This window comes from Fibrobacter sp. (genome assembly GCA_024399065.1).
Taxonomy (GTDB): domain Bacteria; phylum Fibrobacterota; class Fibrobacteria; order Fibrobacterales; family Fibrobacteraceae; genus Fibrobacter.
This window is the reverse complement of record JAKSIB010000020.1, coordinates 1-57,671: the sequence shown is the minus strand read 5'-3', so window position 1 is coordinate 57,671 and position 57,671 is coordinate 1. Positions and strand designations below refer to the sequence as shown.

Sequence of the window (57,671 nt, the reverse complement as noted above, 5' to 3'; positions counted from 1 at the left end):
TGGGGAGCAGCGAAAAAGGCTTGCCCTGCAGGCTGGCGCTTGCCCAGTAAGGAAGATCTTGAAAGTCTCCTGTCTGCAGTGGGCACCTCTGGTGATGAAAGATCCCTAAATCTACGCGCACGCAGTTGGGAAAATGGGTCGGACAAGTTCGGCTTTTCCGCTCTCCCTGCTGGCGACTACCGCAGCGACTACAGGAAGTTCCACGATTTGGGCAACGTCACCAGCTTTTGGGCTTCTACGGAGCGCGATAGATACTACTACGCCTACAGCCTGGACATCGTCGACAGCCGCGCGAACGTCAATTTCTACGTCAAGGACGGCGGAGGCTCGGTGCGTTGTTTCCGGGACTCTAACGGGGATAAAATAACCGATGCTCGTGATGGTAAGACCTACGAGACAGTGAAGATGCCCGATGGCAAGACATGGATGGCTGAGAACTTGAATTATGGAACAAAAGATAGCTGGTGCTACGACAATGACCCTGCCAACTGCAAAAAATACGGTCGCCTGTACACCTGGGAGGCTGCAAAGATGGCTTGTCCCAGTGGCTGGCGCTTGCCCAGTAAGGAGGAACTTGAAAGTCTCCTGGCTGCAGCGGGCTCCTCTCAAGATGAGAGATACCAAAATCTGCGCGCGGGCAGTTGGGAAAATGGGTCGGACAAGTTCGGCTTTTCCGCTCTCCCTGCTGGCAACTACTACAGCCGCAGCGAGAAGTTCGACGATTTGGACGACTACACCAGCTTTTGGTCTTCTACGGAGTACGATAGCAACCGCGCCTACAGCCTGTACATCAACGACTACGTCGCGAGCGTCAACTACAACGACAAGGGCAGCGGACGCTCGGTGCGTTGTCTCCAGGACAACTAGGAGGCGAATCCTGCACAGAAATGCTTGCATTTCTGTATAGGTGAGCCGAACTGTTGTGCACTGTGTGCCACTAAAGCGATAGCGAGTGACGTATAGACAAACTTGTTTGTCTATACGTCCGAGCATGAGCGTAGGCGCCTTGCGCCCTCTAACTAAGGAGGCGCACTGCGCTATCTTAGCCATGGCCTAGCGAAGCAAGGCCTTGTAACAAAACCCCAGGGTATTTTCAACTCCTGGGGCATTTTTTTATCCTAGCCTCCTCCCACATGTTATCCCGGGCTTGAGAGGCGCAAAAGGAGATCTTTGGCCTGAAAATGTCCAAATTACGGGAAAAGTGATGTTTTTTGATTAGTTTTTCCCGTAATTTTACAGACAAACTATTGCAAAATTCGGGCTGAAATAAAAAAACAGCCCCATTCGGCCACTTTTTGCCGGCATTTTCATTGTTTTGGCTCCACTTTTGGCCATGTTGCCATGGAAAAATTAGCCCTAACCACAAAAATATCACAAACAACCTAATAAATTACGGGAAACTGGTCTATAAAAAAGCAGTTTTTCCCGTAAATCAGCCCTATTTTTGAAAATTATCCTCCGGAGGCGCCAGGATTTCAAAAAATTTCATTTTCAGGGGCGCATTCCAAGCGAAAAAAGCGTGTATATATGTGAATGACGTGTCCTCGTCATTTCGCCGAGCAATTAGCCCCGACGAACAGAACAAAGAAAATGAATGAATAAAAAGAGAACAAAGCGTAATCACGATGGATTCTTCAAGTACGTCTATAGCGATCCCGCCAATGCACGAGCCATGCTGCGCACGTTATCCAAAGGCTCCGGAAGTGTAAAGCGGATTTTGAACAATGTAAACCTTGATACACTGGAGGAAATCTCTGAACGCTACGATAATGTAGATGAACGTGGCGAAGCTGACATTGCGTTCAAGGCAACAACAAATACCGGTGAACCTTTTTATTTTGGCATCCTGCTGGAACACAAATCAGAACACAAGGTAAATGTCCTGGAACAAACCTTCCGTTACGCTTTCAATGTGATGGTGGACAAGTCTAACACAACGTTCAAATGGTTGCCAACCAAGGCTATCATCATTTATAACGGCACCGATAGCTGGGATCCTCTCGCAGAATTTCGTAAACAGCCTCATGGGGATTTTGAAGGGAGGGAACTGCCTTTTGAATGCGCCTTCGTGGATTTGAAACAGTTTAACGATAATCTTTTAAGGCAGAGCGAATCAGTCGAGGCGGCCATTGGACTTATGACCATGAAATATGCCTTCGATGCAAAGGCCTATTCGAAAGTGTTGATTGCAATGGAGCCCCTGTTCAAGAAAATGGACAATACGAAGGGGACTACCTTGGTTAAAAAAATAAAGTTATATTTGGGGGAGTACATCACCGAAAAAGCACTAGAGAGGTTGAACATGGCATTCAAGAGTTTAGGAGAAAGGCTTGGCTTTGTCAGCGCCGGTGACGTACGCCGTGCCCGCGAACGTGAAAATCGCAACCTCAAGGCGCGATTAGCACGAAAGGATGCCGACCTCGTCGCAAAGGATGCTGACAATCAACGCCTTATGGCGGAAAATGCCGCCCTCAAGGCTCAGCTGGCTGCACTGCAGAAATAAACAAAAGACCAAGCAGGAACTTTAGAACGCATAACTGCTGAATCACCTGCCAGCACAGAGATTTTATATAAATACCCCAGGGTTTACAATTCCCTGGGGCGTTTTTGTAGGCTTATGTCTTACAAGCTTGCCAGAACCTGCAGCAGACGCTTCTTGGCGGGGCCATCGTTCAGGGGCAGGAACAGCTCCTTGGCGAAGGACTTCATGAGCATTTTCTTGGCGGTTTCGGCGGGGATGCCTCGGCTGGTCAGATAGAACATCTGGTCGGCGTCAAGTTCACCGCAGGTGTTGCCGTGGGTACATTCCACGTCGTCGTGGTAAATCTTCAGCACCGGCTTTACGGAAACGCTGGATTCGTCACCCAGGAGGATGGAATTCACCAGCTGGCTGGAGTTCACCTGGCTGCATCCGTTACCCACGATGACGCTGCCGTCGTAGCTGACGTAGGACTTTTCGTCCAGCAGGTTGCGGGCGAACTGGGAGCTTACGGTGTTGGGTGCGTTATGACGGATGGTCAGGCGCTGGTGCTTGCTGGCGTTTCCCTTTAGCACAGACAAGGAGCGGTAATCGAAGTTGGCGCCTTCGCCGTTCAGGTCCACGTCGATGCTGATGCGTCCGATGCCTGCGTCCTGCAGGATGTTGGAAAAGTGAACCGTAGAATTGGCAGCCTGCTTAATCGCGAAATGGCGGAATTGCAGGGGCAATTCGTTTGCGGGGTTGGCAAAGAATATTTCCAGCTCGGCGCCTTCTTCTACGTTAATGTCGAAGCGCTCGGCGGCAATTTCGTGCTCCACCTTGTTGTCTAGAATTTCCAGGGAAACCTTGGCGTTTTTCCCGATGTTGAAAATGCTGTGGCCGAAGTCGTCGCGGCTCTTGATGAGGCCCATTTCGGTTTCGCCTGCGGCAAAATCTTTCTTCATGGCGGGAGCGGACTTTGCGATGGGCAGAAGGGCTGCGATGTCGGTTTCGGCGGCAATGCCGAAGTCGGCGCATTCCACAGCGGCGCTATCGGCTGCGGCACCAGCAGCGGTGCTATCGGCATCCACTACAGATGGAATTTTGTTGACCGGGAAGAAACTCCACAGCTCGTTGTTGCGCTTGGGCATGCCAAGGGCATTGATGCGTGCCTGGGCGGCCTGTGCTAATTCAGAATTCATATAGCTCATGACTGCCTCAATTACTTTTCTTCGATCCAGTCGTAGCCCTGTTCTTCAAGCTTCAAGGCCAGTTCCGGACCACCGCTCAGAATAATCTTACCGTGGCGCAGCACGTGAACGTAGGTGGGCTTGATGTAGTCCAGCAAGCGCTGGTAATGGGTCACGAGAATCACTGCCTTTTCGGGACTCATGATATGGTTGATGCCGTTTGCCACAATGCGGAGCGCATCAATGTCCAGGCCGGAGTCGGTTTCGTCCAAGAAGGAAACCTTAGGGTCGAGAATAGCCATCTGGAGGATTTCGTTACGTTTCTTTTCGCCGCCGGAGTATCCTTCGTTGACGCCACGGTCACGGTAACGGTCGTCCATTTCCAAAAGCTGCATCTTTTCTTCGCAAAGGTTCTTGAAGTCGGCGTCGCTCATTTCTGGCAGTCCCAGGAAGTTACGCTTGGAGTTCAGCGCCATCTTCAAAAATTCCACGTTGTTTACGCCGGGAATTTCGGTGGGGTACTGGGTGCTGATGAACAGACCGGAGTTGGCGCGTTCGCAGATTTCCATATCCAAGAGGTTCTTGCCGTCAAGTTCAACGACACCATCGTTCACGGTGTAGGCGGGGTGGCCTGCAATGACCTTGGAAAGGGTGCTCTTGCCGCTTCCGTTAGGGCCCATGATGGCGTGGACTTCGCCGGGCTTTACTTCCAAGTTGATACCCTTAAGGATTTGGGTGCCGTCTTCAATACTTGCCTTAAGATTCTTGATACTTAACATGATTTCCTCGTTTTAAAACTCTTTTTGCGTCCAGTTCGCGGGCCTTGTGATTTGCAGCGTGGCCTAGAAGCCCTCATCGTCGTTGCCGAAACCACCATCGTCAAAGGAATAGGCTTCTTCAGGCGGTTCTTCGTCAAAGCCTGGCGGCGGTTCGTCTCCGAATCCTTCAGGGGGCTCCTCATTGAAACTTTCGGGAGGCGGCTCCGGCGCGCTATTAGCCGATCCCGGATGCGGAGCAGGCGCACTCATGGTGGGTGCCGTTTGCTGTGTAACCGGGGTTGGCGCGCTCATGGCCGGCTGGGGATTCGGTGCTGCTTGTGCAACTAAAACTTGCTCGTCAGAAAGCGCTGCCTGGAACATAATCAGCTGTGACTTGCTGCGGACAACTTGATCGGCAAAGGCATCAATCTGGATTTTTTCAGCGTTCAGCAGGTTGTTCAAAGTCTGCATTCCTTGGGTGAACTTCGTCATCTTCATGCGGGCGTTGACGCGTTCCATAGTATCCAAGGGCAAAGCCTTCTTCTGACGGTCGCAAAGCTTTGTGGAAAGCACCGTCAGCGTCTGGTAGAACTCGTAAATTTCCTGAGGGGGCTTCCACTGTTCTTCGGAAAGGCCTTCAATGAATGCTTGCATTTCAGGAGAAACATTCTCGTACAAAAGCTGGGGAGAATGGGTGCCTGTTTCTGCGTACAAAGCCACCACCGTATTGACGAATTCTTCCACGATGGGGGATTCGAACATCTGGATGCCGCTGGTGGCCCAGTCCATGTCGAAGTATTCCAGTGCGCGGTCCATCAAGGTGGGGTTGCGCAACAGCAAAGTGGCAAAGCGAATTTCGATAGGGGGAATGGCGTGCCAGGGAACGGAAATTTCCTGGACCTGGGGCGCGGCGCTCTGCTGGGGCAGTCGCTTTTCCTGCTTGATGGGGCGGACCTGCGCCAGTGAACGGTCTGTGTTGAATCGTTCCGAAATAAGCTTCAGGTATTGGTTCTGAAGTTCACGATCGCCAATGCTCTTTACCAGGGATTTGGCGTAGCTTACAAAGTTTGCCCTTTCTTCGGGGCGGCGCAAGTCCTTTTGACTGGCGAGATAGTTCAGCCAGTCGTCTGCGGTGGACAAAGCGTTTCTAAATGCTTCGGGACCCTGTTCGTTTACAAAGTTGTCAGGGTCGATCTTGGTGCCGTCCGGACGGGACAATGCAAACACTCGTGGGGCGATTCCCTTGGGAAGCACGATTTCCAAACTGCGCAAAGTAGCCTTTTGACCAGCAGCGTCGCCGTCAAAAACCAAGTAAGCTGTTTTGGCGTAACGTGCCAGAATGCTGGCGTGGGTTTCGGTCAAGGCGGTTCCGGAGGCGGCTACCACGTTGGTAACGCCACCTTGGTAAAGGCTAATCATGTCGAAGTAGCCTTCTACGATAATGACGGCCTGCTCCTTGGCTATGCTTTGACGGGCATGATTCAATCCGAATAGAATGTCGCTCTTGTGGTAAAGGGCGGATTCCGGACTGTTCATGTACTTTGCCGGCTTAAAATTGGGGTCCTTGTTTTCGCTGAGGTCACGGCCACCAAAGGCAACGATCATGCCGGAAATGTTTTGGATGGCGATCATCAGACGATCGCGGAACTTGTCGGAAATACCTCCGTGTTCCTTTTCTACGGCAAGACCAGCCTTCACGCAATCCAAGGGAGAAAATCCGTTCTTGACGGCGTGACTAATAAAACCTTCGCGACCATCGGGGGCGTAACCGATATGGAAACGCTTGCGGGTTTCCTCGGTAATGTGGCGGCTGTTCAAGTAGGCCTGTGCTTTTTGACTCATGGTGAGCTGCTGCTCGAACCATTCGCAGGCCAGTTCGTTCAATCGGCGAACCCGTTCGCGTTCCTCAACGATTTCCGCATTTTCGGGAGCACCCAAGGAGGGAAGGGCAAAACCCGTAAAGTTGGCGACCCATTCCACTGCACCCTTGAAATCCAGTTTTTCGTGCTCTTGGACGAACTTGAAAACGTCGCCGGCAGCACCGCAGGCAAAGCATTTGTAAATGCCCAAACTGGGGTTCACATTCATGGAGGGGGAACGGTCGTTGTGGAAGGGGCATACTCCAAGATAGCGCCCGTTTCCGGAACGCTTCAACGGCACAAAATTCTCAATGACGGTTGCAATATCCGCCTGAGTTTTCAGCTGTTGGATGATTTCGTTAGAGTAAAAAGCCACGGCGGCAAAGATAGAAAAAGTCGAGGTCCGCGTTTTTTGCCGCGACGTTCTCAGAGACCATTTGCGAGGCTTAAACCACGGCCTTGCTCTGCCACTTTCCGCTGCGCCAACGGTAGTAGTTTGCGATGGATCTGTAGAATTCGTCGGCAGCCATGCCCAGCCAAAGACCGGGAAGGCCAAGGTCAAGAACGAATGCCAGGAACAGTGCTGTGCCTACGCCCAAAGTCCACATCATGCCGCTTCCGACAAATGCTGGGAACTTAGAATCGCCAGCGGCTCGCATGGATGTGGTTAGAACAAAGTTTACTGCCTTGAAGGGTTGCACCGCCACATCGCACCAAAGGCACATCTGGCCCAATGCAATCACGTCGGGATTATCTGTAAAAATTCCAATCAGGTGGGTTCCGCAAAGTGCCATGATTACAGACAAAATAAGACCGCTGATGCAGCTGATTAAGATGGTTTGATGAACTCTCTGGTTTGCAGTCTTGAATTCCTTTGCGCCGACCAAGTGGGCCACAAGAATCTGGTTTCCATTGCCGAGGCCGATGCCTAGAATTACAGACAAAGCGGCGAAGTTTCCCGCAAAGACGCGGGCGGTCATGGCCAGGGTTCCCAAGTGCGCCACCATAGAAGTGATGAACACGTTGAACAGCTGGAAACTGATGGGCTCTGCGGCGGCAGGAAAGCCAATGCGGATCCAGTCTGGCAAAATGGCGCGGGAACGCTTCAGGTCGCGGCGGTGGGTCTTGTGCTGGATCTTGTAACGCAGAACGCACCAGAGGATTGCGGAAGAAATCAGCCAGGAAAGTGCGGTGGCCAAGCCCACGCCTCGGGCTCCCATCTTGGGCAGTCCGAAAAGTCCATTCAGGAACACGTAGTTCATGGCGGCGTTGCTGACGATGGTGATGATGTTTCCTATCAGGTTCCATACGGTGAGGCCGTGGGTTGCCACAAAGGCGGTAAGGGAGGACTGCAGCGCCCTGAAGGCAAAGCCGAATGCCACCACCGACATGAACTGCTGGGCATAAATAACAGGTGCGCCCTGCAGGCCCATCCAAACGGGAATGCGCCCGGACAAGGGAATGATGGCTAAAGTCATCAGAAGGCCGACCATCAAGCTTCCGCAAAGCACCATGGTCTTGGTGGAGCGGGCGTGACTGTTCTGCTCGGCGCCCATGTACTGGGAGGCGATGCTTGCTCCTGCCTGGGAGAATGCGTTGATGGCGGTAAACAAGGCTGCGAGAACGGGCATCAATGCACCGACGCCTGCGGCAGCTTCTTCGGAAGTTCGTGACAAGAACCAGCTGTCCATCATGGGCTGGATCATATTCACGGCGAAGGTGAATATCAGCGGCCACGAGAGGCTGAGGAGAGAACGGTCTTTGACTTGAGTCCCTTTCATGGCGCCAATTTTAGCAATTAGCGAAGGGGCTTTGTAGGGTGTTTTTTAGACTTTTGTTTGCGTCTGTATACGTCGAATTATTTCGTCAACGTCGGTGAAGGCGCATACGGGAAGGCTGATGGCCTGGGTGCAGGCCAAGGTGGCGTTTGGGGCCGCAACGCCTTCCTCTGCAAAGCATTTCTGACTTTGCAGGGTGGCAGGGTAGTGGATGCAGAACGGAACCTGGGCGGCGTTAAGCTTGGCAATAAATGCCTCGCGGTCCTGAACCAGAAGCGTATACTGGGCCACAGTGCTTGTGTTCCCTTCGGCTGTCTTTTGGGGAACAACGCCCTCCCAATTTTTGAAAAATGCGTCGTACTTGGCTGCATTTTGCTGGCGTACTTTCAATTCCTCATCTAAATGGCGAAGCTTTACCCGCAAAATGGCTGCCTGTAAAGCGTCCAGTCGGCTGTTGATGCCGATAATCTCGTGATTGTAGTGTCCCTTGCTGCCGTGGTTTGCGATCATGCGAATTTTTTCTGCCAAAGTTTCGCTGCAGGTAAACAAGGCGCCGCCGTCGCCGTAGCAACCCAGGGGCTTGGTGGGGTAGAAACTGGTAATGGCGATGTCGCCGAAAGTGCAGGCTGCTCTGCCGTTCTGGGTGGCGCCGAAGGCCTGGGCGGAGTCCTCGATAATCCAAAGATTATGTTTTTCGGCGATTTTGCGCAGTTCTGCAAAGGGGACGCACTGACCGAAAAGGTTTACGGCGATAATACCCTTGGTCTTTGGGGTAATCAGTTTTTCTACGCTGACCGGCGAAATCTGCAGGGTCTGGATGTCGATGTCGGCAAATCTGGGCGTTCCACCTAAAAAAGCCACGCATTCCGCTGGGGCAATAAAGGTGAAGTCGGGTACAATAACCTCGTCTCCGACGCTCAATCCGAGGGCCATCAGGGCGATGGTCAGGGCGTCCGTTCCGCTTCCACAGGCGATAGTATGGATTTTTCGCCCGTTTTCAAGGGATTTCTCGATATGCTGGGAAAGTTCCTTTTCTAAATTTGCAACCTGTTCGCCACCGATAAAACAACCGCTGTCAAGAACGGATTTCTCCATTTCCTCGAATTCTTTGCGGTATGTATTTCGTTGAGCAACAAGGTTTACAAAGGGAATCATGGTCTAAAAAATAGAAAATTTTTGTGACCCCTTGAAAAATCTCAAACATTTACTAACTTTGAGCCAACATTTTTAAGTAGGTTTTCACCCGGAGATAATAAGGTGCCTCAACACAAATCTTGCAAAAAGCGTTTGATCCAGGCCGAAAAGGCCAATGCCATGAACCGTTCCTGCCGTTCTGCTATCCGTACTAGCCTGAAGGTTATCCGTTCTGCTGCTACTAAGGAAGAAGCTCTGAAGGAATTGCCGAACTTGTTCAGCCAGCTCGATAAGGCTGCTGCCAAGCATCGTGCCGGTTTCTGCGCAAACCGCGCTGCCAACTACAAGGCTAAGGCTGCTAAGATCGTTAACGCTCTCGCTTAATTAGCGAAGCAAATCGATTGATTTTACAAAAGTGCCGGAGTATGTCTTTATACTCTGGTCTTTTGTGTATTTAGAATTTCTCCTATTTTCGGTTTTCATTCCGACCAAGTAGTGTCATCTTGCGATTCTTGTGGTGAAAATTTTTGCCTTTCTGCACGAAGATAGACTGTACTGCATTTGAAAATTGAAGGTTCCTTCCGTTTTCGCGGAGGGAATCTTTTTGTTTGGAATATAAAAAGTGCGAATTTTGGCCGAATAAAGGGCTTTTTTTGCAATGGCCCGCAAAAAATTGCTTATTCTTTTATTAGATTGTCCTTCAGAAAATATCAAGGATGTATAATGTCTTCGATTAATTTTGCTACAAGAGAAATTAGTTGTAAAGTTGTTTATTATGGCCCGGGTCTTAGTGGTAAGACCACCAATTTGCAGGTGATCCACCAGAAGATGCCTCAGGACAAGCGTACCGACATGGTGTCCCTCGCTACCGAAGGTGACCGTACCTTGTTCTTCGACTTTTTGCCGTTGAACCTCGGTGATATTAAGGGCTTCAAGACTCGTTTCCAGCTCTATACTGTTCCTGGTCAGGTCTATTATAACAGTACCCGTAAGCTGGTGCTTCGCGGTGTAGACGGTATCGTGTTCGTTGCCGACTCCCAGCGTTCTCGTCAGGCTGAAAACTTGGAAAGCTTGCAGAACCTTCGCCAGAACCTTCAGGACTACGGCATGGATCTTGACGATATGCCCTTCGTGCTCCAGTACAACAAGCGCGATATGGATAACGTGTTTACCCTCGACGAATTGAACGCCGAACTGAATCCCCGTAGCGTGCCGTTCTTCCCGGCCACCGCCCATAACGGTAAGGGTGTTGTGACCACTCTTAAGACCATCGCTATGCTGGTCATTGAAAAGTTTAACGTCAAGCAGGGTTTCTTGCATCAGGCTGCAGCCACCGCCAACAACACTGGCGTTCACGATGTGTCCCTCACCAAGGAAGGTGTTTCCGTCAAGGCCGCCGCTCCTGCTCAGCCGCAGCAGCCCGCACCTGGTGCATCTCCCTTCCGTATGCCTTCTTTCGCAGCGAAGCCGCCTAGCGCAGCTCCCGCACAGCCGGCAACTGCCGGGGCAGGTCTGTTCCAGAAGGGAGCTACATCCTCTCCCTTCGGTCGTCCTCGCGCCGCCGCTCCTGTTCCGCGTATGCCTACCTTTGGCCGCGACGTTGCCAAGCCCAATAACGAAGGCGATGACGAAATCGAATTGCGTCCGTACGTTCCCAAGAAGAAGTAACCCATTTTAAAGAGGCTAAGATATGAGTGATTTTACCATTTATTCTGATGACGCTGACAAGGTCCGTCGCTTGATGTCTGCCTACCAGGCTAGTGTCAAGGCCGAATATATCGTGCTTTGCCATCGCGATGGTTCCATTATTGCCGAAGTGGGTTCTCTTGGTGTCGACGCTACTCCGCTTGCTGTCTTGAGCACCGCTTCCTTCGACTCTGCAAGCCAGGTCGGTATGATGCTTGGTGGTGAAAACTTCAACGCCGTTTCTTATTCCGGCGAAAATCGTTCCATCTACATCGCTCCGGTAGACCAGGCCCTCCTGTTGGTCCAGATCTTCCCGGGCTCCAAGCTTCCGAACCGCATCGAGGACTTCAACCGCCTGCTCGTTGAAAAGCTTGTAGACGCTGTTCCTGCCTTTACCCAGAATACTAGCCGCCTGGTTCGCTAGGAGGCTCTGTGGCTAAGCTCCCGCCGCTACGTAATTTGCGGAAGACGACAATCATTGTGATTGCTGTCTTTTTGGGATTCCTTATCCATCGCCTTATCATTATTGCCCTGGGCAATACCACCGTTCAAGAAACTGTAGAAACCGAATTGACTCTCGCTCAAAGCGTGGTGTGTAGCCATATTGTGAACGGAACTCCTTTCGGTGTAGATAGCGTGTTCGAAGAAGGAACACGCCTCTATTACTACTCCACGGTTTCTTCTGCAGCACAGCTTGGTGCCGATACCTTGATGCATATCTGGTTCAACGGTGCCGACACCATTCAGAAATCTGCCTGCAACATGTCCCAGGACGTGTGCCTTACGACCATCGTTCCCAACTTGCTGAAACCTGGCGAATGGAGCGTGGACCTGGTGGTGGGCCACAAGTTGCTTTCCACAAGACAGTTTGTCGTAGAACCCATTCATAGGTAATGGCGATGTCCCGACGCACAGGCTTGGGACTTTTTCTTTTGACGACTTTTGCGTTTGGCATGGATGTGAATTCCTTGCCAGTTTGGGATCCGTCGGTGCTGGTTCGGGACGTGGATTATGTTGTTCCTAATGCTGCAACGGCAGATTCTGTACAACGTAAGGACTCCCTGGAAACCCACGGTTACAAGACCATGCAGATTACGGTGGGCGACGGTGGAACCCAGGTGGACCAGGAATTGCGCCTGTCCATTCAAGGCCGCTTGACCGATGATGTTGTCATTGACGCTCTTTTGTCTGATGTGGGCCGCAAGGCGGGGGACCAGACCACGTCTACGTTGCGTGAAGTGGACCAGATTTATTTCAGGGTCCAGACTCCTCATACTTTTTTGCATTTAGGTGACCTTACTTGGTCCGACGAATCCATGGGTTTGTATTCCCTGGATAGAAGTTCCTTGGGCGTCATGGCGGGAGTGCATGGCGGGTTTGGCGGAGGCCAGGCCGAGGTCAAGGGCGTTTACGGCTCTGACGAAGTTCAGCACTTTAGCCGCGTCATCAATGGTGTCAGCGGCCAGCGAGAAGGTTACTCTCTGGACGCCTCGGGAAGTTTTATTTCTGTGGTTCCCCAATCGGAAACGGTTTGGCTCAACGGTCGAAAGCTGAAACGTGGCGTAGACTACGTGGTGAATTATGCGGGTGGCATGCTGGATTTCAAGGGCTCCTTGGTGACAACCTTTGATGATGAAATCCGCGTGGAATACGATGCCTACGAGGAAGACCAGACTTTTACTTTGTACGGAGCAGCGGCAAAATACAGACACCCCAACTTGTACTTGGACGTTTCTGGATTCCGCTTGACGGGGGAGGCTCGAGACTCCCTGACTCACCCCATGCAAAATGATCGCTTTGGCGCACGCTTGCGAACCCAATGGAATAAGCAATTCTACGCCGATGTGGAAGTGGCCATGAATCGTGCTGATTCCAATACGGCATCTCATGATGTTGGCGGCCCCGAAGGAAAGGCGGTCCGCTGGTATATTACTTCGGATTCTACACAGAACCTTTCCCATTTGCCGGTGGCGCTTTCTGTTTACGGAAACCGCGTGCAGCAAGGCTTCGACATCCTAGAAAATCAAGGCTCCGACTTGGATTGGAACGCTTACCGACTTTTGGATGATTGGGACTTGACGGATGCTGATGGCGCTTTGTTGGATGATGATTTAATTCATGACGAGTTTGCTTTGAGAATGCGCCTGGGTGGCGGCTGGTTCGGTAACGCTTCCTGGGGATACCGTCGTAACGGTGACGAAAGTTGGAATTCCTCCAGAGTGAATTTGACTCTTTCCCATAAGGGTCGCAGCGCCCATAGCGACTTGGCCTTTACCCATGTGGCAAGTTTCCAGAATCAGGAAAAGGAACGCTATCAAGCAACGCTGAAATCTGTGTTTGACAAGGGAGTGGTGCGGCCCTTTGGCACCATGGATTTCCGCTATACGGAAATTAACTATGGAGCATTGTCCGACGAGGTGCTTTACGGTAAAACAAATGGCGGTTTCGGTATTTACCTTGATAAGGGCGAGGTGAAGGAAACTGTTGGCGGAAAGATTGCGAAACGCCGCGGCGATAGCTTTGGCGCAGATTGGCTGGATTCCCTGAAGGCCGCCACATGGCTCCAGGAAGCCAATTACAATAGCCGCTATTTTTCTGTTTCCCATTTGCTTCAGTACGAACGAATCGTGACGGATTCTACCGGCGCGGATAATTCCTGGGTGGGCGACCTGAATGGAAAATTCGGTCACGAAAATATTGGCTTGCATGGAACTGTCAATTACAAGTTGGGCTTGACGGAAGAACAGATTTATACGGCGGTTTATAAGGCGGTGGCGCCTGGTACCGGCGACGTTCGCTATGACAGCCTTACGGGAACGTATATCGAAGGCGTGGACAATGGCGACTTTGTTTATGAGGGCCAGGGACGAAACGATTCCGTGGGGGCGGTGCGCGCTTCTGATGCGTCCTTCAACTTGGACATCCGCTGGAATCCTGGTGCCATGTTTGGAATCAAGAACGGCTTTTTGCGTGATGTGACTATCGGCGGTTCTGTTTCCAGCGAGGGCAATGATACCACGGGCCGAACCATCTATTTCCCGCCTATGACCAAAAGCCAGTTGATGCGCACCACGTCGGGCAGAATTTCCTTTGAAGGTTTGCTGGATTGGACACACCCTGCGGGAATCAATGTGGCGTATAAGCCGGGCCTTGATTACGATAAAAAGTTGTCTTCCATTTCCTATTACGAAAAGATTTTGTCCCACAATGTTGAAGGCGGCTACCAGATAAATCCTGATCATTTCGTGGGTGCGGAACTTTTGTTGCAGGACGAGGAATTGTCGGCGTTGCAAAAGTGGAACTGGAATATTTATGATGGAACTTTGAAGTACCGCCTTGATTTTATGAACGGTTTCTTTGTGCAGCCTTTGGGCCGTTACCGCAAGGGTGTTGGCGACGATGGGGTGAATCTTGACTTTGAGGCGGACTTGTGGGAAGGCGCTTTACGCGTGGGCTATAACCGACAGAAGAAGGTGAACGCCTTTGCCAACTTCTCCGTGATCAATGTGGATAAGGGCGGCTCCACCACACCTTACCAGGTGATGTCGGGCTACAATGACGGAACGACCTATCGTTTGGAACTTTCGGTGTCTTTGGATTTGAATAACTTTATTTCTTTAGGTTGCAACTATGTGCTGCGATTCGGCGATGCAGAAGAAAATGCTTTCCAGAAGCTGAGCACAGAAGCGAAGGCATACTTTTAGTGAAGGATGTCATTGCGAGGAGCGTAGCGACGTGGCAATCAAAGCAGAATTGAAAACAAGGAGTGTCATTGCGAGCCCGTAAGGGCGTGGCAATCGAAGTGGTATTAAAATGAAGTTCTTGAGTCTTGCAATTTTCTTGATGTCTAGCGTACTGGCTTTTGGCGGTCAGTGCCGTATCCAGAAGATTGTCTGGTCTGGGGAACATTCTGACTTTGACGAAACGGAAATGCAGTCTGCGGTAGGTGCGCCCTGCGATGGCTGGCGCAGTGCAGCCCAGAAGCTGGAACGTTATTACGAAAACCGCGGTTTCCTTGGTGCTGTGGTGGAAGGCTCTGTAGATTCTGCTGGCGAGTTGACTGTTCAATTGAACCGCGGGGCCGCTTGGGTTTGGGCGCCTGCCGAGAATCTGGAAGCGGGGAAGACAAAGCCCGAGGCGTTTGCAAAGCTGGCGGGCTTGGAAGCGGGCGCCTATGTTTCCCCGACGGATTTGGAACGTGCGGACCGCAAGCTTTCTCGCTTAGGATATTATGAGAGAACCGCGCCCGCCCAGATGTTCCGTGACCCGACGCGAAATCGTATTGTGCCTGTATTCCACATGAGGGCGGCCGCCGTTTCCGAAGCGGAAGCTTTGCTGACCTACTCCAGCGAAGGAAACGCTTGGGAAGGCCAAATCAACGTGAACCTCTATAACATCCTTGGGACGGCTCGTGACCTGCAGTTGGAAGGATTTATCGGAGACGATTCCCGCCATTTGGAAGGCTCCTACAAGGAACCCTGGATTTTTGGAACCTCCTGGAACGTGGTAGCCCGCGGCATGTTCAACGAAGAAACGGTTACGGCGTCTGACGCGGATTCCGAAAATTCCAACGAGGATTCTACTTCCGCTGAATCCATAGAACGTACTTTGTACGGTGAAATCGGTGTTACCCGTGATATAGGTTTTGATTTTAACATCGGCGTTTTTGTCGGCGTCAGCGAAGACAATAAGTATTCCTCTCTTGAAGTGTCTTACGTTTCCCTGGATCGTTTCGCTTTGCCTCGCGATGGCTGGCGGATAGACGGTAAATTGTCTTATAAAATGGATCGCCCCGATTCCTTGGATAATTTCCTTTTGGCCAACGCCAGCGTTATGCGCTACCAACCCATCTATAAAAATTTCATCGGCCGCATTTCCGGTGTGGCGGGCGGAATTTTCCCCTCCGACGGAAACCTGAAACGCACCGATTTGTTTGCCTTGGGCGGAATGGATAGTTTCAAGGGAATGGGTTACCAAGCGGTACGTACCCGCGCCTTTGGCTTTGGGGAACTGGCCTTGCTGTGGCAGGACAGTTACGACCTGAGCATAGAACTTTTCTACCAGCCTGGCTTATATCGCCGTTCCGGAGCAGAACATGGCTGGGCCCGTGAACAGGACTATGGCATAGCCTTTACCCAGTACCGCAAGAACTGGAGCATCAACCTCTATTATGCCATGCGGAACGGTTGCAACTTCCTAGATGGCGTTATCGGGTTTGGCGTGAAGACGTTGTTCTAGTGAACAAATTCACGAAACATACAAATCTTTTTGTATGTTTCTTCACGAATTTTAAAAATCTCTCTCTTTACAGACTTTATTCTCTAAGCTTAGTCATTTTAACAGTACAAGAGGTTTCGTCACCGGTAACGTGGATCCAATATTTAAAACTGAGGTTTAATTTCTGAGCAGAGACTGTGCCATGCCCATTGTATGTTTGGATGTTGCCCGTTACAACCGACATGGCCTAGAATTTCTCTGTCACCAGTTTTCCTTTTTCGGGTTCATCCTTGGCAATAGGAATTTTTTCATAAGGTTTTCCTTGCGTATAATTTTTACACTTTCTTTGTTAGGGGAAACATTTGCAGGTTGATTCGAAACACTTGATTGATGTTCTTGGCGGCGGAAGTGATGGCTGTGATTCGGTCGCGGCAATCCTCTAGTTCGGCGGTTACTTTCTTGTAGGTTTCCTCGTCGCAGCCGCAGGTGATTCCTAGAAAGTGGCGTTCGTCCTTTGAACCGATAAGCTTCATTAGTGGTGTTGTCGATGGCGACCATCATCTCAAAGAATTCCTGTTCGCTGGCGGACAAATTCATTGCGGCCGCTACCGCACTGGACCTTTTCTTGCTCAGTTTGCTTTTCCCGTCGCAAACAAGTTTCAAGTAGTTTGGCGATGAAAATCCTGCTAATCTGTTGAATTCACGCCAGGAGAAAGTGGAATGTTTCTTGCGTTCCTCAAAAACCACAAATAGGTCTTGTTTATGATGTTATGGATGGTTTTGATATAGTTACTTTCCAACAATATTTGTTCATGAAAGGACTGTCCGTAAATTCTGTGGAACGCCTTGTAATTTTCTCCCATCACCACGAATCAATTGATGAAGAATATGTCCCGAAATTTAGTAGTCAATGTGCAGAAAATGAGGGCGTATTGACGGAACATCTGCAGAGTGATGAAATCAGATATTGGACCTGCGATAAAAACTTTGTGCCTTCTGTTTCTGCAAAGCATTACCTGTATGAACGCGCGCTGGAACTGAAAAACTATTGTGTGGAATAGGAAGGTTTTCCTTTGAAAATTGAAAACTGGTTTGACGCGTAAAATCCATATAATACGCTATGAATCATATAGAAAGAATTTTTTTCCCGTTTTATCAAGGAATAGTTCAAAAAAAAACGCAAAAAAGTTCCTTCTCGTGGAAAATGTTTTTGTATATTCTTAGTATGAAAAAGATTATTCTCTTAATTTGCCTTTGCTGCACACTTGCCGCTGCAGAAGAAAATAAACATAAGTGGATTGTGGATGTGGGTGGTGGTTTTGCCTTTTGGTCCACGCTTGCGGACTTTGGTCTGGTAATGAGAGACTTCGACAGCGAAGGAGTGGAGGATGAAATTGATGGTGGCACCAATTGCATTGTGGTGAACCTCGGCGCCCGTTACCAGCTCGCAAAAATGTTGGAACTTGGCTTTGCCACCGGCTACGAATATTACGCCTCCAAGGTGCACCCTTACCATAACGAGAAAGGCTATTTGAAATACGCCGACATCAAGGATAACCATATTGTTCACCTGGCTGTGGAATCGAAGGTGGACTGGGTTAGTTTTCTTGACCATGTGCAGATATACTCTCGTCTAGGTTTAGGCGGAGTCCTGGAAATTTCAAAGGTGGACGATTATGAGGTTGGCTTTGGACTGCCGAATTTCCAGTTCAGTCCCATTGGCATTGAATATGTAGGCACGGTGGGTTTTTACGTAGAAGCGGGTGTTGGTTACCGAGGTCTTTATTCGGGCGGCGTGAGCTTTAGATTCTAGATTTTTTGGATTTTGAATTTTTGAAACAATAATAGATAAACTAATGATTTTTTAGTTCGAGTTAGAAAATCAGACGTCGGTTTTACACCGGCGTCTTGCTTTTTTCGCCAGCGATTTCGCGAACCAGTTTGGGCACTTGATAGCCGGGAAGCTTGGTGCGGATTTCTTCGATAAGGGACTTTGCTTTTTCGTCGCTGACTTCGTAGTGGGCTACACCCTTGGCGTGGTCCAGCTGGTGCAGGTAGTAGGGTAGGACGCCTTGTTCGAACAGTTTTCTACATAACTGGACCATGGTGCCTGCGTCGTCATTCACGTCTTTCAATAGAACGCTCTGGTTCAGCAGAGTCCAGCCACTGTATTTCAGCTGGCCGAAAATGTTCATGCTTTCTTCGTCCAGTTCGTCGGGATGGTCTACGTGGCTTACCAGCACGCAGTCGAAGCGGGCGGGCATGTCCCTGAGGAATTCAAAATGCTTTTCCACCAGGTCGGGGCGCATCACCGGCAAGCGGCTGTGAATGCGCAAGGTCGTCACCGAGGAATGGTCACTGATGGTTTCGATCAGGTTCTGGAATGCTGTAGGCGAAAGGGTCAGCGGGTCGCCGCCGGACAAGATCACTTCCCACACGTCGGAATGGGTGTCCAGCCAGCTGCCCACCATGACGTCGATGCCGGGCGTATTCTGGAAGGGGTAGTTCCTGCGGAAGCAGAACCTGCAGCGCACACCGCAGGTGGCGGTTGTCATGATGAGGGCGCGCTTCTCGTATTTCTGGATGACGCATTCGTTCTTGCCCGCCGGAAGGTCGCCTACCGGATCGTCGGTAAAACCGGGAACGTCCAGGTATTCTTCCTTTGTGGGGAGAACTTCACGCAAGAGGGCCGCCGGGTTCTTTGCCTGCTTGATCAGGTCGGCATAGTGCCTAGAGCAGCAGAAGGGGAACGTGGGGGCCAGGTCCGTGTTGGACAATTGGGGTGTATTTGCAATCAAGGTTGCAAAATCGGGGCCCAAATACTCTAAAAAGTCGGAAATTTGCGTGAATACGAGGGATGTTTGTTCCATTATATTACTAAATTTAGCAACATAAATATCAAAAAGAGGATAATATGGGTACTGTAAGCACCAACGAATTCCGTAAGAAGCTCAAGATCATGGTTGATGGTCAGCCGTATGAAATCATTGAAAACCAGTTTGTGAAGCCGGGTAAGGGCCAGGCTTTCAACCGCGTTCGTATCAAGAACCTGGTTACCGGCCGTACTCTCGAACGCACCTGGAAGAGCGGTGACACTGTTGAAGAAGCAGACGTTACTTATGGCGAAATGACCTACAGCTACAATGACGGTTCCAACTGGTACTTCATGGACGCTGAAACCATGGAAATGGTTGAAATTCCTAAGGAAGCTCTCAATGGCGCAGAAATGTGGCTCCTCGACGGTGCTACCGTTGAAGTGACCTGGTGGGATGGAAAGGCTATCGAAGTCATTCCGCCGACCTTCGTTGACCTCATGATCATCGACGCTCCTCCGGCAGTCCAGGGCAACACCAGCGGTAACGTTCTCCGTGAATGCACCGTTGAAACTGGCGCTAAGGTTATGATTCCGTTGTTCATCGAAAACAACACCAAGATCCGCGTGGATACCCGCGACGGTTCTTACTTGGAACGCGCTAAGTAATTAGCTCCTCGAAAGAGAATTAAGAAAAAGCCTCAGCTCAAAGCTGGGGCTTTTTTCTATTTTCAGTTCATGCTTAAGAAAAAGATCGACTTGCGTTTGGATTTGGATACCCGCTGCAATTTCCGTTGCCATTACTGCGACAATGCCAGCCTGGATCCCAAGACCAAGGTTTCTTTCCCTCTGGAACAGTTTGAACCTGTGTTCCAGTATGCCGAAAAGAACTGCTGGTCCATGTTCTTGAGCTGCGCCGGCGAACCTTTGATGAACGCCAAGTTCGTCGAGGTCATGGAAATCCTCCGCCGCACGGTGAAGACTCCCGACGTGTCCATGGTGACCAACGCCCTGGCCCTGAACGAGGCTCACCGCAACCAGATTTTGAATTCTCCCATCGACCGCCTGTTCATTTCCATGGATTCCCTGGATCCGGAAATTTATACGAAATGGTGCGGCGTTTCTACGGAACAGTTTCAGAAGGTGGTAGGAAATATTGAGGCTTTTGCCGAAGCCCGCCTGAAGCAGAAGAAGCGCCCCCATCTGATCGTGACCGCCATTGCCATGAAGGATACCTTGGACGGCCTTCCGGATATTGCCCGCTGGCTCAAGCGCCTGCAGGTTTCTGCTTTCAACATCCAGTGGCTGAACTCCATGGACCACGACTACCTTCACAAGGAACAGCTGGATATGAACGACCCGGCGGTTGCCGCCAAGGTCCATAGCGTTCTGAACGAGGTCCAGGAAATTTTGAAGGGTAGTGGCGTTCTGCTGGACTACCCCCACACGGTCAGCAAGGAAAAGCTGAAATCCGTCTGGCGTAACCGCAAGCTTTGGCGAAACAAGTTCTGCTATTTCAAGGATGTGTTCCTGAAACTTGTTGCAAACCGCCGCGGCTTGCCCTGCCGCTTTGCGACCAACACTTACTACTTGTGGCCCGATGGTCATCTGAAGGGTTGCCCTGCCGATGGTTTCGAGACTCTGAATATTTTTGACGGAGTCCATTCCATGGAGACGGAAACCGCAAGAGTCTGCCAGGACATCAAAAACGGCAAGACTGCTAAATGCGAATCTTGCCGATTTAAGGTAGAGTAAATCAGGGCCGCGAATGCGGCTCTTTTTTGTGGCTACTTCAATGCGTCGCGGAAGGCCTTGGCCACGGCGTCGGGATCGTCGGACTTGATCCAGCTCAAGGTTTCGGTACCGCGGTAGCTCCAGGCGAAAATGTTGTCTATACCTGCGGCACGACTTTCTTCCACTGCAATTGCCAGATCCTTTTCGCGGCCAGCCTCAATCTGGTAAGCCTTGATCCACATCTGCACAGCCTTGCCGTACTGCTTGGCCACATCGGTCAGCTTCTTGGCGGTTTCCGCATACTTCTCGCGGACCCATTCTTCGGTGGCGCCTTTTTCCCAGTAGGGATCGCTGGCTACTTCGTCTACGGATTCCAAGCGGGCCACCTTGCTCCAGTCGTCCAGGCCTGCGGGGAACCAGGGCGGCAGCATGCACACGCAGTTGCGCTTGCCGTGGGCGTGAACATCTTCCGTCATTTCCTTCAAGAAGTCGATGAGGCTGTCTTCGCGGAACCGTAGAACGTCGCGAGCCTGCTCCGACTGCATTTGGTCAAAGGTGGCCGCCGGCATGTCATAGCCGAAACGGTCCTTGAACTTGTCGCAGCAGACGGGGCAGAGGCAACTCCAGTTGCTGAGACCGCCCTTCTCGAAATAGAAGTGGGGCTCGTCCCAGAAGATGGTGTTTACCTTGGTATTGCACACGGACTCAATCCACTTGTGCATGTATTCGCGGAACTTGGGGTGGTTGGGGCAGGCTGCAACCTTGGGCTTGCCGTCCAGAGCCACCTGGCACATGTCGTGGTCCCGGGCGGTGAGTTCTGAATAGGCTTCGCCACCGAACACGCGGCCTACGCCCCAGGGGTTTACGTACACGTTCAGACCCAGGTCGGCGGAAGCGTCCACGATTTCCTTCATGGTGCCGAAGTAGTACTGCTGGTCTTCCTCGCTCCAGGTGTGGAGCACGGCGTTGAAACCTGCTGCCTTGATGTCCTTCATGTCTGCAAGAACGTGCTTGGGGGAACGTACGCCAAAGTAGCTTACGCCTTTAATCTTTACAACTTCCATGATAAATCCGCGGGTGGACTAAAAATCGTTTACTAGAAATCGTTCTGTGCCCATTGGGGAGAACCATTCTTCAAAAGCACCATTTCCAAAGTGTTGAACCATTCCTCTTCGCTTACGGGGCGGCGGACCCAGTACAGGTTCTCTTCGTCGTTGGGGGGAACCGGCATGGAGTCGGGAACGATTTCCACAAGCCAGGATTCAGGGATGCTGTCGTGGAGCATCTTGCTGAACTTCAGGTTTTGGTCAGTGGGGCGGTCGGCGTGGTCAAGGATGATCAGTGCCGGGGACTGTCCAATGATCAGTGCAGAATCCAGAAGGCTTGTTGCGTCTTCGATGGAATTGCAGGTGTACATGGTGGCGTCTTCTGCCAGATCTCCATGCTCCAAAAGCCAACGGAAGGTCCATTGGCTAAGCTTGTCCAGGCTACCTGGAGAAGACGGCGCTATGAAGAAAATGTGTCCCATGCGCTTTAATTTAGATTTTTTATCCTTATGTGAAAAAAAGTTTGCGAGGTTTTTCGACCCTATTGTGGCTGTGTGGCGCAATTACGAGGTACTATTTACGAATTATGAGAGCAAACCAGTCGCCTACGGCGCGATTATAAGTCTCGAGCCTCGAGCCTCGAACCTCGTACCTTATACCTCGTAATTCGTAATTATATTTTGTCTCGAACCTCATGCCTGGAGCCTCGTGCCTGATGATTAATCTTGGCGAATTTCAGTTTATCGATAAGTTGCTCAAAAATGCAGCTCCTCTGAAGGAGGATGCTCCCGCAAAGCGCTGCTGGCTCGGGGTGGGGGATGACGCCGCCATTTTCGATGGCTGGGTGGCAACCAAGGATCTTTCCGTGGAGAACACTCATTTCCGTTTGGACTGGTCCACTCCGGAACAGGCGGTGGAGAAACATATCGTCTCCAACGTGTCCGATATTTCCTCCATGGGTGCCGTTCCCAAGATTGCCTTTTTAGGACTTTGCTTAAACAAGAACTGGTCCGCGGAAACCTGCGACAGGGTTCGCGCTGCACTTTCCCAGGGCTTTGCAAAACGAGGCATTGCCTTAATCGGCGGTGATACGGTTTCCGGCGAGGAAGGCGTTTTTTCAACGACCCTTTTGGGAACATTGGCGGGGGAGAAACCCCTGGTCCGTTCTGCAGTACAGCTTGATGATAATTTGTATGTAAACGGGACTCTGGGCAAGTCGGATGCGGGGCTTTGGATCTTGATGAACCATCCCGAGGATGCGGACAAGTTTCCTTCCTTGGTGGAGTACCACCTGAACCCGAGAATTGCGGAGTGCGCCGGCGCGGAACTGGTTCGTCTAGGAGCCTATGGCGCCTGCATGGACCTGAGCGACGGATTGTCCTCGGAGTTGAACCATTTGGCTTTGGCATCAAACGTTTCCATCGAAATTGACGAAAAATTATTGCCCATCGATCCCGAAGTGGTGCGAATGAGCGAATATTACGGAATTGACCCCTTGAAATTTGCAATGAATGGGGGTGAGGAATATCAACTGCTGTTTGCCAATTCTGTACCAGAAATTATATTTAACGGTGAAAATAAATGTTTGGGCAAGGTTTGTAGGATTGGGCGTGCAGTTGGTTCTTCCAATGGCTCTCAAGTCTATATGCTTTGCCAAGATGGAGAAAAGAAGCTCGTTGAACCGCGAGCATGGTCGCATTTATGATTAACAGTACGAAGATGAATTTGGGCCAGCTGCTCCTTCGCCAAGGTGTCTTGGATGAAGACCAGTTGGAACACGCCATGGCGGAACATAAGCGTACCGGGCTTATGTTGAGTAAGATCCTTGTTCGCTTGGGCATGGTAAGCGAAGATACCTTGACTAGCATTCTGGGTGTCCAGATGCAGTCCGCAACCAAGATGCGTATCGGTGAAATGCTCTTGGCTCAAGGTTACATCAATGAAGAACAGTTGAACAAGGCTTTGGAAACCCAGAAGACTACGGGTAAGCGTCTTGGACGTACCTTGGTGGACTTGGGCTACATGCCGGAAGAACGTCTTATTGAAATTCTTTCTAGGCAGTTCGAAGTTCCGTACGTTAAGCTGGAAACTTTCGCCATCGACGGCGATGCCTACACCTATTTGCCGGAAGACCTTTGTAAGCAGTACAAGGTTGTGCCTCTGTTTATGCAGAAGCCGGAAGACGAACGATCCGCCGCTCGCCCCACCTTGACCATTGCAATGACCGACCCCACCAACATGCGTACCATCAGCATCATCAAGTTCAAGGTGAAGATGGAAGTGGACATTGTCATGGCTTCCGAAGCCGATGTCCAGAAGGCTATTGAACGCGTGTTTGCCGGCCATGGTGGCGGTTCCGAAGAAACCTTGGCCGACCTTATTGCTGATTCCAAGGATGAAGAACTTGAAACCGTGGAACGCGGTCAGGGCAACCAGGAAGAAGAACTTTCTGACGAAGAAGGTCGCCAAGTTGTTAAGATCGTGACTACCTTGATCCACGAAGCTATTGCCCGTAAGGCTTCCGATATTCACTTGGAACCTCAGGAAACCTTCCTGAAGCTCCGCTACCGTATCGATGGTGACCTTCAGGTCATGGCTCCCATTCCGGCTCGCTTGATGCCGCAGATCTTGTCCCGTATTAAACTTCTTTCCAAGATGGACATTGCTGAAAAACGTAAGCCCCTGGATGGTCGTTTTACGGTGCGATACAAAGGCTCCGAAGTTGACCTTCGTGTGTCTTCTTTCCCCATTTCTCTTCGTAAGCGCGGTGTTTGCGAAAAGATCGTTATGCGTATCTTGAACCCGAACTCTGGCCAGTTCCCCTTGAAGGACATGGGCTTCGACCCCCGCGTTCTCAAGCAGTTCATCGACGCCATTAACGCTCCTAACGGCATTGTGCTGGTTACCGGTCCTACGGGTTCCGGTAAGTCTACTACGCTTTACGCATCTATTGGTGAAATTCTTGATAGTACTATTAACATTTCTACCATGGAAGACCCTGTGGAATTGAATATCGACGGCGTCAACCAGGGACAGATCAACAATGCGGCCGGGTTTACGTTTGCCGCGGGCATTCGTGCCTTGCTCCGTCAGGACCCTGACGTGATCATGATCGGTGAAATGCGTGACCAGGAAACTTCTTCAATGGCTATCGAAGCTGCATTGACGGGTCACTTGGTCTTTAGTACGCTCCATACCAACGATGCCGCAGGTGCATTCCCTCGTCTTTTGGAAATGGGCCTGGAACCCTTCCTTGTGTCTACTGCAATTAAGGGCGTGCTGGCTCAGCGACTTGTGCGCCGCATTTGTAAGTACTGTAAGGAACCTTGCGAAATTTCCCAGGAAATGCGCGACGAACTCCACCTCACTCCGGACATGCAGTTCTATCACGGCAAGGGCTGTGACAAATGCGATGGTTCTGGTTACAAGGGCCGTGCCGGTATTTACGAATTCCTGGTGCCTAACGAAACCGTACGTAACCTGATTATCAAGCGTTCTTCCGGTGACGTGATCAAGCGTGCCGCTATGCAGGAATGCGATATGATCACTCTGCGTATGGACGGTATTTCCAAGGCTCTGCAGGGCATTACCACTCTCGAACAGGCTGTAGGTGCTTCTGCCGCCGATGATGTGTAAATCCATCTAAGGTTCCATAAAATTTAAACTCCCGACCACAAGGTTGGGAGTTTTTGTTATATTGCACATTTGTATAGAAGTTTTGGAGTCTTATGGCGAATATTGTTGATGCTGGTGTACTTGATCGAGAGCTGAATGCAGAGCAGTCCGCTGCTGCAAAAAAGATTGATGGCCCGATGCTGATCCTTGCTGGTGCAGGTTCGGGAAAGACCCGTTGCATCACTTACAAGATTGCCCACCTTGTTTCCTTCCACGGTGTGGATCCGGAACGAATCCTTGCGGTGACCTTTACCAACAAGGCCGCCCGTGAAATGAAGGACCGTATCCAGAAGCTGCTGGATAGTCGCGAAAATTTCTCCTGGATGGGAACCTTCCACTCCATCTGTCTCCGTTTGTTGAAACGTTGCCTTTCTATGGAAAAGGTTGTCCAGAAAATGGCGGGCCCGAATGGCCGCTGGTACGACGGTAACTTCTCCATTTACGATGACGACGACCAGAAGCGTATTCTCAAGGAAATCCTGAAGAACGAACTGGGTGATGACTTTGACGTGTCCGAAGTAAAGAAACTTCACGCCGCCATTTCCCGCTACAAGAACTCTATTTTGTACAAGGGTGGAATCGCCCAGTTGCAGACTCCCGAAGTGGCGGCGCAGCTGGCTGAATACGGCGACCAGGAACGTTACGCCCATCTTTACGGCCAGTACCAGAAGAAGTTGCTGGAATCCAACGCCATGGACTTCGATGACTTGCTGTTTAACACGGTAGCCTTGTTGCAGAAGGTTCCCGAACTGGCCAACCAGCTGGCGACCCGCTTCAAGTATGTGGTGGTGGACGAATACCAGGATACCAACGATGTCCAGTACGAACTTTTGAAGTTGCTCATCAACGAACAGAAGAACGTGACGGTGGTGGGTGACGACGACCAGAGTATTTATGGCTGGCGCGGTGCAAACATCAAGATCATCCGCAACTTCCATCGAGACTTTGCTCCGGTGACCATTGTGAAGTTGGAACGCAACTACCGTTCTACAGCAAACATCGTGAAGGGCGCAGGTTCCGTGATTGCACATAATATCCGCCCTGAAGAAATGCAGAAGGTGGTGTTCTCCAAGGAAGAGGCTGGTGAACTGATTCACGTGCGTCACTTCATGGATGACCGTTCCGAGGCAAGCACCATTGCAGACAACATTGCCAAGGCTGGTCCGGAATATTTCTCCAAGACTGCGGTGTTCTACAGAACCAATGCCCAGTCCCGAGCCTTGGAAAAGGCTTTGAACGATCGCCGCATTCCGTCGGTGATTTTTGGCGGCACAAGATTCTGGGACCGTAAGGAAATCAAGGATGTGTTGGCTTACCTCCGCGTTCTTGCAAATGAACGCGACGATGCTGCTCACCTCCGTGTTATCAATACTCCGCCCCGCGCCATCGGCAAGACTACGGTGGAAGGCATTCTTGAAAAGGAACGCAATGGGGAAGGAACCTTCTGGCAGATTCTTCTGGCCGAGGCTAATTCTGTTGGCCGTGCCGCTCCCAAGTTGAAGGGTTTTACGAACTTGGTGCAAGGCTGGAAATCTTTGATTGCCGCTGGCGAAACACCGCTGCCCATTCTTGCAGAAAAGATTATCAACGACGTGGGCTACAAGGAATTCCTCCGCAAGGAAGATGAAATTACTGCCGACGAACGCATTGGTAACTTGGACGAAATGGTGAACGCCATCCGTGAATTCGACGAAGAACATCCGGGTGCAACTTTGGACGCCTTCCTCCAGGATATTTCCCTCCTTACCGATGGCGACAAGAAGGTGGACACTTCCAAGGGAATGGTTACCCTCATGACCATCCACATGGCCAAGGGTCTGGAATTCAATACCGTCCACATCGCAGGTTGCGATGAAGAAATCTTCCCGCTGGTCCGTGGCTCCATGACCATGTCAAGCCAGCAGATGAACGAACAGATGGAAGAAGAACGCCGCCTGTTCTACGTGGGCTGCACCCGCGCCGAGAAGAAACTTTACCTGTACCATGCGGAACGCAGATTCTTCCAGGGAAACATCCGCCCCTTCGCACCGTCCCGATTCTTGAAGGAACTGGATCCCTCTGTTGTAGACTTTACCCCGTGTACGGATTTCGGTTTCGGTGGCGGCTTTGGAAGCGACGACTTCAATCAGGACCGCGGTGGATATTCCCGCCCCAGTCGTCCCAACTTGCCTCCTGCGTTTGCACGTCGTTCCTCTACGGGTTCCAGCTATTCCTCCGGCGGATCCAGTGGATTTGGCGGATCCAGTGGATTTGGAGGCTCTGGCCGCACCTCGTCCTATAATCGCCCTGGTGCAGTGCCTGCTTCCATCAGAAAGAACGATAAGCATATTGTTTACCGCAACCCCATCAAGGTGGCAGCACCTACGCCTGCGGCTCCCAGCGGTCCCCGTGTGGTGTACGACGAGTACAGCGAGAATCCGTACCGTCCGGGCGTAAAGGTCCGCCACATCAAGTATGGGGTAGGGACCATTACCGGCTGCTCCGGCACTGGTGAAAACGCCCGCGTGGATGTGCGCTTCGGTGACGGAACTACAAGAACCATCGTGCTGAAGTACGCCGCCCTGCAAATCCTCGGCTAAAAAACAGCTGCCTGGGACCTGGAACCTGGAACCTGGAACCTAATTTTTGCTACATTGTCCTACGTAATAATTGTGAGGCATTATGCTTGAACGTGAAGAAGTTTTGAAATTGGCTAAGCTCTCCCGCCTGAGCGTTTCTGAAGAAGAAATCCCGGCTTTGAAGGGCCACTTGGACAAGATGTTGAACCATCTCGAAGCTCTTAAGGCTTTGGACCTCTCCAACGTCGAACCCATGACTGCCGTGGAAAATGGTGCTACCATTCTCCGTGAAGACGTTCCTGTTCAGGGTTTCTCCCTGGATCAGGCTTTCGCAAACGCTCCTGCTGTGGAAAACGATCACTTCGCTATTCCTAAGGTTATTGGCGGCTAATCGCCAAGCGTTAGCTTATATCCATGGCTGTTCACTGCATCATTCCTGCCCGCATGGGTTCCTCCAGGTATCCTGGAAAGCCTCTTGTAAAAATCGCAGGCAAGGAAATGATCGTACGCACCATGGAAAGGGCTCTGTTGGCAGAGTGCTTTGACCGCATTGTCTGCGCTACAGATTCCGAACAAATTGCTGAAATAGTTTCTAGGGCTGGTTTCGAGTTTATCTTGACCGGCCCTGCTTTTACTGGTTCCGACCGCGTTGCCGATGCGGCTAGAGCCTTAGATTTGGACCTGGTTGTAAACCTTCAGGGCGATGAACCCTTGGTTGAACCGGACGTCTTGATCAATGTTGCCAGGGATCTTGAAGAACATCCCGACTGCTGGGTGACGGTGGCCTGCCCCCTGAATCCTGCAGAGGCTCAGCTCAAGACGGTTGTTAAAGTTTTAGTGAAAGATGGTTATGCCGTAGACTTTACTAGGACTGTGCCCGAAGAAGAGGCTCCTCGTTGGTTCCAGCACCAAGGCATTTATGCCTACTCCAGAGCGGCCCGCGATGAATTCGCGTCGCTTCCCCAGAGTCCTGTGGAACTGGAACGTTCCTTGGAACAGATGCGCATCATGGGCCGTCGCCCCATCCGCATTGTGCAAAGTCCCTTTGCCTCCATTTCTGTGGACGTCCCCTCCGATGTAGAATCGGTGGAACGGGCCCTGAGAAATCTTCGATAGTCCAAAAGTCTGTGGCGCCTTCTTTTCTAAAGGTCGAGGCGCTTATGAACGCACCTGAACGAAAGGTCCTTTACTTGGCCTTTTGCCTTTTTGTTGTTGGGGTCGTAGTCCGGATTCTGCCCTGGGGGCTCCCTTCCATTGAAAGTATCCAAATTGAAGATGCGGTGCAGCCTCAGGTGGCGTCCACCGGAAAATTTGTTACAGATAAAGTAGCGAAAAGCCCGACGGACATAAAAGATTCAGTGTCCGTTGTGGAGCTGATCTCTGACTCGTCCCTTTCAAAAAGTGAAAAACATCCCTCAAAACGGTCAAAAAAGAAGAAAAAAGTGGTGCTGCCATTGCGTATAAACGATGCTTCCGCAGAGGATCTTTGTGCCTTGAATGGGGTGGGGCCCAAGCTTGCGGAGAAGATTATTGCCCGTCGGGAGGCTTTTGGCCCCTTTAAAACGTCAAAAGACCTTGAAAAAGTGCCCGGAATTGGCAAGAAAAAGTTGGAAAGTATCCTTCCTGGGGTGATTTTTGATTAAATTTTTGATGATAAAAATTCTTCTAAGTCGTTGATATTATGAGTGATACGAAGTTATACCTAGGTATTGAAGTCGGAGACGCCTCCCTGAAGGTGGCTCTTGTGGATTCCGTTGAACGTCGCGTTCTCAAGACCGCCGTTCTCGAAACCGAAACAAGCCCCCTGGCAGACGTCTATGCGTTCGAAACAGTGCTTCAGGGCTGGATGGAATACAGCCAGATCGAAAAGGTCGAAGCCGTTTCCGTCTGTATTCCGGCTTTCCGTTCCATCATTCGCCAGGTTTTTGTACCTCCCGAAGCTGCCAAGACCTTGGATGACTACCTGCAGTGGTACGTCTCCCTGATCACCAACGCCGACGTCGGCGCCTACGTGGTGGACTACCAGATTATGGGTGGTAACGATTCTCTCGGTTACACCGTGATGTTGATCGCTGTTCGTCAGGAATGGATCGACAACCTCCGTAAGGGCTTCCGTAACAAGTCCCTCGCTCCGAAGGCTATGGATGTTGACGTCCTCTCCATCATGAACTTGATGGACTTTGCCGAAAAGATGGACGAACTGGAATGCGTCGTCAAGGCTGACTACGCCGGCGTGACCATGATTTGGCTGACCAAGGATAACCTGCAGGCTTTGCGTTGCGTATCTACTCTCTCCTTGGTGAACAAGACTCGAGAAGAAGCTTACCAGATTTTGGCAGACGGTGTTGCTGAACAGATTGCCACTGCACATTCCGAAAACGCTGCCATTGTTACAAACCACATTCACCTTTGCGGTGAAATGGCCTCCGACCTGATGTTCGTCGAAACGCTCCGCAACAAGCTGCCGGATTGCCAGCTTGCCTTGATGGACTCTTTCTCCAACCTGCGTCTGCCGGTGGAAGCCGAAGATTCTGTCGCCGTATTGAACTGCACTGCAGCTATCGGCGCAGCCCTTAACGTGATGGAGGGTGTATGATTCATTTGAATTTGATGGAAGCCGCCGAACGACTGACCGTTGTTGAAACCGTTTCCCCGGTTAACGTTACCAGTCTTGACGACTTGAACAAGAAGAACAAGAAGAAGGCTATCACTATTGCTGTGGCCGCTCTCTTCGTTGTTGTTGGCTTTAGCTGCTTCCTTAGTGTATTCGGTGTTCCGACTGCACTGCAAGGTGTGCTGCCCGCTCCGTACCTGTCCTTGATTGGTGCGGAAGATCCTAGCCGTACCGCCTTGGCCATGAGCGCAAGCCAGAAGACCTCCGCTGGTGGTGCTTTGGAAGCTGAAGCAAATAACGCAGCTGTTATTCAGCGTCAGCGTGAAACCATGACCATCAAGCAGGTCGTTGGTGAAATCAACCCGCAGGCTCTGTTCAACAACAAGCGCTTGGACTACAACTCCTACCTGCCGCTGGAAAAAATGTCTTACCAGAAGGCATCCTTGGGTCAGTTCATTGCATTCATGAACACTGCTACTCCGGACGACGTTGGCTTCTCTGACTGTATCTACCAGGCTCCCAACTACTTCTACGTTCGTGGCGTGTCCTTGAATCCGAATTCCCAGCGTAGCTTCCTGGAACGCATTAAGTCTGTAAGTACCAACTTCCAGACTCCGCCTCTGCCGGAAAACGCTCCTGCAACAGATATTACCGCATTCGGCCAGTACAACGTGAACAACGTGAACTTGAAGTCTGTGGCAAGCTTTGTTACCTCTGCTGACGTGTCTGCAGAAATCAAGGCTTTGAAGACTTTGGCTGGTGCAAACAAGGTTCAACTGGGTGGCTTGGATAAGCCGCAGATTGAAGACTTCGGCGTTTACAAGCGCTATGCCTTCAATTCTACTTCTCCGGCAGACTTCAGCGATTTGCAGAACTTCATTGCAGCTTACGCAGCTTCTCCGCTCCGCGTAGGTGTGTCTAGCATTGAAATGAAGCAGGCCAAGAGAGACTTGGTTTCTACCATCCGTTTCGAAATGTACGTCGTTCCGTAATCGTTGGGCTCCATGTCCATTCGTATTACCGGCGGCAGCATGAGGGGGAGGAACGTACCTTCTCCTGATACTTCGAAGACGAGGCCCACTGCGTCTCGTACCAGGGAAGCTCTATTCAATATTCTTCAGGGTGTGGAAAATTTCCGTGTGCTGGATCTTTTTGCCGGCACGGGAATCATGGGCATCGAGGCTTTGAGCCGCGGTGCCGCTTCTGTTACCGCTGTTGAAATGGCCAAGGTTCAGGCAAAGCTTGTGCTGCAGGCCTACAAGGCGTTGTCCCTGGAATCAAAACTTAATTTGTTAGAAACCAGCGTCTTGACTTTGTCCAAGGATGCTCTTTGCAAGGATGAAGGCTTCGACCTGATTTATGCAGATCCTCCTTTCAAGGATATGGCTTACCCGGACTTGCGTAATTTTTGGGATTGGCTGAACCCTGGTGGTGTTGCCGTATTTGAGGCTCCTACCAAGAATCTGCCGGCATGGGCCAAGGAAGCCGAAGCTGAGGACCTGTTGAAAATCAGGAAGTACGGCGAATCCTCCTTGCTTATCTATCGTAAGGTTTTGTAGTTTACAGATATGAATTCTAAGAAGAAAATCAACGCTTCCAAGATTGCTGTGTTTGCGGGCTCTTTCGATCCCTTTACTGAGGGTCACCTGGATATTGCAAAACGCGCCGCAGCCATGTTTGATGAACTTTGGATCTTGGTGGCGGTGAACGCTTCCAAGAGTTGTCTGTTCTCTTTGAAAAACCGTATTGATTTTATCCGCAAGTCTTGCAAGAATCTTCGTAACGTTAAGGTTGCTGAATTTTCCGGTTTGACGGTTGAATTTATGCAGAAGGTTGGCGCCCGCTATTTGGTACGCGGCGTTCGCAACGGTTCTGACATGGACTACGAACTTTCTGTAGGTTGGAATAACAAGACTTTGTATCCTGAATGCGAATCGGTGTACCTGGCTTCTGCCCCTGAACATCTGGCAGTGAGCAGCACTGTGGTTCGCGAGTTGTTGAAGTGCGGCATTGCAAAGACTGCGGCAGGTCGCAAGAAACTTGCCAAGTATGTCCCTGCAGAAATTTTGCCGATGGTTGTTGAATTTGGAGGCCCCAAGTAATGAGACCTTTTAGATTTTTGCCGAAGCCCCTCCGTGTGTTGCTGATTATCAACGCCGTGGTTTTTGGCCTTGCTTTTTTTGTGGGTGGAATCCTTGGCTTCCACTTGAATTTGCCTGGTTACGGTTACGCCAACCTTCGTGAATATATCACTTTCTTTGGTGCTTTCTTCCCGACGGATCCTCTGCAGATTTGGCGTTACGGAACCTACATGTTCGTTCATGTGGATTTCTGGCATTTCTTGTTTAACATGATGATGCTTTGGATGTTCGGTAGCGAAGTGGCTGACTGGATGGGTACAAAGCACTTTACCGCCATGTACTTATTCTGCGGTGTTTTCGCTGCGGTGTTCAGCTTGGTCATGTGCATTCTCGGCTTGAGCAACAATCCGATTATCGGTGCTTCCGGTGCCTTGATGGGTGTCTTCGTTGCCTACTACAAGTTCTTCCCGAATCGCGTGATCTTGATGTTCATGTTTTTCCCCATGAGAATTAAGTACGCCATGTGGGTCATGGTTGCCATTGACGTGTTTATGGCTCCTTCCGGCGATGGCATTGCTCATCTCGCTCACTTGGGCGGCGTTGTGGGCGGATTCCTTTATATGTACTTCTTCAATGGCGGCCTGGATGGCTTCTTGAGCAAGGCCCGTGAAGGCGTTGACCGTGCTCGCGGTCCTAAGTTCAAGATGAACGATGGTGGCCGTTCTAGCGAAAAGTCTCAGGATTCTAGTGATGCCGGCGATGCCAAGGAACCTGAAGTTCTCGAAGGCGAGGTATTCTACGTTGATGAAGAAAAACGTATGGATGAAATTTTAAAGAAAGTCAACAGGGACGGTATCCAGTCCTTGTCTGATTCTGAACGTCAATTCTTGTTGAAAGCGGGCGATAGAATTCGTCGCCGTCGCGGAGGAATGTAATGAAGAAAGTTCTCGGTATGGGCGCTGCCCTGGTCGATGTTTTGGCAAACGTGAGCGATGAATGGATCGCAGCACAGGGCGTTCAGAAGGGCGGCATGAACATGGTGGATTGGCCCCAGATGGAAAAGTTTCTGGGCAGTCTTGAAAAGCCGATCCGCGTGCCGGGTGGCTCTACCTGCAATACCATGGTGGGCGTTGCAAAGCTGGGTGGCCGTGCCGCTTTCATCAGCAAGGTGGCCAAGGACGAGTTGGGCGACCTGTTCCAGAATCATCTGAAGAACTCCGGTGTGGAATCCAAGATGGGTATTTCCGACGTGGCTACCGGTTGCGTCTTTAGCGCCGTTACCCCGGATGCTCAGCGTTCCATGTGGACTTTCCTTGGTGCTTCCGATTTCCTGGTTTCCGAAGACTTTGTTCCGGCTTTGTTTGACGACGTTTCCCTGCTTTATGCAGAAGGCTACCGCGCATTCAACGCTGATTGCTTCAAGAAATCCTTTACCTTGGCTCGCTCTTTGGGCGTAGAAACCGCTTTGGACTTCAGCTCCTTCGGTGTGGTGGACGCTTGCCGCAAGACTTTTGATGAATTGTTTGAAAACAAGATGATCGATATCATCATTGCAAATGAAGACGAAGCTTTCGCCTACGCAGGCGTTAAGGAAGAAGCTGCGCTGGATGTTCTCGCCAAGAAGGCCAAGGTGGCTGTGGTGAAGATTGGTAAGCGTGGCGCCTTGATCGCTAAGGATGGCAAGGTGACCCGCGTGCAGGCTGGCCCTGCCAAGGCAATCGACACCACTGGCGCCGGCGACCTTTGGGCATCGGGATTCATTTACGGTTATATGAACGGTTGGGACATGGAACGTGCCGGCAACTTAGGTAGCGTTGTTTCCAACGAAGTGGTGCAGGTGATGGGTGCCCAGATTCCGGAGGAAGGCTGGGCTCGCATCAAGGCTCAGATGTAAGGAGTAAAAATGCTGAAGAAGATTCTTTTGACTTGCGTATTGGCTGCAACTTTTTCTTCTGCTCAGGAAGCGGCCTCCGCAACCGCTGTAGTTGCCGCACCCGCTGAAGGTGCTGCTGAAACCGGCGTAGAGGTTTCTTCCGCCGAAACTGCCGCTCCGTCTGTGGAAAATGAACTGAAGGAAGAAATTGCCGTTCGCGATAGCGTCATGGCCGCCCAGTCTGAAAGTTGCTCTGCCGATAAGGATTCCCTCCGCAAGGCTCTGGAAGTGGAACAGGCAAAGTCCGCCAACTGGGAACAGAGCTACGAAACCATCAAGAAGGATAATGCCCTTTGTGCTCAGGCCTTGGGTGTTTCTATTGGTGTTAACGAAAAGAAGAAGGAAGAAGTGGATGAAGCCAAGAAGGCGGGTTCTTCCTTGGTGACCACATCCTTCATTGGTGGCGTCGGCATCGGTATGCTGATTTTCTGGCTTATTTTCGGCACTGGTGGAAAGTAATTTTTGCTATGAAGGGGTGGAACGTGCGTGTTGTTTTTGCGGTGACTTTTGCCGTTCTAATGTCTGCTGGCGCCTTTGCACAAGGTGTGGCGAAGTCTCAGAATGTGCATGTTGATCCATTTTTTGTTCCGGTGTCTTCTGTAAATTTGAAGACTGCAGAAATTGCGGCTTACATGCCCGAAGCCCAGCGCTTGTTTGTGGTGGGCGAAGGTGATGTTCTTGAAATTGTCAAAATTGATGACCAGGGTAAACTTGAAAAGGAATCCGAGTTTAACTTGGAAGGTGAAGCCACCAGCGTAACTGTTTTTGATAACTTTGTGGCTGTGAGCCTTTTGTCAAAACCCGCCCACGCAGAAGGTTTTGTTGAAATTTTGAAGTTCGAAGGTTCTGCATTGAGCAAGGTCGCCACATACAAGATTGGGCATCATCCCGACATGATCACCTTCACTCCCGATGGAAAACGCTTGCTGGTTGCCTGTGAAGGCGAACCTAGCGAAGATGGTAAAGTCGATCCCAAGGGCAGTGTGGCAATTTTGGAGCTAGGCTCTGATTTTGCAAAGTCTGGGACTAACTTCGCCCCGAAAATTTCAGTTCTTGAATTTGACGATGCTTCGGTGGAACCTGAATATATTTCCGTTTCCGAAGATTCCAAGTACGCCTGGGTAAGCCTGCAAGAAAATAATGCCCTGGCCCGCGTAGATATTGAAGCCGCAAGAATTGACACCATTTTTGATTTGGGATATGTGGATCATTCTAAGCCTGGGTTTGGCCTAGATGCTGTGAAGGATGGTCGCATCAATATCAAGAGCGAGAACATGCGAGGCTTGCGTCAACCTGATGGCATCAAGGTTTTCTCTGTTGGACAGGATAATTTTGTGATTACTGCCAACGAAGGCGAAAGCCTGGAAAATCCTGCGGCATGGAAATCTTATGCCAGAAAAAATCCTTGCGAAGGAGTCAAGGGTTGCAAGGTTTCATATGGATCTCGTTCCATAAGTATTTTTGACGGAATGTCTGGTGAACTGATTTGGGACTCGGGGGACGCCTTGGAACAGGCCGCTGCGAAGTTTACTCCGGAATATTTTAACTGGAATTCCAAGAAGGGCAAAAAGAAAATTGATACACGTAGTGACGATAAGGGCTGTGAGCCGGAAAATGTAACCTACGGTATGGTCAATGGCAAACGCCTTGTTTTTGTCGGCTTGGAACGTGCTGGCGCCATTGCTGTTTTCGATGCGACGAAATTTAAGTCGCCGAAGTTGATACAGTATATTATGGATTCTAACCACCGTGGCCCCGAGGGAATCCTGTTTATTCCTTCTGAAAAAAGCCCGGTGAAGCACTCTGCGCTGCTGGTTGTAGGATTCGAATACAGCAAGACTTTGGTCGTGTACAAAGTTAATCCGTAAATGTCCCGCTAGATAACAGCCTCGGGCCATGGGTGCTTGGGGTATCTTCCTCTCAGTTCCTTACGTAATTCAGGATAGGTGTTCTTCCAGAATCCTGTGAGGTCCCAAGTCTTTTGCATACTGCGGAAATTGGGCGCCAGAACGTCGTAACGGACTCGCAGTTTTTTATCAGCAATCCAATGCTCGCCTGTAATTGGCGATGCTTTTCCGGAGGCGCGATCCACCTGCATAAAGTCTTCGATGCGGGCGGAAATTTCAATGAGTATGCCGTCTGCGCTTTGGGTGATGAGATTGCTGTTTGTGGTGGGCTCGGAGGCTTCAACTTGCTGGTAGCTGTATTTTGCACGCTTGCCGTTGGGCAATACAAAGTGGTCGGGGAAGGTCTTGTTCAGCCATTGCAACATTCCCTTGCCGAAGTAGTCTTCGATGATGGCGCGGTAGCGGTCTTCGTTCAAGTCGCGAAGCAAAAAGATTCCGCTTGCGAATTCGTCGAAAATCAGTTCCATGTCTTCTTCGTTGAATTCCGGCAGGCCGTATTCCGGATAGAACTGTGCGGCGAGGCGCATCTTGACGAGAAGCGTCTGCAGAGTTTCCGTCAGGTAGCGCCCGGTCCAGTTTTCTTTTTCCAGCTTTTCGCGCCAGGCGTCTACGGTAAGTTCCTTGAGGGAAGCGAGAACCTTGGGGGAGGCTTCCTGAGGGAGGATTTCCTTGCGACTCAGCTCGCGGCCATCTGCGTCGTTCTGAATTTCCACTCCGATGAAACGCTCCTGGCCGCTGCGCCACAGCAGTTCATAACTGATTTTCGCTTCTGCGGTAACGAGAAGTTCCTTGGCCACGGGAACATAAAGGTTCACGCGGAGTTCAGACTTGCTCCCGCCTCCGGTGCGCAGCATAGACATGGCTAGAAGTGCGTGAGGAGCCTCGGCAACCTGCAAGCGAATGATGTTCTGGTTCGGCAATTTGTATACGTCCCCAGTGGGCGTAGCCAAACGGTCGGGGAAGGCCTTAAGCAAAGTCTTTACGATGCTTAGGTCCTGTGCGGAACTTGCTGATGAAACCTGCACGGCGCTTGTGGTGGAACTTGCGGCACCGGCGTTTCCAAAAATTTCCTTTCTGTATTCCATCAGCTGACGGAGCGTCAAGGAAACTTCTCGTGGTACGTTCATGTTCTTAGAAAGAGTATCGTGGGCCAAAGTCAAAAGGTTCAAAGGAACCTTGGACTTCTGCACCGTTTCTGTTCCGGAGTGAATCCATGCCATGGCGGCGAGCATCAAGTCAGACAAGTCCTCGGCGCGTTTTGCGGAAGCGAGAATCAAAGCAAGGGAAACATCGCCGATGGGAGACTGGATTGCCTTGAGGCCCAGTTCTGTAATTTTGCCGTCCACAATCATGCCGAAATCTTGCAACAACTTTGTTGCTGTCTGCTCGCGGTTGGCGGGCAGCGGTGTGGGCAAAACTAATTTGCTATTGTCGACGTTGCTTTCTGCGGCCTCGGACCTGGCCCCTGGTGCCTGCAGCCTCTTTTCCAGAGCGGCCTTCTGTAACAGAAATTCCGAGGGCTCGATTTGTGTGATCTCGGGAACGATTCCCTTGGGCATGCGCTTTTCTGCGTCTTCGCTCCACAGGCGAATGGCGCAACCATTCTGCGTGCGGCCTGAACGTCCGGAGCGCTGGATGGCGTTTTGCATAGAAATCGCCGCTGTTCTAAGAACGTTTACCTTTTCGCTGTCGTCGTATTCACTGACGCGTTCCACGCCGCTATCCACCACGCCGCTGACGTTAGGAACGGTGATGGAAGTTTCTGCGATATTTGTGGTGAAGATGACTCGCGGAGAATCAGTTTCTTCGAAAATTCTGTCTTGGGTTTCGCGGTCTTGTCCGCCAAACAAATCCAGGTATTCCGCAACTTTTCCCAAGGCTTCTTCTGCGGCACTGTGGCACTTGGCGATTTCGCCCTTGCCCGGAAGGAACACCAAGGTGGTCTTCCAAATTCCGTTCATGTACAGCGTACGCAAGGCGCGAATGACTTCCGCTTCCTGTGTGTTTCCTGCCATGGGATTCTGGTTGATAATTTGAACCGGATAAAGGGGATGGCCTAGCTCCAGGCACTTTACACCAAGAGCGGATTCCATTTCTTCTCGATTCAGCTTTGCGGACATCACCGCCACACGCGGCGCATTCTTTGCCTGCGGAGTATTTTTGGATTTGCCTTCGGTCCTGTCGCTTGATACCTGATCCCTGGAACCTGTAGCCTGGAGCCTCAATAAGTAGCTGAACAGCAAGTCCATGTCGGCCTTGCGTTCGTGGTATTCGTCGAACACTACCCAGTCCGCATCCATTTTTCCGTGGAGCAGTTCCTGCAAAAAGTTGCCGTAAGTCTGAAACAAAATTTTGGTAGATGCACTTTTGCAAGTGTCCTGCCTGAACTGGTAGCCGATAGTCTTGCCGCAGGGCTCGTTATGCAACTTTGCAGAGTACTGTGCCAGTGCCAAGGCGGCAATGCGTCTAGGCTGCAAAACAACAACGCGACCTTCACAATGCTTGCTCAAGAACCAGGGAATGAACAAGGACTTACCGGAGCCTGTGGGGGCTTCCACCAGCAAGTTCCTGGATTCCTGGAGGGCTGCTTCGAGCTTGCTCTCTTCTTCGGCTATGGCAAGGTCTTTGTAGGTTCTGGACATTTACACCAATTCTTTTGTTTGTGACTCATAAAAAAAGCGCGACTTTCATCGCGCAATTTTTTTTGCGAAAGTCTTTTAAACTTTCAATATTCCGCTTGACCTATTAACGCGGGAACTTCAGCTTTTCGCCGGTAGCAACATCAACGTAGGGCTTCTTGCCGTCACGGAACTTCTGGTTGATCACCAGGTTTTCGATACGGCGCTTGACACCTGCGTCGGTCTTGCAGAAGAAGTACACAACCTTGTTTGTACCCGGAACCAGGAACATGGCCAGCTTGTACTTCTGCTTGATGGCGGTGCGGAAGAGCTTCAGGTCTTCCTTGCTGGGAATAACGTAGTTGCTGCCTTCCTTGACTTCGCAAATCATATCTGCGTCGGCCAAGAGAGCCTGGGACTTCTGCTTGAGGGCTGCGAAGTTGGGCTCGGTGGTCTTCTTGATGGTTTCAAGACTGAATGCGCCACCGCCTTCCTTGAGGGCCTTGCGGACACCACGTATGGCAAAAATGACAATGACAATCAAAACGATTGCAACGAGATAGGGCCAGTTGTTGGCGAGAAAATCTAACATAAAAACACCTCTAGATTTCTAGTAACGAGCCAAAAATAAAAAAATCCAAAAGAGTCGGGAGAATAAGGTCTTTAAAAAGTCAAAGTTTGTTGGGATAAATAGGGATTATTTTTAAATTTTAACAGAAGAAAAGACAGGACGTTACAGAACATGAAAAAATCATCTGGCATCTTAGGCTTGGCGATGGGAGTATCCCTTTGGGGTATTGCCGCCCTTGGGGTGGCCTCTCCGGTCTATGCAGCCGAATGTTCCGATGGCTCTGTAATTTCCTCCATGAAGTTTGACGGTCTGGTTCATACGAAGAACCGCGTTGTGGAACGTGAACTGCAGAACAAGGTGGGTGAGGTTTTTGACTCCAAGAAGTTTGAGTCTGAAAAGCTGAAACTTCAGGACTTGGACTTGTTCACGGAAATTTCTGCAACCTGCGAACCGGCTGCCGATGGCGCCGTAGCACTGACTTACCATTTCCAGGAAATTTTCCGCTGGATCCCGTCGCCTGCTGGTAAGACCACAGATCGTGACGGCTTGATGATTGGCGTCGCTCTTGCCAACTTGAATGTGGCTGGCGAAGACGTTCGTGTGGAAGTCCAGTACCGAACTACGGTGGATCCATTCCTCAAGAATAACGAATACGCCTTGTACGCCAGTTCCCCTTATTTGCTGGGCTTGCCCGTTGGTTGGAACTTTGAATTCCTGCGCACTGACAGCTGGGATAACCTCCGTAAATTCCAGGACGCCAGCTGGCTTGCGGATCTTGATTTGAACTGGGACTTGACTTCTCAATTCTCCTTGCTGTTTACCGGAGCCTACCGTTATTTGGAAGGTGGGGTTGGCCACTTGCCCGAAGTCGGTCTGGGTTTTAAAATTGATCGCCGTGATGCAGGTATTGATACCCGTAACGGAGTTTATCTGGAATACATGCTGACCCATGTGGGTGCGGGTGTGGGTGAAAACCATAAGGGCGAAAATTATTGGGAAGTTCTTTTTGATGGTCGTGGTTACCATACCATCGGAAAGTTCATCACAGGTGCGACGGCCTTGTTCCGTTATCGTCCGGGAACTGTGGGCCATTACGATTTGTATTACCAGGGCGGTACAAATACTTTCCGTGGCCATGATCCCGACTCCACCTATCTCGGTGTTCATGAAACCTTGCTGAACTTGGAAGAGCGTTTTGTCCTGATGGAACGTCGTTCCGCAAGCGTACTGGGAATTAATTTCTTCTATGGAATTCAGTTGGTGGCCGGCTTTGATGGAAGGCTGCTTTGGGACAAGGGAATGCCCAGTTGGGACGACTACGAAGGAGCTGTCTATGGCGGTATTCACCTAATTGTTCCCGCCTTGGATCGAATTCGTTTTGAAATAGGTTACAGCCCCGATGTGGGTGAACCAAAGTTCAGCTTTGGTCTCTTTGACAGGACCATTCCTGCCCGCTGGCGCAGCCGCTAAGATTAATTACAAAGTATGAATTACGAATGACGAATAGTGGGATTTGTCTTCGCCCCTTGACTTTTTATATCAAAAAGCTAAATTTTTATTACAAATTTGTATAAATATGTGTGAGCTCAAGGTGGGCTCCTTGGAGTATAAATGGCTATTAACTATCTTGATTTGCCGATTGGTAAGAAGTACCCCTACGAAGTGGACTGCGTCGTAGAAATCGGTAAGGACACCAACCTGAAGTATGAATACGACGAACGCCTTCACGTGTTCCGTCTTGACCGTTGCTTGCTTAGCTCCATGAGCTATCCCTGTACTTATGGTTTCATTCCCAGCACCAAGGCTGACGACGGCGATGCTTTGGATATGCTGATTTACAGCCCGGCTTCTATGATGACCGGTACCGTTTGCACTTGCCGCGTGATTGGAGCCCTGGACATGACCGACGGTGGCAAGAAGGACTACAAAGTCCTTGGCGTGCCCGTGTTCAATCCGCGCCCCATCAAGGACATTACCGACGTGGACCAGATGTTCCTCCGCATTACCAAGAACTTCTTCCAGAACTACAAGGAATTGGAAGGCAAGGACGTTCAGATCGGTGATTGGATGAATGCTGAGTTCGCCCGTGAAAAGGTGATTGTGGCTCATCGCGCCTACTTCCAGAACCAGGTGCAGATTCCGGAAACCTGCTACCAGGAACCGGAAGGCAATGACCATCTCCCGCCGGAAGAGCTGATCTAAGGCGAGAGTCGCAGGAACAAGCATGCTTGTTCCTATGACCGAGCCGCAGAGAAACGCAGCCGAAGGCTGCCACTGATCTAAGGCGAATGCTGCGGCGAAACACTTGTGTTTCGACATTGCTGAGCCGCGGTATCAGCGCGAGCGAAGCGAGCAATTGATCTAGAGGCGACCTTTGGTCACTTGGTGCTTTAGCACCTATGTAATCCATGGCCACCTTTAGGTGGGTGTCGCGACGCATCGCAAAACTTAAATTAAAAAAGGCCTGCTTTCAAGCAGGTCTTTTTTTGTGTAGAATCAAGGGTCTTAGAAGGTTCGAACCTGAACAGGGAGAACTTCTGTAATCTTCTTGGCGGTTTCTTCCAGGAATTCCTTGGGCAGCGGCAGCACATCGGGAATCATGGTCTGACGGATCACGGTGTAAAGCTGGACTTCCACAAAGTTCTTGGGATTGGCGTTGTAGACTCGTGTCAGATTTTCGATGTAACGGCTAATTTCCGCTTCGCTAGGCTGTTCGCCCTGAATGCTGCACTGCATGGTCTGAATGCAGATGGGGCTGCGCTTGATGACCTTTTCCAGGTTGGCGAGGATGGTGTCGAACTTTACTGCGGAGCGGTTTACCTTCTTGTACCATTCCTCGGTGCCTGCGTCCAGCTTTGCCCAGATTTCGCCATTGCTTTCCAGCAGGGAATCCAGGGCCAATTCAACGGTGTCGTTACCGAGGCGGCTGGCGTTGGTAATCAGACGGAGCTTGAAACTGCCCAAGCCACTTGCGTCGTCTGCAGAATACTTTGTCTGAAATTCCTGCTGGATTTTGCGCATGCGCTTGCAAACTTCGGGGAATTCCTTGACGATGGTGGATTCGCCATCGCCAGAAAGGCAGATGTCCTTGATAATCTTCCTGTCGGCGGGAACGTTGCCGAAAAAGTCGCATTTAGCGAATTCGCCGCATTCATAGAAGGCCAGGAACTGACGGAGTTCTCTTTCTACACCGTCCACGTCGATGGCGACGGAAGGATGGCCGTCCTGGGGACCACTTTGGCAGTAGGCGCAGGAGAAGGAACATTTGTGGTCCGGGTTCAAATTTATACCCACGGAAAGGCCCCCGGCGCGGCGGCTGATGACGGGGTAAACCCAGGTATTATCCTTCCAAAGTCGGGAGTGATCACTCCATGCTGCAATTAACGCTAAATCTTGGTCTGTCATAGACTTAAATATAGCAACCCTCTATATTTTTTGTTAAATTTCGGGTATGATTTTCAGGAAATGTATTAGAGTTTTGATAATGTCCATGGCCTTGGCCACGGTCTCCTTTGCTGACTATATCACCACGGAAGATGTTTCTGCCGGTGGTGCGGTAACTCGAGATCGTCATCTTAAAGAAATTGGCGAGGTTATGCGCGCCGGTCGTGGCGGTTATTTCGACCTGGGAATGTATTACATTCCTGCTCCGGACCAGTTGCCGTTGCGTAGTGAATACGGTGACCACGAAGGTTTTGCCTTTAGACAGCATGCCGCTGCCTTCATTACGGGTAATGTGGCTAAGCATCTTCACCTGGGTGTCCTGGCTTGGGTCGATCGTGCAGGCTGGGATGGCGAAGACTTCCTGTTCTATCCGAAGTACAATAGTTTCTCCCTTTTGCGTTCCGTGTTTACCTGGGGTGGTGTTTTCTCCAATTCCGATGCCGACATTTCCTTGGCCTTGGGTATGCAACAGCAGAACGTCGAACATGTGGGTAAGGTTTACTCTAGCGAACAGGATTCTCTGACTTATCTCTGGACCCACGTTCGTTGGGGCGTTGCCAGTGCCCAGGCTAGCTTGTATGAAGACCGTTGGCGTAGCTTGCGCTTTGCCTTGGAACTTGAAAGCCGCTCCATCTATGGAGGCAAGTCCAGTGGCTGGCAGACCTATTTGCCCAATGTCGCTTTTGCCATGTACAACACGAAGGGCGACAAGGACTCCTTGACCCTTACCTGGGAACAGAACCTTTATGAACAGCGCCTGTATGGTGAAGTGTCCTTGGATTTGCGTGAAGCAGGCTTGAACTATGCAGCCTTGAAGTACTATCCGGATCCGTCCAGAATGCTTGGCTTTGAAGCAACTTGCACCCGTCGTCGCAAACTTGAGGGTTCAGACGACCTCCTTTGGGGTGGTGCTGTGGACTTGATGTTCATCCGCTTTGCTTACAATGCTGCTTACGACTACAAACATTTCTTTGGTGCAAAGGGTACAGTCCTTGCTGAACTCAAGTTCAATCTGGAAACTCTTGATGGTCTTCTCTTTGGTCGTGGTGGCGCAAAGGCTGCTCCCATGGAAAAGAACACAAAGACAATCAAGAACAAGGACCAGGCTCCTCAGCAAAGCGCTCCGATTCCTGTGCCGTCCAAGGAACCTCGTGTAATTGAAGCTAAGGGTGTCCGCTACGAAAACGGAACACCGGCCAGAGGTGGCAATACTTCTGCTAGAGGCGGTAGGTAAGAATGAAAAAATCTTTCACTCATCTTGCCTTGGCGCTTCTTTGTTGCGTGGGCTTGACTGGGTGTCTTAGTCATTGGTTCATCGAAACCGATTCTAGACTCCAGGTTGAGAATGCAACGGAAGATTGCACCTTGCTTTCTGTGGATGTGTACTCCATGGAAAACGATACTTACCAGAAATGGATTTCTGAAATGCTGTTGCCCGGTGAACGCAGCCACGTTGTGCAAAACGACTGGGTGGGTAAGTTTAATCTTCGTGTAAACTACACCAAATCAACTGATGGCTCTGGTGAAACATTGCATTTCATCAAGAAAATGGAAGTGGAGGGCGGAAGCCTCTACCTGAAGGTGGAATCCGAAGGGGATTCCTTGGCTTTAAAGTTCCGATAACTTGTCGGAAAAACTATCTTGTTTGAACAGTGCAGATAACTAAGTTAAAGATTTTTGGATTCAAGTCCTTTGCTCAAAGAACCGAAGTGAATTTCCCCACTAAGGGTCTTACCGCTGTGGTGGGTCCTAACGGTTGTGGTAAATCCAATATTACGGACGCAATCCGTTGGGTGCTCGGCGAACAGAAAGCCGCCGCACTTCGTATGGGCAAGATGCAGGACGTGATCTTTAGCGGTACCGAAGAACGTGCCGCCATGAGCCTTGCCGAAGTTTCCATTGTGATTGACAACAGCGATGGAACTTTGAATTCTGAATATTCCGAAGTGATCGTGACCCGTCGTGTTCATCGTGATGGTTCCGGTGAATACCTGATCAACAATCAGGAATGCCGCCTTCGTGATGTTCATGCATTGCTTTTTGACTCCGGCCTCGGTTCCAGTACCTATTCCCAGATGAACGCCGACATGATCAAGGCTGTTCTTTCTGACAAGGCCGATGATCGTCGAATTCTTTTTGAAGAAGCTGCTGGCGTTAGCAAGTACAAGCAGCAGCGTAAGGAAACCCGCCGCCAGTTGGAACGTGTGCAGATGGACATGGAACGCGTGGAAGACAATCTCCGTGCCGTTCGCCGTTCTGTGCGTATGTATGAAACCCAGGCGGAAAAGGTCAACGAATACAAACGCTTGAGCAAGCGCCTTCGTGAACTGGACCTTTCCGTAAGTATTGACAAGTTTGAAGACATGCGTGAAGGTGTAAGCACCCTGGAAACCACGACCAGACGCATGAACCACGAAGTGGAATCTGCAAAGACCAAGGCAACGGAACTTCAGACCAGGATTGACGAAAAGAAACTCTTGATCAGCGAAGACGAAAACGCCTACCGCGATTTGGAACGTCAGGTTCAGTCCATCACCATTGAGTTGAACGACTTGAACAATTCCCTTGGCCGTATCCGCGATACGATTTCTGCCTTGGAAGCCGCCAACGAAAAGGCTCAGGAAGAAATCAACCGCAGCCAGGACAAGGTTCGCGAACTTACCGAAGAACAGGCTCGCCTTGAAGAAGAAAACCGCGTGCTGGGTTCCGATAGTGATGTGGAAGAAATGAACGCATTGCTTGAACGTGAACGCGAAATTCTGCAGGTGATGCGCGATAAAGTGGATGATCTTCGCAGCCAATCTAGAGACTTGGCTAACGAACGTCTTCAGGCAACGAACCGTGCCAATGCTTTGCGTGGCCGTTTCGAACGTATGGACGCCGAATCCGCTTTGCTCCAGGGCAACTTGGAAAAGTGGAATGTTGAAATTGAAACCATTCAGAAGCAGAAGTCCGAAGCAGAAGATGCTCTCCGCGATATTCAGACTGGAATGGATGAAGCCAATGCTGAAATTGAACGCCTGACAGAACAGAAGACCACTCGCGAAGAACGTTTGGAAGGCGACCGCTCTGACCTTCAGGAACAGCAGAAAAAACTTCAGGATCTTAAGAATGAAGAAGCTCGTTTGCAGTCCCGTATCGATGTGCTGCAGAGCGTTGCCAACGAAGGTACCGATGCCAGCCGCTGGCTTAAGGAGAACAAGGCTGATCTGATTGGAGGCCTGCTTTCTGAACGCATCGAAGCTTCTCCTGAATACGCATCCTATGTGGAAGCCGCTCTTGGCGACTTGATGGATGCCGTGATAGTTTCTAGCGATTCCAATGCCGTTAACATTGTGTATTCCATGAAGGACTACAATGTGGGCAAGGCTTTGCTCGCCTTGGTGGGCGAGGCTGCTCCTGCTTACCAGGGCGTTGTGGATGGAGCCGGCGTTGTGGGCTGCCTGAATCAGTTTGTGAAGGCTGATGACGAAATCAAGCCGTGGCTCACCGGCATTCTTTCCCGCTACTTTGTGGTGGATTCCTTGCAGACGGCGATTGCCTTTGCAAAGAACATGCGCGAACAGGATTTGTGCTTTGTGGCTCCCGATGCCATTGTCCGTACCAGCGGCTTGGTCAGCAGCGGTGCCGCAACTTCTGGCGCACTTTCCCGAAAGAATGAAATTGCAGAAGCCACCAAACTTTTGGAAGATGTTCAGTCTGAAGTGGTTGCTGCCGAAGAAGAAATTTCCCGCTTGCAGGATCTCGTTGATGAAGATACCAGCATGTTGGAATCCTTGGTGGATGACCTTCGCGAAAAGCAGGATTCCCTCCGCGGTGGAAACGCTAGCATCTCCATCCAGAACAATGTGATTTCCGGTTGCGACCGTCGTCTTGCTCAGCTTGAAAACGAAGTCCGCAATGCTCAGGCCAAGATCCAGGCTGCAGAAGAAACCAAGAACAGCGATGCTGAATTGGCAGAAGCCCAGGCTGCTGTGGAACGCGCAGAAAACGAGTATGCTCGCGTTAATGACGAACTGAGTGAAAAGGATTCCTTGTTCCGCGAAAAGGAAGAAGAAGTCCGCGACTTGGAACGTGCCGCCCAGGACAAGAATGCAAAGCTTGCCCAGAACACCAGCCGCCTGCGTAGCATCGCCGACCAGATTGAATTCCACGAGAATTCTATTCGCAGCCGTAACGATGAACTTGTTCAAAATGCGGCCGCCATCGAAAAGAACGAAGGCGAAAGCAATTCTGTTGCAGATCAAGTCCAGGCAAAGGACTCCCAACTTCGCGAAGTTGAAGAACAGCGTGACCTTGCCCGCGAAAAGTATGAACTTGTTTCTGGCGACTTGGAAGATTGGCGTAGCGAAGTCAATCATCTCCGCGACGAAATGATCGAAAAGATGAAGGACTTGAACGAAGTGGGCCGCCGTCAGGAAGCCTTGCAGGCTAACTTGGACCGCCTCGTAGAACGCGTTACCAACGAATACTCCGTGGATCTCGCAAATCCCGAAGATGTTGAACGCGTTGAATATAGCCAGCCCGAAGCTGATCGTGAAATTCGTGAACTCCGCGGCAAGATCAAGGACCTTGGCCCTGTCAACGTCAACGTGATGGAAGATTACGAAGACGAAAAGAAGCGCATGGAAGAAGTGGAAAAGCAGTTCGACGATTTGGACCGTGCCCGTGCTTCGCTCGACCGTACCATCACTAAGCTTGATGATATTGCCCGTACCCGCTACTTGGAAACCTTTAACAGAATCCAGAAGAACTTCCAGTTTGTGTTCAGTAAGCTGTTCCTCAATGGCGAAACCAAGATGAGCCTTGTGGAAAAAGTGGATGACATGGGCAAGCCCATGGACATTCTGGATGCGGATATTGAAATCAACGTTCGTCCTACCGGTAAGAAGATGCGCGGCATCAAGGCTCTTTCCGGTGGTGAACATGCTCTTACCGCAACGGCACTTCTCTTTGCTATTTACATGGAAAAACCGTCGCCCTACTGCGTGCTGGACGAAGTGGATGGCCCGCTTGATGACGCAAACGTGGGTCGCTTCATGGCCCTCCTCCGTGAATTCAGTAAGCAGACCTTGTTCATCGTGGTTACCCATAACAAGCGTACCATGGCCGAAGCAGACATGCTCTACGGTGTTACCCAGGAAATCAAGGGTATCTCCCGTATTGCTTCTGTGCAGTTGGCCGACGCTACCAAATTCGCGATCTAAGACCGGTCGTAGATCACGTAATACCGCTCGGGACTCACTAAAAGAAGGTCGTTTTTACGTCGTTCAAAACGCAGCTTAAATCCCTCAAGGGAATTTTCTACGGTTGTGGTGCAGCCATCTGCTACGGAACAAATCCGTTGGGTGCGCTGTTCCTGTACCGCGAAGGTCTTTCTCCGGAATCAGTACTTTGCTACAGATTCTCCATAGCCATTGTTTTGCTGGCCTTGTTGATGTGCTTTAATCGCTCCAACTTCGCCGTGAAAAAACGGGAATTAATTCCTTTGGCTTTTCTCGGTTTTCTATTTGCTGTTAGCGCCTTGGGACTTTATGCATCCTTCAATTATATGGATGCAGGTCTTGCCTGCACCTTGCTCTTCTTGTACCCTCTGGAAGTGGCTTTGATCATGGCTGCGTTCTATAAAGAAAAACTCACTGCCTCGGTGGTTGCAGCCATCGCCTTGTCTTTGGCGGGCATCGGCCTTTTGTACCGTGGCGGGGAAGGTGGCACAACCTTAAGCCTTATTGGGCTGCTGCTGGTCTTTGTATCCTCGTTAGCTTATGCAATCTACATTGTGGTAGTGAACAAGGCGGACCTGAAAATGGGTTCTGCAAAACTTACCCTGTATGTAATGATGTTCTGCCTTTTGTTCCTGGTTCTTTATTCCGTGACATTTGGCTCTGGCTTGCCACCGGTATTGCATAACCCGTCTTCTTATGGTTGGGCGCTGATGCTTGGCTTTGTTCCTACGGTTCTTTCCTTGGTGTTTATGGCCAAGGCCGTGAAGATTGTAGGCTCTACGCCTACGGCAATTATGGGTGGGTTGGAGCCTTTGACTGCTGTGATGATCGGTGTTTGTGTCTTTGGTGAAACATTGACCACTCGACTTTTCTTTGGTATTATTCTTGTGCTTGCGTCAGTCATTGTTTTGACGGTCAAGAAAAAGGGCTGATTATGAAATGTAATTGCAAGGAATGCGGTAAGGAATTTAAGGAACGTGTGGGCATGTCTCCTATGGAAAGTAACATGGCCATGCGTGTTCGCAACAAACTGGGCCACATTTGCCCCGAATGCCAGAACGCCTTGGCAGAAACAAAGAGGGGTCGTCGTAAACTTGCCTGGTGGAACTTCCGCGTGGCGCTGTGCTGTGCCTTGCTACTGTTACCCGTCTTTGCTGTATTTGCGGCCTTGATTGCGGTGCTGGGTCTGTACGTTCTATAAAAAAACACCTCGCTTTAATCACGAGGTGTTACGTAGATGGTTTGTGGATTGAGTAATTAATTTTCTAGCAAGCTGTCGTTGTACCATTCTCCGTAGGCTCGAACTTTGTATTCGTTGCTGGTTCCGCAAATCCAACGGCTACTTTCTGCGTAGCGACGGCTTACCACCGTATTTTCATTAATGATCCCTTCGCAGTCTTCAATAAGGAATGTCACGAAGGATATGCTGTTGGTGACCGCGCATGGATGTAAAGTTTTGTCATTGTTGTAACCGCGATATATGCTGATGGTCTCTATGGTATCTCTCGTCACTTTGGTTAGAATGTGGGCTGTAGGCTGGGTGTAATCGGAAGCTCCTACTTCGTAGTACTTGCAGCTGATGTTTCTCTTGGAAAAGTCTATAATAGAATCTGTTAATGGGTAGAACTTGGCGATATTGTCTCTGCTGATGAGGCGGATTTGTCCGTTAGCGTAAGAGATTGTTTCCTGCTCCGTGGACTCTTCTAAAAGAGGAATGGAACCATTGTAGGCGACTACGTGGCTGTCGAAGGATAAGTCTTCGGGTCTTGCATATTGGAAAGCGTAGTTTTCCAAGGTTCTAGATGTTGTATCGATGGTGATGGTGTCGATGTCTTCTTCAGGGAATGTGATGATGGTCGGCTTGAGTGCGTCCAGAGAATCATAAATATCTTGAATTTCCAATTCTTTGCAGTTTGAGGGCATTATTGCATCGAACATGAAAATGGTTTCATCAATATCCATGTATTCTGATTCCGTAATGCAGACATAGTCGAAATTATTTCCGTTGACTCGTAAGGTGTCAATCGTGAAATCTAGATCGTTGTAGAAATGCACGCAGGTCTTTTGGAACATATAGACAAGAGGGTCAATGCCGGCCTTCAAGTTTCTGCCGGAGTAGGCTCTGATAATAAAGTTGTCTTTAATCTTGATAACGCCGGTCAATTCTTGCCCGCTTTTTGTTGCACAACTTGCGGAGGCAGCGTTTTCTGCACCATAGGTATCGACGGTGTATGTTTCGTATTGCTTTCTGGCAGTGGGTTCTGTTGTGAACTTGTAGATTTCGTCGAAATTCACAACGAAGCCGTCCAATGTGCTGGTTGAACTTACGACGGGATTTTCTGTGCTGGAAGAGCTGTTGTTTGCAATAGCGTTGGGATCGATAACATTGCCTGCGCTTTGATCTTCTGAACAGGCGGAGAGAATGAGTAGGCTCAAGGCGACAGCCGGGATAAATAGTTTTTTCATGATGGGCCTCCTAAACTTTTTTTGTAAACGGGAAAAATTGGATGTTCATGCGGTACACCTGATTCAGGTTCTCGCTGTTGGCGGTGATTGCGTTGATTCGCTTGCAGCAGTGTTCGATTTCTTCAACCACCTTACCATAAAGTTCTTCGTTCACGCCCATGGTGATACCCATGAAGTGGCGTTCTCCTGCTGGGTACTTGTCCACTGCCTTTTCTGCAAAGTTTGCCATAGTTTTGTGCATGGATCTGATTGCCAGAGGAAGGGCTTCCTTGGAACCGATGAGTGTTTTTTCGGTTTGGGAAAAGGATCCGTTGCCGTCGGTTTTCAAAAGACCGCGCTTAACCAAGAATTTCAAAATTCGGCTTACGTCTTCTGCGGAAATTTCTTCATTGCAGACCGTTGCCATTTCCTTGGGCTTTGCGCCAGGCATCATGGGAGCAAGTTCTCGAAGAACCGGGTATTCCCAGGACTGGTAGAATTCAAAGGTGTCGCCGTCGATAACTCGGGCCTTATGTTCCTTGGCGATGGCGTCCATTTCCATGAGGATGGATTTTTGGGCTTCGTCGGTTCTTGCATTGTCCAGGGAAACCATAAGAGCGAAGTAATTTGCTTCGTAATCCACAAGGTTCATCGCCCGGGCCACGGGCTCAATCTTTATCTTGCTCAGTTTGCTTTTTCCATCGCAAACCAATTTCAAAAAATTGGGGGAGGTGAATCCGGCCAGCTTATTGAACTCACGCCAGGAGAATGCGGAAACTCTTTTGCGTTCTTCGTAGAAGTCCCGCATATATTGGCGAAAATCAGTGTAACAAGTGATGTTCTTCATGTTATCAAATATAGGCTTTGAAACATGAAATCGGTTGAATTGTTATACAAAAGTTCTAAAAAATATTAAAAACAAAGATTTTGATGATAAAATTATGAAAATATTTTTGTTTATTATACAGGCCGTATTATAAACAAAAACGGCAGGGAAGTGCATTACCAAATCCCTGCCGCGGCGCGATTGTCTTTGGAATGGAGCGCGCCTATCTTGCTGTGTGGATCAGCAAATTTTTAACAGAAGAAGTCCTTCCAGATCTGTGTACCGAGATCGCAAAGGTTCACCTGCATTTCTTCAATCTTCTCGTGAAGACCGCTCTTGATGATTTCCTCGATGGTGGAGAAAGCCATATCGGAACGCATCTTCCCGAGAAGACGGAGAGAGTCCGCGTTGCTCTTTACGGGGAAGGCAATATTCTTGAGACTGATTTCGGCCTGTTCCAGGCAGTAGCGGAGGGACCTGGGGAAGTCTTCGCTCAATAGCAGGAATTCGGCAACGTTCTGGGGCGTCACATTGGAATTCTTGCGGTGGAACATTTCGTAGGCGCCCACGCTCTTGAGAACCGCATTCCACTGGACTGTATCCAGGGCCATGCCTACCATGCTTACATCCGGAAGGAGGATGTAGTACTTCACATCCAGAATTCGGGAGGTCTGGTCGGCGCGTTCGATCATGGTGCCCAGGCGTGCGAAGTTCCAGGCTACGTCATGAGTCATGGTGCCCTGAATGATACCTACGGTCAGCTGGCTGAATTCCTTCACGCTGTTGTAGAAGGCGTGGGGTGCGGCTAAAGCCTGCTTGGGCATTTCGGGATCGTTCAACTTAAGATAGAACTGGTTGATGGCAATCCACAATTCAGAGGAAATTCTCTCACGGACACAGCGGGCGTTTTCGCGGGCGGCGGCCACGCAGGAAATAATGCTGCTGGGATTATCCTTATCGAAGGTAAGGAAGGTGAGGGCGTTTTCGGTAGAGACGTGGGCGTAGCTTTTGAAGAAGGCATCGGCGTTACCGGCGGTCTGGATCACCGGTTCCCAGGGGCGTTCTTCGCCGGGCAAGTCCAGCTGCAACTGAAGATTGACATCGATGGCGCGGGCCACGTTTTCGGCACGTTCAATGTAACGGCCCAACCAGTAAATGGAATCTGCAACTCTGCTTAACATGATAAAAACTCCGTTTTTTAATTGATAACTAAAGTTATCGTTAATGTTGCGCCTCGGTCATGTCAAAAACTTCGTTTTTGCCGCGACTCTCGGCTTAGACATTAATTGATGATTGACGATTGATGATTATTTAATTTGGCGGCGTAGCCGCGATTTTTTATCTCTCGTCTTTCGTCTGTAGGCGCGAAGCGCCGTTCTTTCGTCTATTGTTGTTGTTGTTGCTGTTGTTGTTCCATCCATTGCTTGGCTTGGCCAAGTTCAGGAGCCTTCTCGTTTTCGGCAATGACCCAGGTATCCTTACAGCCACCGCCCTGGGAACTGTTCACCACGATGGATCCCTTCTTCAGGGCCACGCGAGTGAGGCCACCCGGCAGGATGTAGGTTTCCTTGCCCTGTACAATGTAGGGGCGAAGGTCCACATGACGGCCTTCGAAGTTGCCATCCACAATACAGGGCACGCGGCTGAGGGAAATCATGGGCTGTGCGATGTAGTTACGCGGGTTGGCCTTGATCTTTTCCTTGAAGGCTTCGCATTCTGCCTTGGTGGACTTGGGGCCAACAAGCATGCCGTAGCCACCGGATTCGCTGGCAGCCTTCACCACCATGTTCTCGATATGGTCGATCACATGCTGCATGTGCTTCGGGTTTTCGCAGACGAAAGTGGGAACGTTGGGAATAATGGCTTCTTCACCAAGGTAGTACTTGATGATCTGCGGAACATAAGTGTAGATGGCCTTGTCGTCGGCAACACCGCAGCCAGGGGCGTTGGCGAGTGCCACGTTTCCAGCCTTGTAGGCGTCGATCAGTCCCGGCACACCCAGGCAGGAGTCGGGGCGGAAAACCTGCGGATCCAGGAACTCGTCATCCACACGACGGTAGATCACGTGAACCTGCTTGAGACCGCGGGTGGTGCGGGCGTAGACTTTCTTGTCCTGAACAATCAAGTCGTTTCCGGTCACAAGGTCCACGCCCATCTGCTGTGCCAGATAGGAATGTTCGTAGTAGGCGGAGTTGTACACGCCCGGTGTGAGCACAACAACCTTCGGTTCTGCAACGCCATCGGCCAGGTATTCCAGGGCCTTGCGGAGGCGGGTGCAGTATTCATCCACAGGGCGGATGCTGCAATGGGTGAACACCTGGGGGAAAGTACGCTTGAGAATCTGACGGTTCTGCAGCACATAGGAAACGCCGCTGGGGCAACGCATATTGTCTTCCAGCACGTAGAAGGTACCGTCGGTATCGCGAACCAGGTCGGTACCGGTAATGTGTGCCCAGATTCCCTTGGGCGGTACGAAGCCTTCCATCTGCGGGCGGTATGCGGTACAGGTGTTGATGAGGCTTTCGGGAACTACCTTGTCGCGGAGAATCTTGCGGTCGTTATAGATGTCCGTAAGGAAGCAGTTCAAAGCTTCGGTACGCTGGCGAAGGCCTGCATCCAGGTGCTTCCAGTCTTCGGCGCTGACAATACGGGGAATGACATCGAAAGGAATGATCTTGTCCTTTCCATCCTTGTTGCCATAGACTGCGAAGGTGATGCCGTTGTCGAAGAAAGCCGACTCTGCAACTTTCTGACGACGCTGCAGCTCACCTTCCGGCAGTTCGTTAATGCGGGTAATGAGCGGTTCTGCCGACGGACGGGGTGTTCCGTCAGGCAGACACAATTCATCGTAGAATCCTTCTGTGTTATAGTTACCGAACTTCATATTGTTTCCTTGTGATTTATAGGTTCGAGGTTCCAGGTTCGAGGCTCCAGGAATCTCAAAGCTAGCCGTGGCTGGCGACCTCGTGCCTCATACCTCGTACCTCATTTTTCGTCTACGTTAACACCGACCTTTAGGATCGGGTTTCCGCCTCCGGTAATGACTCCCTTCAACGGGCTTACATCGCCGAAGTCGCGGCCCCACGCTAGAATAATGTGCTCGTCACCTCCGAGAACATTGTTGGTAGGGTCAAACTCAACCCAGCCATGGCCCGGTATAAAGGTGGCGACCCAAGCGTGAGTGGCGTCAGCGCCAATCAGCTTCGGCTGGCCTTTAGGCGGATGGGTTCGCAGGTAGCCGCTGATGTAGCGGCAGGGCAGGTGCAGCGAACGTAAACATCCGATCATCAGGTGTGCGAAATCCTGGCAGACGCCTTTACGTCCACGCAAGATTTCCCGGGGCTGGGCTCCGATACGGGTTGCGCCCGGTGTGTAAGCGCAGTCCGTAAAAATTCTTGTCATCAGCTCCTTGGCGCTATCGAAGATCGGGCGGCCGGGCTGAAAACTTCCCAATGCATAATTCCGAACAGAGTCGTCGGTATTTGCAAAGGGAGAAGAGTAGGCATACATGGAAGCTTCCAGAGTGTCGCTGTCGGAGGGGCACTTCAAAAGCTTTGCCACGTCTTCCCAGGCGGGGCTTTGGGCGGGCGGTTCCTCGGCCTTGACTTCCACGACACCAGTTGTCTTGAATCTGAAATGTTCGTGTTCCTGTTCAATGCTGAAGGCCAAAGCCCTGTTCCCGTAAATATCCAGGCGTTCCTGCCTTGCGGTGGGATTGGGGTCCACCTCGATGCGGTGGGAAATCCAGTTCTGGCGAGGTACCGCGCGGGGCAGCATATAGGCCAAATGGTTACTATACAATACGGGCAGTGTATAGTCGTAGACGGTTTCGTGATCGATCTGATAAATAGGCATCTTAAACTCCTTACACTTCTGTTGCCATGGCGTGAACAACGCCAGTTCTTGGTGCATGGTTTAAGTAGAGCCTACTGATCAACTCAGCCACATGTTCAATGGATGCGATCTTTTCGTCTACCAGTTTGGTCAATGTTTCGCGTTCACTTCCGTTTGCTTGTACAAGACTTTCGATATTTGCAAGACGCAGGTCTGCCTGCAATCTCATCAATTCCAGATCCAGCGGGGAGAAGGCGGCTTCGCCCTGGTTGTTTCCCGGCAGATGTTCCGTCTCTTCGCGGAGACGTGCAACCTGGTAAGCAACGCTTCGCGGGTTGGATTCGTCAGAAAGGAGCAAGTCCAGAACCGGAGTGACTTGCAGGCGTCCGCCATAGCGACGATGGTATGTCATGAGGCCGTCACCGATTTCAAGTACCGCCTGCAGCAAACGCAGGTTCGTAATTTCGTCTGCAGGGGCGCGGCTCAAAAGACTCTTGATCAATTGCAACGTGCGGATGGCGCTTTCGATTTGGCGTCCCATTTCAAGGAATCGCCATTCGTGGCCGCGGGTCATGGAGTCTGCCGCAAGGCCTGCCACAGCCGTACTGTCGGAAAGTACGGACTTCAGGTAAGGCAACAAGGCTGCGGCGCCGTTTCCAGCAGGCATTTCCGCCACGCCGAACCCGTTCAAGGCAAGCCACAGGTCTTCGGAAATTCTATCGCGGAGCTGTACTGCCAAGTCGCGGATTTCCGTGAGGGAACACTGCATGCCGTACTTGTTGTCCTTGCGCAGGATAAAGTAGCGCAATGCGTTTTCAGGGTCCTGTGCCATTCCGGACAACGAACCGTCGGAAATTCCCGCCTTCAAAATCCAGGGCAGTTCCGGCATTTCCATCCAGGATTCGTCGGAAAGGCGCACGGCAATACCGCGGGCGATTCGCGCCATCATGTTGGATGCGGAAAGATCACGCCCTAAGCGGAACAGGTTTTCTGCTGCGCGGCTAGGCAAATCGCCTCCAGCTCTCGACGGCATGACCACCTGATCCGCAGGGGCTAAAAGTGAGAAGTTTGCCACAGGCCTTTCGGAAAGGACCCAGATGTCCTTTTCTCCGACTTCCTTGTCGGCAGGTTCTGCGGCGGAAGTTGCAAGGCTTCCGTCTACCAGCTGGAACATGCCGAGGCCACCCGGCATTACCGATGTTCCCTGCATGGTATTCACTGCAAAGATTCGCATGGAAGCCTTTGCGGTGACAAACTTTCCGTCCTTGTAGGCGGGCACCGTAGAAACCTCCACGTAGCGCTCCGCGATCCAGGCTTCAGGATTTTCTTCCAAGGTCTGCAACAGGGCCAGCTGCGCCGTAGAAGTCATGGCGGCGTAAGTCTTGGGTTTGTCGTTCTCCGGGAAGGCCTTCTTGAAAATCCATTTTTCCGGTTCCCGCATCACCTCGTCGCGGCGGGATTCGTCGCCGAGCCAGACCGTTTCCACATCGGGAATCAACAGCTCTTCGCCAAGCAAGGTGCGGCAAATTTCCGGCAGGTAGGGCGTGAACATGGGAGTTTCCAGAACGCCGGAACCCAAAAAGTTTGAAATGGCCACATTGCCAGCACGTACGGTGCTGATAAGGCCCACAGCACCTTCGCCACTGTCGATGCGCAGTTCCAGCGGGTCGCACATGCGGTCTTCCACGCGGCGGAAAATGGTGCCGATTTTCTTGAGGCCCATGAGGGTCTTCATGTACACTTGCAAATTGCGTACCGCAAGGTCATCGTTTTCCACCAGAGGAATCCCCAGGTAGCGGGCGAGGAGGGCGTCCTCAGCACGGCGGGGACTATCCGGACCGCTGGCCAGCATCACCACGCGACCTTCGCCACTTGCCGCCCGCGACGAACCCCGCGCGGCATCAGCTCCGATTTCAGCCTGCAATCCGTCCAAGCAGTCCAGCAACTTCTTGAAGAAACCGGCCAAGCGTTCCGTGCGCATGCTGCGGAAAAGTTCCGGGAAGGCGCGGCTTACGCCAATGCGGTTTTCCAGCGCCCGGCCCAGACCATCGGGAACTTGCAGATGGTCCGCCATGACGCGGTAGGTTCCATCTTCCAGTCGCACGATATCCGAAGCGGAAAGGTGTACGTAGATGTTGCCTGCAGGTTTTACCTTCCAGGCCACTTGCAAAAATTCAGGGTTTGCGAAAAGCAGTGCCGCCGGCAACTTGCCCTCTTTCCAAAGCTTCTGCTCGCCGTAAATGTCGGCGGCCAATGCGTTGAAAAGTC

At 50.8% G+C, this 57,671-nt stretch carries 50 protein-coding genes and 1 pseudogene (1 of these 51 running past the window's edge); 33 read left to right on the top strand and 18 right to left on the bottom strand.

Annotated elements, in window-relative coordinates; translation table 11 throughout:
• Nucleotides 1-867: the 3' portion of a hypothetical protein gene (locus MJZ25_10650; protein ID MCQ2124632.1), read on the top strand. Its footprint begins 810 nt before the window's first position; 867 of the gene's 1,677 nt are visible here — the last part of the coding sequence; its start codon lies beyond the left edge, outside the window; its stop codon occupies nucleotides 865-867.
• Between the two features lie 727 nt (nucleotides 868-1,594).
• Nucleotides 1,595-2,503 carry an Rpn family recombination-promoting nuclease/putative transposase gene (locus tag MJZ25_10645; protein ID MCQ2124631.1) on the top strand — a complete coding sequence of 303 codons (909 nt, stop codon included), beginning with the start codon at nucleotides 1,595-1,597 and terminating at the stop codon, nucleotides 2,501-2,503.
• Nucleotides 2,504-2,622: 119 nt separating this feature from the next.
• On the opposite strand, the gene MJZ25_10640 is transcribed toward MJZ25_10645, so the two are convergent.
• The 5 genes from MJZ25_10640 to MJZ25_10620 all read right to left on the bottom strand — a co-directional run bounded on the left by MJZ25_10640 (nucleotide 2,623) and on the right by MJZ25_10620 (nucleotide 9,198).
• Nucleotides 2,623-3,669 carry a SufD family Fe-S cluster assembly protein gene (locus MJZ25_10640; GenBank protein ID MCQ2124630.1) on the bottom strand — a complete coding sequence of 349 codons (1,047 nt, stop codon included), beginning with the start codon at nucleotides 3,667-3,669 and terminating at the stop codon, nucleotides 2,623-2,625.
• 11 nt (nucleotides 3,670-3,680) lie between these two features.
• Nucleotides 3,681-4,427, bottom strand: coding sequence for a Fe-S cluster assembly ATPase SufC (sufC, locus tag MJZ25_10635; GenBank protein ID MCQ2124629.1), 747 nt, complete (start codon nucleotides 4,425-4,427; stop codon nucleotides 3,681-3,683).
• Between the two features lie 63 nt (nucleotides 4,428-4,490).
• On the bottom strand, nucleotides 4,491-6,641 hold the full coding sequence (dnaG, locus tag MJZ25_10630; GenBank protein MCQ2124628.1) for a DNA primase: 2,151 nt from the start codon (nucleotides 6,639-6,641) through the stop codon (nucleotides 4,491-4,493).
• Between the two features lie 70 nt (nucleotides 6,642-6,711).
• On the bottom strand, nucleotides 6,712-8,046 hold the full coding sequence (locus MJZ25_10625; protein ID MCQ2124627.1) for an MATE family efflux transporter: 1,335 nt from the start codon (nucleotides 8,044-8,046) through the stop codon (nucleotides 6,712-6,714).
• Nucleotides 8,047-8,091: 45 nt separating this feature from the next.
• Complete coding sequence (locus tag MJZ25_10620) at nucleotides 8,092-9,198, bottom strand: DegT/DnrJ/EryC1/StrS family aminotransferase (protein ID MCQ2124626.1); 1,107 nt, start codon at nucleotides 9,196-9,198, stop codon at nucleotides 8,092-8,094.
• Between the two features lie 102 nt (nucleotides 9,199-9,300).
• Between MJZ25_10620 and rpsT the strand changes: the two genes are divergently transcribed.
• The 6 genes from rpsT to MJZ25_10590 all read left to right on the top strand — a co-directional run bounded on the left by rpsT (nucleotide 9,301) and on the right by MJZ25_10590 (nucleotide 16,101).
• Entirely contained in the window at nucleotides 9,301-9,561 is a 261-nt protein-coding gene (gene rpsT / locus MJZ25_10615) for a 30S ribosomal protein S20 (GenBank protein ID MCQ2124625.1), read from the top strand.
• Between the two features lie 339 nt (nucleotides 9,562-9,900).
• Entirely contained in the window at nucleotides 9,901-10,845 is a 945-nt protein-coding gene (locus tag MJZ25_10610) for a GTPase domain-containing protein (protein ID MCQ2124624.1), read from the top strand.
• Nucleotides 10,846-10,867: 22 nt separating this feature from the next.
• Nucleotides 10,868-11,287 carry a roadblock/LC7 domain-containing protein gene (locus MJZ25_10605; protein ID MCQ2124623.1) on the top strand — a complete coding sequence of 140 codons (420 nt, stop codon included), beginning with the start codon at nucleotides 10,868-10,870 and terminating at the stop codon, nucleotides 11,285-11,287.
• 8 nt (nucleotides 11,288-11,295) lie between these two features.
• On the top strand, nucleotides 11,296-11,757 hold the full coding sequence (locus MJZ25_10600; protein ID MCQ2124622.1) for a hypothetical protein: 462 nt from the start codon (nucleotides 11,296-11,298) through the stop codon (nucleotides 11,755-11,757).
• A 5-nt stretch (nucleotides 11,758-11,762) separates the two neighbouring features.
• Nucleotides 11,763-14,567, top strand: coding sequence for a hypothetical protein (locus MJZ25_10595; GenBank protein ID MCQ2124621.1), 2,805 nt, complete (start codon nucleotides 11,763-11,765; stop codon nucleotides 14,565-14,567).
• A gap of 109 nt (nucleotides 14,568-14,676) precedes the next feature.
• Nucleotides 14,677-16,101, top strand: a complete 1,425-nt coding sequence (locus MJZ25_10590) for a BamA/TamA family outer membrane protein (GenBank protein MCQ2124620.1) — start codon at nucleotides 14,677-14,679, stop codon at nucleotides 16,099-16,101.
• A gap of 314 nt (nucleotides 16,102-16,415) precedes the next feature.
• Here the strand turns inward: MJZ25_10590 and MJZ25_10585 are convergent.
• Nucleotides 16,416-16,827 (bottom strand): annotated as a pseudogene (locus tag MJZ25_10585) (TIGR02147 family protein).
• 59 nt (nucleotides 16,828-16,886) lie between these two features.
• Here MJZ25_10585 and MJZ25_10580 point away from each other — a divergent pair.
• The gene (locus MJZ25_10580; GenBank protein ID MCQ2124619.1) at nucleotides 16,887-17,141 is read left to right on the top strand and encodes a hypothetical protein; all 255 of its coding nucleotides are present in this window, start codon (nucleotides 16,887-16,889) and stop codon (nucleotides 17,139-17,141) included.
• A 164-nt stretch (nucleotides 17,142-17,305) separates the two neighbouring features.
• Nucleotides 17,306-17,893, top strand: a complete 588-nt coding sequence (locus tag MJZ25_10575) for a hypothetical protein (GenBank protein MCQ2124618.1) — start codon at nucleotides 17,306-17,308, stop codon at nucleotides 17,891-17,893.
• Nucleotides 17,894-17,975: 82 nt separating this feature from the next.
• On the opposite strand, the gene MJZ25_10570 is transcribed toward MJZ25_10575, so the two are convergent.
• Complete coding sequence (locus MJZ25_10570; protein MCQ2124617.1) at nucleotides 17,976-18,950, bottom strand: KamA family radical SAM protein; 975 nt, start codon at nucleotides 18,948-18,950, stop codon at nucleotides 17,976-17,978.
• A 44-nt stretch (nucleotides 18,951-18,994) separates the two neighbouring features.
• On the opposite strand from MJZ25_10570, the gene efp reads away from it, so the two are divergent.
• Both efp and MJZ25_10560 read left to right on the top strand, forming a co-directional pair.
• Nucleotides 18,995-19,561: an elongation factor P gene (gene efp / locus MJZ25_10565; protein MCQ2124616.1), complete on the top strand. Its 567-nt coding sequence runs from the start codon at nucleotides 18,995-18,997 to the stop codon at nucleotides 19,559-19,561.
• Nucleotides 19,562-19,630: 69 nt separating this feature from the next.
• Nucleotides 19,631-20,647 (top strand): radical SAM protein, encoded by a 1,017-nt coding sequence (locus MJZ25_10560; GenBank protein ID MCQ2124615.1) that lies wholly within the window; start codon nucleotides 19,631-19,633, stop codon nucleotides 20,645-20,647.
• Nucleotides 20,648-20,679: 32 nt separating this feature from the next.
• Here the strand turns inward: MJZ25_10560 and MJZ25_10555 are convergent, their stop codons facing one another.
• Nucleotides 20,680-21,690, bottom strand: a complete 1,011-nt coding sequence (locus tag MJZ25_10555) for a hypothetical protein (GenBank protein MCQ2124614.1) — start codon at nucleotides 21,688-21,690, stop codon at nucleotides 20,680-20,682.
• A 32-nt stretch (nucleotides 21,691-21,722) separates the two neighbouring features.
• Nucleotides 21,723-22,154, bottom strand: coding sequence for a hypothetical protein (locus MJZ25_10550; GenBank protein ID MCQ2124613.1), 432 nt, complete (start codon nucleotides 22,152-22,154; stop codon nucleotides 21,723-21,725).
• A 233-nt stretch (nucleotides 22,155-22,387) separates the two neighbouring features.
• Here MJZ25_10550 and thiL point away from each other — a divergent pair, with 233 nt between their 5' ends.
• From thiL to MJZ25_10480, 14 genes are all read left to right on the top strand, one after another.
• Nucleotides 22,388-23,377: a thiamine-phosphate kinase gene (gene thiL / locus MJZ25_10545; protein MCQ2124612.1), complete on the top strand. Its 990-nt coding sequence runs from the start codon at nucleotides 22,388-22,390 to the stop codon at nucleotides 23,375-23,377.
• Complete coding sequence (tadA, locus tag MJZ25_10540; protein ID MCQ2124611.1) at nucleotides 23,374-25,308, top strand: Flp pilus assembly complex ATPase component TadA; 1,935 nt, start codon at nucleotides 23,374-23,376, stop codon at nucleotides 25,306-25,308. Before thiL ends, tadA begins: the two co-directional genes overlap by 4 nt.
• A gap of 92 nt (nucleotides 25,309-25,400) precedes the next feature.
• Nucleotides 25,401-27,926 (top strand): UvrD-helicase domain-containing protein, encoded by a 2,526-nt coding sequence (locus MJZ25_10535; protein MCQ2124610.1) that lies wholly within the window; start codon nucleotides 25,401-25,403, stop codon nucleotides 27,924-27,926.
• An 82-nt stretch (nucleotides 27,927-28,008) separates the two neighbouring features.
• Nucleotides 28,009-28,296 carry an Asp-tRNA(Asn)/Glu-tRNA(Gln) amidotransferase subunit GatC gene (gene gatC / locus MJZ25_10530; protein MCQ2124609.1) on the top strand — a complete coding sequence of 96 codons (288 nt, stop codon included), beginning with the start codon at nucleotides 28,009-28,011 and terminating at the stop codon, nucleotides 28,294-28,296.
• Between the two features lie 23 nt (nucleotides 28,297-28,319).
• Nucleotides 28,320-29,021 carry an NTP transferase domain-containing protein gene (locus tag MJZ25_10525; GenBank protein MCQ2124608.1) on the top strand — a complete coding sequence of 234 codons (702 nt, stop codon included), beginning with the start codon at nucleotides 28,320-28,322 and terminating at the stop codon, nucleotides 29,019-29,021.
• Between the two features lie 44 nt (nucleotides 29,022-29,065).
• On the top strand, nucleotides 29,066-29,548 hold the full coding sequence (locus tag MJZ25_10520) for a helix-hairpin-helix domain-containing protein (GenBank protein MCQ2124607.1): 483 nt from the start codon (nucleotides 29,066-29,068) through the stop codon (nucleotides 29,546-29,548).
• Between the two features lie 38 nt (nucleotides 29,549-29,586).
• Entirely contained in the window at nucleotides 29,587-30,501 is a 915-nt protein-coding gene (locus tag MJZ25_10515) for a hypothetical protein (protein MCQ2124606.1), read from the top strand.
• Nucleotides 30,498-31,511, top strand: coding sequence for a hypothetical protein (locus MJZ25_10510; GenBank protein ID MCQ2124605.1), 1,014 nt, complete (start codon nucleotides 30,498-30,500; stop codon nucleotides 31,509-31,511). Before MJZ25_10515 ends, MJZ25_10510 begins: the two co-directional genes overlap by 4 nt.
• A gap of 12 nt (nucleotides 31,512-31,523) precedes the next feature.
• Nucleotides 31,524-32,078 carry a 16S rRNA (guanine(966)-N(2))-methyltransferase RsmD gene (rsmD, locus tag MJZ25_10505; GenBank protein ID MCQ2124604.1) on the top strand — a complete coding sequence of 185 codons (555 nt, stop codon included), beginning with the start codon at nucleotides 31,524-31,526 and terminating at the stop codon, nucleotides 32,076-32,078.
• A 9-nt stretch (nucleotides 32,079-32,087) separates the two neighbouring features.
• The gene (coaD, locus tag MJZ25_10500) at nucleotides 32,088-32,621 is read left to right on the top strand and encodes a pantetheine-phosphate adenylyltransferase (protein ID MCQ2124603.1); all 534 of its coding nucleotides are present in this window, start codon (nucleotides 32,088-32,090) and stop codon (nucleotides 32,619-32,621) included.
• Nucleotides 32,621-33,535, top strand: a complete 915-nt coding sequence (locus tag MJZ25_10495; GenBank protein MCQ2124602.1) for a rhomboid family intramembrane serine protease — start codon at nucleotides 32,621-32,623, stop codon at nucleotides 33,533-33,535. The genes coaD and MJZ25_10495 overlap by 1 nt, the downstream gene beginning before the upstream one ends.
• Nucleotides 33,535-34,494, top strand: coding sequence for an adenosine kinase (locus tag MJZ25_10490; protein MCQ2124601.1), 960 nt, complete (start codon nucleotides 33,535-33,537; stop codon nucleotides 34,492-34,494). The genes MJZ25_10495 and MJZ25_10490 overlap by 1 nt, the downstream gene beginning before the upstream one ends.
• Nucleotides 34,495-34,503: 9 nt before the next feature.
• The gene (locus MJZ25_10485) at nucleotides 34,504-34,992 is read left to right on the top strand and encodes a hypothetical protein (protein ID MCQ2124600.1); all 489 of its coding nucleotides are present in this window, start codon (nucleotides 34,504-34,506) and stop codon (nucleotides 34,990-34,992) included.
• A 23-nt stretch (nucleotides 34,993-35,015) separates the two neighbouring features.
• Nucleotides 35,016-36,401 (top strand): alkaline phosphatase, encoded by a 1,386-nt coding sequence (locus MJZ25_10480; protein ID MCQ2124599.1) that lies wholly within the window; start codon nucleotides 35,016-35,018, stop codon nucleotides 36,399-36,401.
• Between the two features lie 8 nt (nucleotides 36,402-36,409).
• Here MJZ25_10480 and MJZ25_10475 read toward each other — a convergent pair whose 3' ends face one another.
• Entirely contained in the window at nucleotides 36,410-39,082 is a 2,673-nt protein-coding gene (locus MJZ25_10475) for a hypothetical protein (protein ID MCQ2124598.1), read from the bottom strand.
• A gap of 103 nt (nucleotides 39,083-39,185) precedes the next feature.
• Nucleotides 39,186-39,650 carry a hypothetical protein gene (locus MJZ25_10470; protein ID MCQ2124597.1) on the bottom strand — a complete coding sequence of 155 codons (465 nt, stop codon included), beginning with the start codon at nucleotides 39,648-39,650 and terminating at the stop codon, nucleotides 39,186-39,188.
• A 150-nt stretch (nucleotides 39,651-39,800) separates the two neighbouring features.
• On the opposite strand from MJZ25_10470, the gene MJZ25_10465 reads away from it, so the two are divergent.
• Together MJZ25_10465 and MJZ25_10460 are read left to right on the top strand one after the other, a co-directional pair.
• Nucleotides 39,801-41,099, top strand: a complete 1,299-nt coding sequence (locus MJZ25_10465) for a BamA/TamA family outer membrane protein (protein ID MCQ2124596.1) — start codon at nucleotides 39,801-39,803, stop codon at nucleotides 41,097-41,099.
• Between the two features lie 141 nt (nucleotides 41,100-41,240).
• Entirely contained in the window at nucleotides 41,241-41,831 is a 591-nt protein-coding gene (locus MJZ25_10460; GenBank protein MCQ2124595.1) for an inorganic diphosphatase, read from the top strand.
• A 303-nt stretch (nucleotides 41,832-42,134) separates the two neighbouring features.
• Here MJZ25_10460 and MJZ25_10455 read toward each other — a convergent pair whose 3' ends face one another.
• Complete coding sequence (locus MJZ25_10455; GenBank protein MCQ2124594.1) at nucleotides 42,135-43,034, bottom strand: hypothetical protein; 900 nt, start codon at nucleotides 43,032-43,034, stop codon at nucleotides 42,135-42,137.
• Nucleotides 43,035-43,080: 46 nt separating this feature from the next.
• Here MJZ25_10455 and MJZ25_10450 point away from each other — a divergent pair, with 46 nt between their 5' ends.
• The 5 genes from MJZ25_10450 (at nucleotide 43,081) to MJZ25_10430 (ending at nucleotide 49,499) form a co-directional block, all read left to right on the top strand.
• The gene (locus tag MJZ25_10450; protein MCQ2124593.1) at nucleotides 43,081-44,307 is read left to right on the top strand and encodes a hypothetical protein; all 1,227 of its coding nucleotides are present in this window, start codon (nucleotides 43,081-43,083) and stop codon (nucleotides 44,305-44,307) included.
• A 2-nt stretch (nucleotides 44,308-44,309) separates the two neighbouring features.
• Nucleotides 44,310-44,696: a hypothetical protein gene (locus MJZ25_10445; GenBank protein MCQ2124592.1), complete on the top strand. Its 387-nt coding sequence runs from the start codon at nucleotides 44,310-44,312 to the stop codon at nucleotides 44,694-44,696.
• Nucleotides 44,697-44,725: 29 nt separating this feature from the next.
• Nucleotides 44,726-48,280, top strand: a complete 3,555-nt coding sequence (gene smc, locus MJZ25_10440) for a chromosome segregation protein SMC (GenBank protein ID MCQ2124591.1) — start codon at nucleotides 44,726-44,728, stop codon at nucleotides 48,278-48,280.
• Nucleotides 48,281-48,417: 137 nt separating this feature from the next.
• Nucleotides 48,418-49,230, top strand: a complete 813-nt coding sequence (locus tag MJZ25_10435) for a DMT family transporter (GenBank protein MCQ2124590.1) — start codon at nucleotides 48,418-48,420, stop codon at nucleotides 49,228-49,230.
• 2 nt (nucleotides 49,231-49,232) lie between these two features.
• A complete protein-coding gene (locus tag MJZ25_10430; protein MCQ2124589.1) occupies nucleotides 49,233-49,499 on the top strand; it encodes a hypothetical protein in 267 nt (88 codons plus the stop codon).
• A 56-nt stretch (nucleotides 49,500-49,555) separates the two neighbouring features.
• On the opposite strand, the gene MJZ25_10425 is transcribed toward MJZ25_10430, so the two are convergent.
• The 6 genes from MJZ25_10425 to MJZ25_10400 form a co-directional block, all read right to left on the bottom strand.
• Nucleotides 49,556-50,764 carry a hypothetical protein gene (locus MJZ25_10425; GenBank protein MCQ2124588.1) on the bottom strand — a complete coding sequence of 403 codons (1,209 nt, stop codon included), beginning with the start codon at nucleotides 50,762-50,764 and terminating at the stop codon, nucleotides 49,556-49,558.
• Between the two features lie 10 nt (nucleotides 50,765-50,774).
• The gene (locus tag MJZ25_10420) at nucleotides 50,775-51,590 is read right to left on the bottom strand and encodes a TIGR02147 family protein (GenBank protein ID MCQ2124587.1); all 816 of its coding nucleotides are present in this window, start codon (nucleotides 51,588-51,590) and stop codon (nucleotides 50,775-50,777) included.
• Nucleotides 51,591-51,820: 230 nt separating this feature from the next.
• Complete coding sequence (locus tag MJZ25_10415; protein ID MCQ2124586.1) at nucleotides 51,821-52,750, bottom strand: alpha-E domain-containing protein; 930 nt, start codon at nucleotides 52,748-52,750, stop codon at nucleotides 51,821-51,823.
• Nucleotides 52,751-52,953: 203 nt separating this feature from the next.
• Nucleotides 52,954-54,453 (bottom strand): circularly permuted type 2 ATP-grasp protein, encoded by a 1,500-nt coding sequence (locus MJZ25_10410; protein MCQ2124585.1) that lies wholly within the window; start codon nucleotides 54,451-54,453, stop codon nucleotides 52,954-52,956.
• Nucleotides 54,454-54,554: 101 nt separating this feature from the next.
• A complete protein-coding gene (locus MJZ25_10405; GenBank protein ID MCQ2124584.1) occupies nucleotides 54,555-55,424 on the bottom strand; it encodes a transglutaminase family protein in 870 nt (289 codons plus the stop codon).
• 10 nt (nucleotides 55,425-55,434) lie between these two features.
• The coding region (locus tag MJZ25_10400; GenBank protein ID MCQ2124583.1) for a circularly permuted type 2 ATP-grasp protein at nucleotides 55,435-57,671 on the bottom strand (2,237 nt) is incomplete at its 5' end.

What these genes read in the sequence shown, in the direction of transcription:
- MJZ25_10645 (MCQ2124631.1), top strand. Translation starts at nt 1,595, where the DNA reads ATGAATAAAAAGAGAACAAAGCGTAATCACGATGGATTCTTCAAGTAC.
- MJZ25_10640 (MCQ2124630.1), bottom strand. Translation starts at nt 3,669, where the DNA reads ATGAGCTATATGAATTCTGAATTAGCACAGGCCGCCCAGGCACGCATC.
- sufC (MCQ2124629.1), bottom strand. Translation starts at nt 4,427, where the DNA reads ATGTTAAGTATCAAGAATCTTAAGGCAAGTATTGAAGACGGCACCCAA.
- MJZ25_10625 (MCQ2124627.1), bottom strand. Translation starts at nt 8,046, where the DNA reads ATGAAAGGGACTCAAGTCAAAGACCGTTCTCTCCTCAGCCTCTCGTGG.
- MJZ25_10620 (MCQ2124626.1), bottom strand. Translation starts at nt 9,198, where the DNA reads ATGATTCCCTTTGTAAACCTTGTTGCTCAACGAAATACATACCGCAAA.
- MJZ25_10610 (MCQ2124624.1), top strand. Translation starts at nt 9,901, where the DNA reads ATGTCTTCGATTAATTTTGCTACAAGAGAAATTAGTTGTAAAGTTGTT.
- MJZ25_10605 (MCQ2124623.1), top strand. Translation starts at nt 10,868, where the DNA reads ATGAGTGATTTTACCATTTATTCTGATGACGCTGACAAGGTCCGTCGC.
- MJZ25_10595 (MCQ2124621.1), top strand. Translation starts at nt 11,763, where the DNA reads ATGTCCCGACGCACAGGCTTGGGACTTTTTCTTTTGACGACTTTTGCG.
- MJZ25_10590 (MCQ2124620.1), top strand. Translation starts at nt 14,677, where the DNA reads ATGAAGTTCTTGAGTCTTGCAATTTTCTTGATGTCTAGCGTACTGGCT.
- MJZ25_10575 (MCQ2124618.1), top strand. Translation starts at nt 17,306, where the DNA reads ATGAAAAAGATTATTCTCTTAATTTGCCTTTGCTGCACACTTGCCGCT.
- MJZ25_10570 (MCQ2124617.1), bottom strand. Translation starts at nt 18,950, where the DNA reads ATGGAACAAACATCCCTCGTATTCACGCAAATTTCCGACTTTTTAGAG.
- efp (MCQ2124616.1), top strand. Translation starts at nt 18,995, where the DNA reads ATGGGTACTGTAAGCACCAACGAATTCCGTAAGAAGCTCAAGATCATG.
- MJZ25_10560 (MCQ2124615.1), top strand. Translation starts at nt 19,631, where the DNA reads ATGCTTAAGAAAAAGATCGACTTGCGTTTGGATTTGGATACCCGCTGC.
- MJZ25_10555 (MCQ2124614.1), bottom strand. Translation starts at nt 21,690, where the DNA reads ATGGAAGTTGTAAAGATTAAAGGCGTAAGCTACTTTGGCGTACGTTCC.
- MJZ25_10550 (MCQ2124613.1), bottom strand. Translation starts at nt 22,154, where the DNA reads ATGGGACACATTTTCTTCATAGCGCCGTCTTCTCCAGGTAGCCTGGAC.
- thiL (MCQ2124612.1), top strand. Translation starts at nt 22,388, where the DNA reads ATGATTAATCTTGGCGAATTTCAGTTTATCGATAAGTTGCTCAAAAAT.
- tadA (MCQ2124611.1), top strand. Translation starts at nt 23,374, where the DNA reads ATGATTAACAGTACGAAGATGAATTTGGGCCAGCTGCTCCTTCGCCAA.
- MJZ25_10535 (MCQ2124610.1), top strand. Translation starts at nt 25,401, where the DNA reads ATGGCGAATATTGTTGATGCTGGTGTACTTGATCGAGAGCTGAATGCA.
- gatC (MCQ2124609.1), top strand. Translation starts at nt 28,009, where the DNA reads ATGCTTGAACGTGAAGAAGTTTTGAAATTGGCTAAGCTCTCCCGCCTG.
- MJZ25_10525 (MCQ2124608.1), top strand. Translation starts at nt 28,320, where the DNA reads ATGGCTGTTCACTGCATCATTCCTGCCCGCATGGGTTCCTCCAGGTAT.
- MJZ25_10520 (MCQ2124607.1), top strand. Translation starts at nt 29,066, where the DNA reads ATGAACGCACCTGAACGAAAGGTCCTTTACTTGGCCTTTTGCCTTTTT.
- MJZ25_10515 (MCQ2124606.1), top strand. Translation starts at nt 29,587, where the DNA reads ATGAGTGATACGAAGTTATACCTAGGTATTGAAGTCGGAGACGCCTCC.
- MJZ25_10510 (MCQ2124605.1), top strand. Translation starts at nt 30,498, where the DNA reads ATGATTCATTTGAATTTGATGGAAGCCGCCGAACGACTGACCGTTGTT.
- rsmD (MCQ2124604.1), top strand. Translation starts at nt 31,524, where the DNA reads ATGTCCATTCGTATTACCGGCGGCAGCATGAGGGGGAGGAACGTACCT.
- coaD (MCQ2124603.1), top strand. Translation starts at nt 32,088, where the DNA reads ATGAATTCTAAGAAGAAAATCAACGCTTCCAAGATTGCTGTGTTTGCG.
- MJZ25_10495 (MCQ2124602.1), top strand. Translation starts at nt 32,621, where the DNA reads ATGAGACCTTTTAGATTTTTGCCGAAGCCCCTCCGTGTGTTGCTGATT.
- MJZ25_10490 (MCQ2124601.1), top strand. Translation starts at nt 33,535, where the DNA reads ATGAAGAAAGTTCTCGGTATGGGCGCTGCCCTGGTCGATGTTTTGGCA.
- MJZ25_10485 (MCQ2124600.1), top strand. Translation starts at nt 34,504, where the DNA reads ATGCTGAAGAAGATTCTTTTGACTTGCGTATTGGCTGCAACTTTTTCT.
- MJZ25_10475 (MCQ2124598.1), bottom strand. Translation starts at nt 39,082, where the DNA reads ATGTCCAGAACCTACAAAGACCTTGCCATAGCCGAAGAAGAGAGCAAG.
- MJZ25_10470 (MCQ2124597.1), bottom strand. Translation starts at nt 39,650, where the DNA reads ATGTTAGATTTTCTCGCCAACAACTGGCCCTATCTCGTTGCAATCGTT.
- MJZ25_10465 (MCQ2124596.1), top strand. Translation starts at nt 39,801, where the DNA reads ATGAAAAAATCATCTGGCATCTTAGGCTTGGCGATGGGAGTATCCCTT.
- MJZ25_10460 (MCQ2124595.1), top strand. Translation starts at nt 41,241, where the DNA reads ATGGCTATTAACTATCTTGATTTGCCGATTGGTAAGAAGTACCCCTAC.
- MJZ25_10455 (MCQ2124594.1), bottom strand. Translation starts at nt 43,034, where the DNA reads ATGACAGACCAAGATTTAGCGTTAATTGCAGCATGGAGTGATCACTCC.
- MJZ25_10450 (MCQ2124593.1), top strand. Translation starts at nt 43,081, where the DNA reads ATGATTTTCAGGAAATGTATTAGAGTTTTGATAATGTCCATGGCCTTG.
- MJZ25_10445 (MCQ2124592.1), top strand. Translation starts at nt 44,310, where the DNA reads ATGAAAAAATCTTTCACTCATCTTGCCTTGGCGCTTCTTTGTTGCGTG.
- MJZ25_10430 (MCQ2124589.1), top strand. Translation starts at nt 49,233, where the DNA reads ATGAAATGTAATTGCAAGGAATGCGGTAAGGAATTTAAGGAACGTGTG.
- MJZ25_10425 (MCQ2124588.1), bottom strand. Translation starts at nt 50,764, where the DNA reads ATGAAAAAACTATTTATCCCGGCTGTCGCCTTGAGCCTACTCATTCTC.
- MJZ25_10420 (MCQ2124587.1), bottom strand. Translation starts at nt 51,590, where the DNA reads ATGAAGAACATCACTTGTTACACTGATTTTCGCCAATATATGCGGGAC.
- MJZ25_10415 (MCQ2124586.1), bottom strand. Translation starts at nt 52,750, where the DNA reads ATGTTAAGCAGAGTTGCAGATTCCATTTACTGGTTGGGCCGTTACATT.
- MJZ25_10410 (MCQ2124585.1), bottom strand. Translation starts at nt 54,453, where the DNA reads ATGAAGTTCGGTAACTATAACACAGAAGGATTCTACGATGAATTGTGT.
- MJZ25_10405 (MCQ2124584.1), bottom strand. Translation starts at nt 55,424, where the DNA reads ATGCCTATTTATCAGATCGATCACGAAACCGTCTACGACTATACACTG.